Origin of the sequence: Bradyrhizobium sp. 87, assembly GCF_023073015.1 — a bacterium.
GTDB lineage: Bacteria > Pseudomonadota > Alphaproteobacteria > Rhizobiales > Xanthobacteraceae > Bradyrhizobium > Bradyrhizobium canariense_D.
In genome coordinates, this window is record NZ_JADPIQ010000062.1 from 1 (window position 1) to 57,671 (window position 57,671).

Annotated in this window: 46 protein-coding genes and 1 pseudogene (1 of these 47 running past the window's edge); 32 read left to right on the forward strand and 15 right to left on the reverse strand. The window is 61.7% G+C overall.

Annotated elements, in window-relative coordinates; all coding sequences use genetic code 11:
• Positions 1-1,632: 1,632 nt before the first annotated feature.
• Positions 1,633-1,953 carry a hypothetical protein gene (locus tag IVB50_RS15485; protein WP_247296281.1) on the reverse strand — a complete coding sequence of 107 codons (321 nt, stop codon included), beginning with the start codon at positions 1,951-1,953 and terminating at the stop codon, positions 1,633-1,635.
• Positions 1,954-2,044: 91 nt separating this feature from the next.
• On the opposite strand from IVB50_RS15485, the gene IVB50_RS15490 reads away from it, so the two are divergent.
• From IVB50_RS15490 to IVB50_RS15575, 18 genes are all read left to right on the forward strand, one after another.
• Positions 2,045-7,855, forward strand: coding sequence for a VCBS domain-containing protein (locus IVB50_RS15490; protein WP_247296283.1), 5,811 nt, complete (start codon positions 2,045-2,047; stop codon positions 7,853-7,855).
• A gap of 94 nt (positions 7,856-7,949) precedes the next feature.
• Positions 7,950-9,662: a type I secretion system permease/ATPase gene (locus IVB50_RS15495; RefSeq protein WP_026233537.1), complete on the forward strand. Its 1,713-nt coding sequence runs from the start codon at positions 7,950-7,952 to the stop codon at positions 9,660-9,662.
• 9 nt (positions 9,663-9,671) lie between these two features.
• Positions 9,672-11,042 (forward strand): HlyD family type I secretion periplasmic adaptor subunit, encoded by a 1,371-nt coding sequence (locus IVB50_RS15500; protein ID WP_204513902.1) that lies wholly within the window; start codon positions 9,672-9,674, stop codon positions 11,040-11,042.
• Between the two features lie 408 nt (positions 11,043-11,450).
• A complete protein-coding gene (locus IVB50_RS15505; RefSeq protein ID WP_247296287.1) occupies positions 11,451-11,690 on the forward strand; it encodes a hypothetical protein in 240 nt (79 codons plus the stop codon).
• Between the two features lie 17 nt (positions 11,691-11,707).
• Positions 11,708-11,923, forward strand: a complete 216-nt coding sequence (locus tag IVB50_RS15510) for a hypothetical protein (protein ID WP_085352040.1) — start codon at positions 11,708-11,710, stop codon at positions 11,921-11,923.
• Positions 11,924-12,066: 143 nt separating this feature from the next.
• Complete coding sequence (locus IVB50_RS15515; protein ID WP_247296289.1) at positions 12,067-12,531, forward strand: A24 family peptidase; 465 nt, start codon at positions 12,067-12,069, stop codon at positions 12,529-12,531.
• A gap of 1 nt (position 12,532) precedes the next feature.
• Complete coding sequence (gene cpaB, locus IVB50_RS15520) at positions 12,533-13,498, forward strand: Flp pilus assembly protein CpaB (protein ID WP_247296291.1); 966 nt, start codon at positions 12,533-12,535, stop codon at positions 13,496-13,498.
• The gene (locus tag IVB50_RS15525; protein WP_018458243.1) at positions 13,498-14,703 is read left to right on the forward strand and encodes a Flp pilus assembly protein, ATPase CpaE; all 1,206 of its coding nucleotides are present in this window, start codon (positions 13,498-13,500) and stop codon (positions 14,701-14,703) included. The genes cpaB and IVB50_RS15525 overlap by 1 nt, the downstream gene beginning before the upstream one ends.
• Positions 14,700-16,124, forward strand: coding sequence for a CpaF family protein (locus IVB50_RS15530; RefSeq protein WP_247296293.1), 1,425 nt, complete (start codon positions 14,700-14,702; stop codon positions 16,122-16,124). The genes IVB50_RS15525 and IVB50_RS15530 overlap by 4 nt, the downstream gene beginning before the upstream one ends.
• Complete coding sequence (locus tag IVB50_RS15535; RefSeq protein WP_166517753.1) at positions 16,121-17,053, forward strand: type II secretion system F family protein; 933 nt, start codon at positions 16,121-16,123, stop codon at positions 17,051-17,053. Before IVB50_RS15530 ends, IVB50_RS15535 begins: the two co-directional genes overlap by 4 nt.
• Positions 17,050-17,958, forward strand: a complete 909-nt coding sequence (locus IVB50_RS15540) for a type II secretion system F family protein (RefSeq protein ID WP_018458247.1) — start codon at positions 17,050-17,052, stop codon at positions 17,956-17,958. The genes IVB50_RS15535 and IVB50_RS15540 overlap by 4 nt, the downstream gene beginning before the upstream one ends.
• A 2-nt stretch (positions 17,959-17,960) precedes the next feature.
• A complete protein-coding gene (locus tag IVB50_RS15545) occupies positions 17,961-18,608 on the forward strand; it encodes a methyltransferase (RefSeq protein ID WP_247296295.1) in 648 nt (215 codons plus the stop codon).
• A gap of 51 nt (positions 18,609-18,659) precedes the next feature.
• The gene (locus IVB50_RS15550) at positions 18,660-19,106 is read left to right on the forward strand and encodes a hypothetical protein (protein WP_247296297.1); all 447 of its coding nucleotides are present in this window, start codon (positions 18,660-18,662) and stop codon (positions 19,104-19,106) included.
• A 9-nt stretch (positions 19,107-19,115) separates the two neighbouring features.
• A complete protein-coding gene (locus tag IVB50_RS15555) occupies positions 19,116-20,423 on the forward strand; it encodes a TadG family pilus assembly protein (protein WP_085352044.1) in 1,308 nt (435 codons plus the stop codon).
• The gene (locus tag IVB50_RS15560) at positions 20,420-20,839 is read left to right on the forward strand and encodes a TadE family protein (RefSeq protein ID WP_345946552.1); all 420 of its coding nucleotides are present in this window, start codon (positions 20,420-20,422) and stop codon (positions 20,837-20,839) included. Before IVB50_RS15555 ends, IVB50_RS15560 begins: the two co-directional genes overlap by 4 nt.
• A gap of 494 nt (positions 20,840-21,333) precedes the next feature.
• Positions 21,334-23,037 carry a type II and III secretion system protein family protein gene (locus IVB50_RS15565; RefSeq protein WP_247296301.1) on the forward strand — a complete coding sequence of 568 codons (1,704 nt, stop codon included), beginning with the start codon at positions 21,334-21,336 and terminating at the stop codon, positions 23,035-23,037.
• A 12-nt stretch (positions 23,038-23,049) separates the two neighbouring features.
• Positions 23,050-23,448, forward strand: coding sequence for a hypothetical protein (locus tag IVB50_RS15570; protein WP_018458253.1), 399 nt, complete (start codon positions 23,050-23,052; stop codon positions 23,446-23,448).
• Positions 23,449-23,617: 169 nt separating this feature from the next.
• A complete protein-coding gene (locus tag IVB50_RS15575) occupies positions 23,618-24,067 on the forward strand; it encodes a tetratricopeptide repeat protein (protein ID WP_247296302.1) in 450 nt (149 codons plus the stop codon).
• Between the two features lie 37 nt (positions 24,068-24,104).
• Here the strand turns inward: IVB50_RS15575 and IVB50_RS15580 are convergent, their stop codons facing one another.
• Entirely contained in the window at positions 24,105-24,875 is a 771-nt protein-coding gene (locus IVB50_RS15580; protein ID WP_247296304.1) for a hypothetical protein, read from the reverse strand.
• Positions 24,876-25,473: 598 nt separating this feature from the next.
• On the reverse strand, positions 25,474-26,736 hold the full coding sequence (locus tag IVB50_RS15585) for an ROK family protein (protein WP_204510522.1): 1,263 nt from the start codon (positions 26,734-26,736) through the stop codon (positions 25,474-25,476).
• Positions 26,737-26,992: 256 nt separating this feature from the next.
• Between IVB50_RS15585 and IVB50_RS15590 the strand changes: the two genes are divergently transcribed.
• The 4 genes from IVB50_RS15590 to IVB50_RS15605 all read left to right on the forward strand — a co-directional run bounded on the left by IVB50_RS15590 (position 26,993) and on the right by IVB50_RS15605 (position 32,092).
• Complete coding sequence (locus IVB50_RS15590; protein ID WP_247296306.1) at positions 26,993-27,958, forward strand: sugar-binding protein; 966 nt, start codon at positions 26,993-26,995, stop codon at positions 27,956-27,958.
• Between the two features lie 65 nt (positions 27,959-28,023).
• Positions 28,024-29,550: a sugar ABC transporter ATP-binding protein gene (locus tag IVB50_RS15595; protein WP_247296308.1), complete on the forward strand. Its 1,527-nt coding sequence runs from the start codon at positions 28,024-28,026 to the stop codon at positions 29,548-29,550.
• The gene (locus tag IVB50_RS15600; protein ID WP_204510524.1) at positions 29,547-30,608 is read left to right on the forward strand and encodes an ABC transporter permease; all 1,062 of its coding nucleotides are present in this window, start codon (positions 29,547-29,549) and stop codon (positions 30,606-30,608) included. Before IVB50_RS15595 ends, IVB50_RS15600 begins: the two co-directional genes overlap by 4 nt.
• 137 nt (positions 30,609-30,745) lie before the next feature.
• Positions 30,746-32,092 (forward strand): carbohydrate porin, encoded by a 1,347-nt coding sequence (locus IVB50_RS15605; RefSeq protein WP_204510525.1) that lies wholly within the window; start codon positions 30,746-30,748, stop codon positions 32,090-32,092.
• 109 nt (positions 32,093-32,201) lie between these two features.
• Here the strand turns inward: IVB50_RS15605 and IVB50_RS15610 are convergent, their stop codons facing one another.
• Positions 32,202-33,089, reverse strand: a complete 888-nt coding sequence (locus IVB50_RS15610; protein WP_018458262.1) for a hypothetical protein — start codon at positions 33,087-33,089, stop codon at positions 32,202-32,204.
• Positions 33,090-33,255: 166 nt separating this feature from the next.
• On the opposite strand from IVB50_RS15610, the gene IVB50_RS15615 reads away from it, so the two are divergent.
• A complete protein-coding gene (locus IVB50_RS15615) occupies positions 33,256-34,443 on the forward strand; it encodes a CoA transferase (RefSeq protein ID WP_204510526.1) in 1,188 nt (395 codons plus the stop codon).
• Here IVB50_RS15615 and IVB50_RS15620 read toward each other — a convergent pair.
• The gene (locus IVB50_RS15620; protein ID WP_018458264.1) at positions 34,440-35,225 is read right to left on the reverse strand and encodes a DUF72 domain-containing protein; all 786 of its coding nucleotides are present in this window, start codon (positions 35,223-35,225) and stop codon (positions 34,440-34,442) included. The two genes, IVB50_RS15615 and IVB50_RS15620, sit on opposite strands and share 4 nt — an antisense overlap.
• On the opposite strand from IVB50_RS15620, the gene IVB50_RS15625 reads away from it, so the two are divergent.
• On the forward strand, positions 35,224-35,535 hold the full coding sequence (locus IVB50_RS15625) for a hypothetical protein (RefSeq protein ID WP_247296310.1): 312 nt from the start codon (positions 35,224-35,226) through the stop codon (positions 35,533-35,535). The genes IVB50_RS15620 and IVB50_RS15625 overlap by 2 nt on opposite strands.
• A gap of 6 nt (positions 35,536-35,541) precedes the next feature.
• On the opposite strand, the gene IVB50_RS15630 is transcribed toward IVB50_RS15625, so the two are convergent.
• The 4 genes from IVB50_RS15630 to IVB50_RS15645 all read right to left on the reverse strand — a co-directional run bounded on the left by IVB50_RS15630 (position 35,542) and on the right by IVB50_RS15645 (position 40,430).
• A complete protein-coding gene (locus tag IVB50_RS15630) occupies positions 35,542-36,690 on the reverse strand; it encodes an amidohydrolase (RefSeq protein ID WP_204510527.1) in 1,149 nt (382 codons plus the stop codon).
• A 105-nt stretch (positions 36,691-36,795) separates the two neighbouring features.
• Positions 36,796-37,884 (reverse strand): mandelate racemase/muconate lactonizing enzyme family protein, encoded by a 1,089-nt coding sequence (locus IVB50_RS15635; protein ID WP_018458267.1) that lies wholly within the window; start codon positions 37,882-37,884, stop codon positions 36,796-36,798.
• Between the two features lie 74 nt (positions 37,885-37,958).
• Entirely contained in the window at positions 37,959-39,152 is a 1,194-nt protein-coding gene (locus IVB50_RS15640) for a M20/M25/M40 family metallo-hydrolase (RefSeq protein ID WP_204510528.1), read from the reverse strand.
• 24 nt (positions 39,153-39,176) lie between these two features.
• Positions 39,177-40,430: an MFS transporter gene (locus tag IVB50_RS15645; protein WP_231188752.1), complete on the reverse strand. Its 1,254-nt coding sequence runs from the start codon at positions 40,428-40,430 to the stop codon at positions 39,177-39,179.
• Positions 40,431-40,573: 143 nt separating this feature from the next.
• Here IVB50_RS15645 and xylB point away from each other — a divergent pair, with 143 nt between their 5' ends.
• The 6 genes from xylB to IVB50_RS15675 all read left to right on the forward strand — a co-directional run bounded on the left by xylB (position 40,574) and on the right by IVB50_RS15675 (position 49,280).
• A complete protein-coding gene (gene xylB / locus IVB50_RS15650; protein WP_247296313.1) occupies positions 40,574-42,019 on the forward strand; it encodes a xylulokinase in 1,446 nt (481 codons plus the stop codon).
• Between the two features lie 210 nt (positions 42,020-42,229).
• Positions 42,230-43,765 carry a sugar ABC transporter ATP-binding protein gene (locus tag IVB50_RS15655; protein ID WP_247296316.1) on the forward strand — a complete coding sequence of 512 codons (1,536 nt, stop codon included), beginning with the start codon at positions 42,230-42,232 and terminating at the stop codon, positions 43,763-43,765.
• A complete protein-coding gene (locus IVB50_RS15660; RefSeq protein ID WP_018458272.1) occupies positions 43,758-44,813 on the forward strand; it encodes a ribose ABC transporter permease in 1,056 nt (351 codons plus the stop codon). Before IVB50_RS15655 ends, IVB50_RS15660 begins: the two co-directional genes overlap by 8 nt.
• A 153-nt stretch (positions 44,814-44,966) precedes the next feature.
• A complete protein-coding gene (locus IVB50_RS15665; RefSeq protein WP_247296318.1) occupies positions 44,967-45,914 on the forward strand; it encodes an ABC transporter substrate-binding protein in 948 nt (315 codons plus the stop codon).
• A 984-nt stretch (positions 45,915-46,898) separates the two neighbouring features.
• The gene (locus IVB50_RS15670; protein WP_204510532.1) at positions 46,899-47,846 is read left to right on the forward strand and encodes a phosphatase PAP2 family protein; all 948 of its coding nucleotides are present in this window, start codon (positions 46,899-46,901) and stop codon (positions 47,844-47,846) included.
• Positions 47,847-48,188: 342 nt separating this feature from the next.
• Positions 48,189-49,280 carry a PAS domain-containing sensor histidine kinase gene (locus IVB50_RS15675; RefSeq protein ID WP_204510533.1) on the forward strand — a complete coding sequence of 364 codons (1,092 nt, stop codon included), beginning with the start codon at positions 48,189-48,191 and terminating at the stop codon, positions 49,278-49,280.
• Between the two features lie 160 nt (positions 49,281-49,440).
• Here IVB50_RS15675 and IVB50_RS15680 read toward each other — a convergent pair whose 3' ends face one another.
• The 5 genes and pseudogenes from IVB50_RS15680 to IVB50_RS15705 form a co-directional block, all read right to left on the reverse strand.
• Positions 49,441-51,171: an adenylate/guanylate cyclase domain-containing protein gene (locus IVB50_RS15680; protein ID WP_247296320.1), complete on the reverse strand. Its 1,731-nt coding sequence runs from the start codon at positions 51,169-51,171 to the stop codon at positions 49,441-49,443.
• A gap of 130 nt (positions 51,172-51,301) precedes the next feature.
• Positions 51,302-52,708 (reverse strand): invasion associated locus B family protein, encoded by a 1,407-nt coding sequence (locus IVB50_RS42700; protein ID WP_204510535.1) that lies wholly within the window; start codon positions 52,706-52,708, stop codon positions 51,302-51,304.
• Positions 52,709-53,066: 358 nt separating this feature from the next.
• A pseudogene (locus IVB50_RS15695) lies at positions 53,067-53,416 on the reverse strand (hypothetical protein).
• A 407-nt stretch (positions 53,417-53,823) separates the two neighbouring features.
• On the reverse strand, positions 53,824-54,105 hold the full coding sequence (locus tag IVB50_RS15700; RefSeq protein ID WP_204510536.1) for an HGGxSTG domain-containing protein: 282 nt from the start codon (positions 54,103-54,105) through the stop codon (positions 53,824-53,826).
• Positions 54,102-54,758, reverse strand: a complete 657-nt coding sequence (locus IVB50_RS15705; protein WP_204510537.1) for a hypothetical protein — start codon at positions 54,756-54,758, stop codon at positions 54,102-54,104. The genes IVB50_RS15700 and IVB50_RS15705 overlap by 4 nt, the downstream gene beginning before the upstream one ends.
• 442 nt (positions 54,759-55,200) lie before the next feature.
• Here IVB50_RS15705 and IVB50_RS15710 point away from each other — a divergent pair, with 442 nt between their 5' ends.
• A complete protein-coding gene (locus IVB50_RS15710; RefSeq protein WP_204510538.1) occupies positions 55,201-56,175 on the forward strand; it encodes a tripartite tricarboxylate transporter substrate binding protein in 975 nt (324 codons plus the stop codon).
• On the opposite strand, the gene IVB50_RS15715 is transcribed toward IVB50_RS15710, so the two are convergent.
• Positions 56,162-56,644, reverse strand: a complete 483-nt coding sequence (locus tag IVB50_RS15715) for an NUDIX domain-containing protein (protein ID WP_085352065.1) — start codon at positions 56,642-56,644, stop codon at positions 56,162-56,164. The two genes, IVB50_RS15710 and IVB50_RS15715, sit on opposite strands and share 14 nt — an antisense overlap.
• Before the next feature lie 102 nt (positions 56,645-56,746).
• On the opposite strand from IVB50_RS15715, the gene IVB50_RS15720 reads away from it, so the two are divergent.
• Positions 56,747-57,671: the 5' portion of a DUF1236 domain-containing protein gene (locus tag IVB50_RS15720; RefSeq protein WP_204510539.1), read on the forward strand. Its footprint extends 200 nt past the window's final position; the window shows 925 of its 1,125 coding nt (coding positions 1-925); the start codon lies at positions 56,747-56,749; the stop codon falls past the right edge of the window.

The window sequence follows — 57,671 nt, forward strand, 5'->3', positions numbered from 1 at the left end:
GACGAGCACGACGTTGAGCTTTGGCAAGGCGATCGACTCGTTGCTGTGTTCCGAAGTGCAACGTCGAATGAAGGTCGGAGCTAACGCGCGATCCTGAATAGACGGCCGGTCTCGCCGCCGAGTTAGTTCGAGCATTGTGAGGCACCGCGGCCTGGCTGGTTGCCGACATGTCGCAGCGACGTCGTCACCGGGGCTCGCTACTGCGGTCCCGGCCGTCTCTAAACGGCTCTTGCTCTGCCGCTCGCTTTGGTACGCTTTCTTCTTGTTCTTGCTTCTACATGTCGGAGCTTACTTCGAAGCTTTTCCACCTCTCTAAGCTCCTCCAGAAGCGCCTGGTGCCGTTCATTCAGAACAGCACTAGAAAAAATCTGACGCGTACTCGACATCACATGCCTCAGAAATGATTTGAAGTAAGAAGTCGACGAAAAGCGAAAGCTAAAGAATACTCCACCGAAGCTCAATGAGCTGAAGCCGCAGCCGCCAGATGCTCCCAGTACTCTGCCTCTGCAAGCAGTTTCCAGCTTCTCTCAGGTTGGAGTGCGGCAGTCTGTCGGCACAGCAGCGCCATTGCACGCAGGCGGCGGGCAGCTTCCATTTCAACCTCCCATGTTTTCCCCCAACATATTTTTTGTTTTTGCGATGGAGTCATCGTGATTATATGACATAATCAAATTTCTCATTTAATGGCGGTCAATTTGGTTCCATTTGTAAGCCGACCGGGAACTGCTTTCGGTTTAAGCTTCACATGGATTTCGAATGCTTGCTCGCCGACCCCCGCTGCGCGGTAAAGCCAACGAGACTGCAACGGGACGGCAGCACGAGATGCGAAGCTTCATGCGCGAGCATCGCAATGTCAGAAATCCCAGCCGAGGACTCCTCGCCGCCCTCCAGGGCACGTGCGTCGGCTACCGAGCGATAACCCAGCAGTTGGGTTGCGTCAGCGGTCTGGCTACGCGCCTCGCTCTAGGAGCGCGCCACCCTTGAGTCCCGCCGATGGTCTCACACTCTGGAACGTGGGCCCCCGGCGACAATGACGGCTGCCGCCCTCCATGAGGATGACCAGCATCACATTGAAAGCCAAATTCGCCGAAAGCCAAATTCGCCGCGTCACGGCGGGCGGACCTGGAGCGCGTCGGGTGCGTAAGTTAATAATCACGCGCGACGCATTGCGAGGCTGTTGCTTTCATGCCTCGTCTTCGCAGATAGGGCTGAGTTTGGCTCCAGTTGGCTCCCTGCGACTGTCGATCTACGCGAAGCAATGACCATCTCGCGGACGGAGTGCATCAGGGTAAAAGCCGTAAAATTCCGGGGTCGCCTCGCAAGGAGTGGCGCAAGAGCCTCCTTCTTCTTGATTTTCATGCATTAATCATTAAATGCGGCGTATAAATAAATAAATAGACTGGCGCTTTAATTTAAAATAGGCTCGATTTAATCGGGGAGTGGATGATCGTGACGCTTCTTGGCCACGGTGGTCGCTTCTGAAGTGGCGAATATTGCAAAATCAATAATTGCCAAACGTGGCGGCCAAGCACTGGCCACGATGGGCAAGGGGGATACCGCTAGATCTTTCGCGTAACTTGGCAGCAGTTGATGGAGCTGCGGTCGGCGGACCTATCGCCGTTCGAGCGAGCGCTACCAATTTGCGTGAATTGATTTTGCGGCGACGCTCTCTGCTCTGCATTGGCAGGCGAGGTTGCGAATGACGTGCACGCATTTTGTAGCAATGTTCACTCGGGCGCGGGAAATTTCGAATTCTTCTCCGTCAATTTTCGATTTTTCGATCCAGCCAAGTTTGCGGTTTGCAAACATGGCAGCTGTCGGGCGCTCGACCGTGCACACGACATTCGCTCGCAAGCTCGGAGCGGCTCTAGCCCTAAACAGGCTTGAGCGGCACGAAGCGCTGAGCAGGACGATAGGGATGCTGAGTAGCTCGGCATCTTTCTTCAGCAGCATAGGCAAGGCAACGGCCGATCATCCCCGCGCCATTGTGCAATTTGTGCCGGTCCGCGAATGCGGACGGCGCATCATCCAGAGGATTTAAGCTATGGCGACGCAGGCAACGGGCGGCGGCAGCACAGTTTCGTTCGGCAATACTCCGCAAGCCAACACGGACATTTTCTCGTTTGCGGAAGACGCCAGCAACATTCTCATCTTGAACGTGCTGGCAAATGATCTTGGGGGCGCGGCCAAGACGCTGTTCTCCCTGGACGATGGAATGAGCTCCTCCGCGTCCACCAAAAACTACGCACCAGCGGACTTACTGGTCAAAGATGTAGCGTACAGCAGCGATGCCGCCGGAATGGCCGCAACCGGTGACCGCAGCGCCCTCGGTGCACGCATCTGGATCGAAGCGGACGGCACCGTTCATTATGACAAGGGCGACATCAACGTTCAGCTTCAGGCGCTGGCGACCGGGCAAACGCTGACTGACACGTTCACCTACGCGATCCAGCTGGGCAATGGCACGCTCAGTTGGGCGACCGTGACACTCCAGTTCAATGGGGCAAACGACTCGGTCTTCATCACATCGAGTCCGCAGAGCGGCTCGGTGGTCGAAGACGCGAATGCCACACCCGATGTCTCGGATTCGCAGAGCGCGGCCGGCACTATCAGTTTCAACGACGCCGATCTCAACGACACGCATTCGGCCTCGTTCGCAGCAGCTTCTTCTAACACCACTTCACTCGGCACTTTCTCGCTCGACCCTGTCAACGAGGCGCCCAATGCCGCCAACGGCTCGGTGCAGTGGCACTATGCGCTTAACAATTCGGCCGCCCAGTATCTAGCCGCAGGTCAGAGCTTCACCGAGAGCTTCGTGGTGACCGTCAACGACGGCCACGGCTCGACGGCTACCCAGACGGTGACGGTGACCATCACCGGCACCAACGACAATGCGGTGATCACGGTTGGCGCCGGCAATAGCGCCAGCGGCGCGGTGACTGAGGACGCCCATCCGACCAGCGAGACGGCGAGCGGCACGCTGTCGTTCAGCGACGTCGACCTTTCCGACACCCACAGCGTCACCAGTGTGACTCCGTCGGCCGGGGCGCTCGGGATGCTGACGGCGTCGGTCACCACCGACGACTCGCACACCACCGGCACCGGCGGGGTGATCACCTGGAACTACTCGGTTGCCGACAGCGCGATCCAATATCTGGCGCAGGGCCAGACCAAGACCGAGACCTTCACGGTCCATCTGTTTGACGGCACCTCGACGGTCGACAAGATCGTCACCGTCACGATCACGGGCACCAACGACGCGCCGGTGATCACGAGCTCGGCGCAGGCCGGCTCGGTTCAGGAAGACACGACGCTGACGGCGACGGGTCAGGTGACGTCGAGCGACGTCGACCATGGCGCGACGGCGGCCTACAGCGGCGGCGCGACGGGGACGTATGGCAGCTTTGCGGTCAACGCCGCGACGGGTGTCTGGACCTACACGCTGGACAACGCCACCCACCAGGATCTGGCGGCGGGCGAGAGCCACACTGAAACCTTCACGGTTACCGTGACGGACGACAAGGGCGCGACCGCGACCCAGGACGTTGTGATCACGATCACGGGCACCAACGACGCGCCGGTGATCACGAGCTCGGCGCAGGCCGGCTCGGTTCAGGAAGACACGACGCTGACGGCGACGGGTCAGGTGACGTCGAGCGACGTCGACCATGGCGCGACGGCGGCCTACAGCGGCGGCGCGACGGGGACGTATGGCAGCTTTGCGGTCAACGCCGCGACGGGTGTCTGGACCTACACGCTGGACAACGCCACCCACCAGGATCTGGCGGCGGGCGAGAGCCACACTGAAACCTTCACGGTTACCGTGACGGACGACAAGGGCGCGACCGCGACCCAGGACGTTGTGATCACGATCACGGGCACCAACGACGCGCCGACGGTTACGGCGGGCGCGCAAAGCGTTCAGCTGGTCGAAAGTGGGGTTGGCACGGCGGGAACGGCGTCGGCCAGCATCACGCAGACCAAGGCCGATCCGGACACCGGCGACAGCGCGGTTTACGACAACACGGCGATGACCACCACGGGTGGCTGGGCGACCGGCGACGGCGGGGTGACCTACAGCAAGACCGGCATCTACGGCACGGCGACGCTGACCAGCGCGACCGGGCTGGTGAGCTACGCGCTCAACAACGCCGACCCCGACACCAATGCGTTGGCGGGCGGCGCCAGCGTCAGTGACAACTTCACGGTCTACGTCAAGGACGGCAGCACTGGCACCGCCAGCACGGCGGTGAATTTCGCCATCACCGGCACCAACGACGCGCCGGTGGGCGTCGCTGGTCACACGCTGAACTACACGGAAAACCACGCCGCCACCGCGATCGACCCGGCGCTGACGGTGTCCGACGTCGACAACGCCAATCTCGTCTCGGCGACGGTGCAGATCACCGGCAATTACGTCAATGGCCAGGATGTGCTGGGCTTTACCAACCAGAACGGCATCACCGGATCGTTCAACGCGGCGACCGGGATGCTCACTTTGACCGGGTCATCCAGCGTCGCGAACTACCAGACCGCGCTGGACTCGGTGACCTACTTCAACACCAGCGACAACCCGTCGGGCCTGGCGCGCACTGTCACCATCATCACCAATGACGGGGCCGCCAACAGCGTGGCCGTGACCGACACCATCAATGTGACGCCGGTCAACGACGCGCCGGTGGGCGTCAACGACACCGGCTCGGCCACTGAGGCGGGCGGCACCAACAATGGCACCGCGGGCTCTAACGCTGCCGGCAATGTGCTGGCCAACGATACCGACGTCGACAACACCAACGCATCACTGGTGGTATCGGCGGTCCGCACCGGGGCGGTCGAAGGCTCCGGCTCGGTCGGCACGCTGGGCTCCGGCCTGGTGGGCGCACACGGCACGCTGACGCTCAACGCCAACGGCTCCTACACCTATCTTGTGAATGACAGCGACTCGGCAGTACAGGCGCTCAACAGCGGCCAGACCATTACCGACAGCTTCAATTATACTGTCAAGGACCCGGGCAATCTTACCGACACTGCGGTGCTCACGGTCACCATCAACGGCGCCAACGATGCGCCGGTGAATACGGTGCCCGGTACGCAGGAGGTGGTGCAAAATACCAACGTGACATTCAATGGCGCCAAACTGATCTCAATTTCCGACGTTGACGTAGGCGCTGGAACCGAGACGGTGACGCTGTCGGTCGCGCACGGCACGCTGACGCTGTCGGGTACCACCGGCCTCTCGTTCACCACCGGTGACGGTACGACCGACACCACCATGACCTTCTCCGGGACGGTGACGAACATCAACAACGCCTTGAATGGTCTTCTCTACAACCCTACTGACACGTTCGTCGGCGCCGATACTTTGACGATCACTACGACGGATCAGGGGGGATTGAGCGATAGCGACATCGTTACCATCAACGAGGAGAGCCCCAACCCGGGTACGCTGACGACGAGTTCGACCGACGTCATCTTCTACGCCAGCGGCACGAACACGCTAAATGGAACAAATTCGACCTTGAACGGTACAGATAACATCACAGGCGGAACCGGCACGGACACGCTTATCGTCACGGGTGGCGCCCCTGGACCATTCACATTTGGTAACGGCGTGGGAAACCTCTTTCTCACAAACTTTGAAGTTTTCAAATTAGTCGACACTAACAGCGGAAATCATACCGACAACGTAACATTCCTTTCGACTTTCCAAAATAATGGGACACTGACCGTCGATGCGACTGGTATCAGTGGCAATGGAAAGCTTAACTTGGATGCAAGCGCAGTCACGTCGGGAGGTTTTATCGTTATCGGCGGAGACAGTGATGACATTCTCAAGGCTGGCTCGGGCGACGACACTCTTACCGGCGGTTTGGGCAACGACACCCTTACCGGAGGTGCCGGCGCTGATATGATGACCGGTGGAGGCGGTATCGACACGTTCATCGTCAACAGCACACAATCTCTCGGCACCGTTGGGGGCTCGGGAGATGTCAGTACAATTTCTGGCTATGACATAATCACCGATTTCGTTACGACCGGCGCCAATGACATCCTCAATCTGCCGGTCACCAACGTAACGGCCAATACCGCCGGCACTGACGGCGCTGACTCCACGTTGACCATTTCCGGTCAAACGGTGAAATCGCATGCCATCACGAGCGGCATCATCACATTCGATGACGCTAATGCCTTTGGGTCAGCACTGACCCTGACGTCTACCGCTAACGTCGCAGCGGTTGTGCAGTATCTCCACAACAACGACATAGCGACTGGCACTGGCGCAGCGGTTGCGTTCGTAGCGAATATCGGAGGAACCGCTCATAGCTACGTTTTTGAGCAGGTCGGAACAGGTCAGAACGCCGCTAACGACATCTTGGTCGACCTTGTAGGGGTCACCTTGACTAACATCACTCAGGCCCATCTCGCTCCCGCTGGCATAGCCGGCGAAGCCATCAACCTTGGCCTGACAAATCCGGCGGATCACGTCGGCGCAGTGAGCGTGAGTATTACTGGTGTTCCTTCGGGGTGGACTCTGAGCGAAGGCACGGACAACGGGGATGGCACCTGGACCGTCCAGACCAATGACGTCTCGACACTCTCGATCACTGCCTCCGTCGGTTATGCAGGTGCGGTTTCGTTACATATGTCTCAGACCTGGAGCGACGGTAGCGGCGGTACCGGGCTCGCCATGGTTACCAACAACGTCGAAGCCTATGCGCCGGGATCGCCGATCTTCGCGCTCTCAGGCGACGACAACCTGACCGGCTCGAGCGGCCACGACATGTTCGTGTTCTCGCAGCCGATCGGTCATGACGTGATCTATAGCTTCGACGCCGCCTCGGATCAGATCGATCTGATCGGTTATGCCAACTTCACCGGCTTTGGCGACATCCAGGCGCACATGGCCAACGATGCTGCCGGCAATGCGGTGATCACGCTCGCCGATGGCCAGTCGATCACGCTAAATGGGGTCGACGCCTCATCGCTCACCGCGAGCGACTTCGTCTTCGATCAAACGCCGGTCACTGAAAACGCCGGCCACATGGTGATCAGCGACGGCGCGATCCTACCGCTCTCCGGTGTCATCGACAACACCGGCACGATGGAGTTGAACTCGACAGGCGACGAGACAGACCTTCAGCTGATCGAGCATGGCATCACACTGCAGGGCGGCGGCCATGTCGACCTTTCGGACAGCAGCGAGAACGTGATCACCGGAACGGTCTCCGACGTCACGCTGACGAACGTGGACAACACGATCTCCGGTGCCGGCCACCTCGGCGATGGGGTGATGGGGCTGGTCAATGAAGGCACGATCATCGCCACCGGCACCAATGCACTCGACATCGATACCGGAGCTAACGCCGTCACCAACCCCGGCACGCTCGAGGCAACCGGAACCGGTGGACTGGAGGTCCACAGCGACCTCATCAACACCGGCGTGTTGTGGGCCAATGGCGGCAACGTCACAATCGATGGCAATGTCAGCGGTAACGGAACGGCTCAGATTAGCGGTTCGGCCACACTCGAATTCGGAGCGGCCTCATCTGCGAATGTAGCGCTTGATGCCCAAGCGACCGGGACAATCGTGCTCCATGACTCCTTCGACTTTAGCGGGGTCGTGTCCGGATTTAACGGGGATGACCACCTGGATCTCCTCGATGTGGCATTCGGGGCCGGCACGACCGCGAGCTATGTCGCAAATCAGGCTGGTGCTGGAGGAACCCTGTCGGTGACCGACGGAGTCCATACCGCCAATATTACCCTGTTGGGCCAGTACGACCCCGCGGGCTTCCAAACCGAGGCAGACAAGAACACGGGAACGCTCATCAGCTACCACGACCATCTGGCCTGATGCGCTGCGAGGAAATGGGTCGGGGCGAATGTTGCGGCCCTGACTTTGGATTACGGCGTGATTTTGAAGAGGGGCGGATTTTCCGCTGATCTGTGTGAGTACTCCGTTCAAAAGACCCGACGAACTCCGGCGTTTGCTGCAAAGCTGCCGGGGCTATTTCGTCACTGCCGCGATCTTCAGCTTGGCGATCAATCTGCTTTACCTGGCCGGGCCGCTCTACATGCTGCAGGTCTATGACCGGGTGATCTCAAGCGCCAGCGAGATCACGCTGCTGATGCTCACGATCGCGCTGTTGATGGCGTTTCTGGCGCTGGCAGGGCTGGATGCCGTACGCGCCCGCGTGCTGACCCGCGCCAGCATTCGCCTCGACCAGACGATCGCGGCGCGCGTGATGACGGCGATCATTCATCGCTCCGCTGGCGCCGGCGGCGCGCGCAGCCAGCTGCTGCGCGATTTCGACACCTTCCGCCAGTTCGTCACCGGCATGGGGATCCATGCGATCTTCGATCTGCCCTGGGCGCCGATCTACATTGCCGTGATTTTTGTGCTGCACCCGTTCCTGGGGGCGTTCGCATTGGGCTGCTCCATCTTGCTGATTCTTATGGCCCTGTTTAACGAGTGGCGGGTCAAGCTGCCGTTGACGGAGGCCGGCGAGGCGGCTTCCCGGAGCTATAGCTTTACCGAGATGAGCCTGCGCAATACCGAAGTGGTGCGGGCGATGGGCATGACCGAAGGGCTGCTGAGGCGTTGGGCCCGTGATCGCACCCGCATGCTTGAACGGCAGGTCTCTGCGAGCGATCGCGCCGCCACCATGCAGAGCATCATCCGTTTTCTGCGGCTTGCCATGCAGTCGATGATACTTGGCCTCGGCGCTTATCTCGTGATCGAGCGACTTGCAACCGTCGGCGCCATGTTCGCCGCGAGCATTCTGCTCGGAAGAGCCCTGCAGCCGGTAGAGCAGATCGTTGGATCTTGGCGCAATCTTGTATCTGCTCGTGGAGCATTCCTGCGCATCCGCGAGCTCTTGAAAGCCGATCCCCAACGGGAGGTCGGTTTGACGCTGCCGCGCCCGCAGGGCCGACTCTCGGTCGAGGGGCTCTCCTATGTGCCGCCGTTTGGTTCGAAGCCCATCCTGCGCGGGGTATCGTTCGCAATCGAGCCGGGCGAAGTACTGGGCATCATTGGTCCTTCGGGCGCCGGGAAATCCACGCTTTCGCGTCATCTGGTCGGTGTGCTTGCGCCATCTGCTGGCGCGGTGCGACTGGACGGGGCGGACGTCTCGAGCTGGATCAAGACGTCACTCGGCCAGCATATCGGTTATCTCCCCCAGGATATTGAGCTGTTTGCTGACACTGTTGCCGTCAACATCAGCCGATTCCAGGAGGGCGAAGACAGGGAGGTGATTCTGGCGGCGCGGATGGCGGACGTGCACGAGATGATCCTGCGCCTGCCGGATGGCTACGATACGCAGGTGGGAGAAGGCGGCGCCATACTCTCGGGCGGTTATCGTCAGCGTATTGGTCTTGCCCGCGCCATCTTCGCCAATCCGAGCCTTCTCGTGCTCGACGAGCCGAGCTCCAATCTCGACGCCGAAGGAGACGCCGCGCTCGCCGATTGCATTCTTCAACTCAAGAAGCGCGGCACGACGGTGGTGATTATCTCCCATCGGCCGGCCACCATCGGCGTGGCTGACAAGATCCTGGTGCTGCGTGAAGGCGTCGTCGAGATGTTCGGACCGCGCGCCGAGATCCTGGCCCGTCTGACGAGGCCCGTACCGATCCACACGGTCCGCGAGACGACGGGTTAGGACATGGTCATGGCGCTGATGGAGTTTACAAGCTGGTCGAAACCACGCGCATTAGCGCCGAGCTCGACGACTGATCAACTCAGGAGCGGTGCACCGAGCGACTCGATTCGTCGCGTAGCACTCGCGGGATGGCTGATCATCGCCATCTTTTTCGGCGGATTCGGCACCTGGGCGCTGACGGCACCACTCAACGGCGCCGTGGTTGCAAATGCTATCGTAAAGGTCGACGGCAACCGCAAGAGCGTTCAGCACCTCGATGGCGGCATTGTCAGGGAACTGCATGTCCGAGAAGGGGAGCGGGTGCTGGCAGGCGACCTCCTGATCGTTTTGGACGATACGCAGGTCCGTGCCGAGTATGAGGTGCTCACACAACAATATGCCGTGCTTCGTGCAACGGAAGTACGGCTCCTGACGGAGCTCGATCATGGATCCGAGCTGGCCATGCCGGCCGATTTGAGGGCGCGCTCTGATGACCGCTACTTTAAGAGCGTATGGACCGGTCAGCTCAATCAGTTCGACAGTCGGCGAGCATCGCTTGACGGGCAACGAAGCGTCATTCGCGAGAAGATCAACCAGCTTGGGTCACAGATTGTGGGCGCCGAGGCACAGGTCAAGGCCTTCACCGATCAGATCAACTCGGTCCGCAACGAGGCAAAGGATCTTGCGCCGTTGGTCGAACGGGGCCTGATTGCGCGTCCGCGAATTCTCCAGCTGGAGCGGACGGCGTACGGTTTGGAAGGCCAGATTGCCGATACAAAAGCCGGTATCGCGAAGGCCCGACAGGCCATCGCCGAGCAAGAGCAGCAGATCGCCCAACTCGACAATGATCGGATGACAGATGTCACCAAGGACTTGCGTGACACGCAGGCCAGATTGCTCGAGGTCATTCCGAAGGCGTTGAGTGCAAAGTCGGTCCTGGGTCGCATGGAAATTCGGGCGCCCTATACCGGCCGGGTCGTGGGATTGACCGTGTTCGCCGTCGGCAGCGTCATCCAGCGCGGCGACAAGATCCTCGACATCGTACCGGCCGAGGACGCACTCACCATCGAAGCCCAGGTTGCGGTGGAGGACATCAGCGACGTACATCCCAATATGCGCGCCGAAGTCCATCTCACTGCCTACAAGCAGCGCATCGTCCCGATCATTCACGGCGACGTCATTCAGGTTTCGGCTGACCGCCTCACTGATCCCAAGACAAATGCGCCGTACTACACGGCCTTTGTCCGGATTGATCAGAGTGAGTTGGCGGACATGCCGAACATTCGCCTGTACCCTGGCATGCCGGCGACCGTTATGATCCCGACCGTCCAGCGAACCGCGTTTGATTACATCGTCGGGCCGCTCGCGATGTCATTCAATCAGTCGTTCCGGCAGAAGTAACCGGTCAAGCAACCGATGGACGAGGCAATCCAGTAGCGACGCCGAGCCGGACGACGAAGGATCAAATGGCCTCGTCCCGGAGGCCAACTTCGCTTGACGACGCAAATCGCTGCAAAGCCAGAGGCCGAGGAGGTGCGGTGTGAGAGGCACGAGGCCATCAAGGCATTCATAGCGCTTACCGCACGGGCGATATCAACGGCTTGCAGACGGCGCGCTAGGTCATCCGGCCGACCTCGCGAAATTTGATCCATGCACGCTGGTGTCGTCGCTGCATCCGCCGGTCATATGCGAGTGGATTGAAAGGGTTGGATGCACTCCGACAGCTCATCGGCTTTGCATAAATATCGAATTTCCGAATAATCAAATTATAATATCGCCGTCCACCCGTAATAATCCGGTGATTCTTTAATGGCTCTCAGCCAGCGCTCTGCCCAGGATTCCGATTGTTGGCCGGCTATCGTCTTTGTATTACGACGTTTTATCGATTTTTGGGTTGTCACGACGGCGCGTTTTGCGGCGGTTAATTCAGGATGGCATTATATATTAAATATTGACGCTAATAAACATTTAATGGATAGTTTATCGCTGGCGGCCGGATATAATCCGCAGCCGCTGGAAGTTGCCGAGGTGTCTGCAAATTCATCTTGAAAGAAGGGATTCTTCCAATGTTGCAATATTACATCGAGACCAAGGAAGCGTTGAAGCGTCTGCGGACGGACCAGGATGGCGTGGTGTCATTCGAGTACATCATCGTCGCGGTTTGCATCGTTGGCGCAGTGGGTGCTGTGTTCGGTGGCGGAGCCGGTGGACAGATCGGGGCGGCGTTAACGACCGGGATCACCGCAATCACCACCGCTTTCGCCACCGCGATCGCTGGTTGATACGGCCATCTTGGCGCCAGAGGGGGGCAATCCAAGCTGCCCCCCTCCCGCAGGAGTGCTCCCGCTAGTTTGCCTTCCACCTTTTTTGAACCGTGCATTTCATGAGTTGGATTGCTCCCACAGCCTCGATCCTGGAAATCCTGTTGTTGCTCTATGTCGCAACGATGGACGTTGCGACGCGCCTGATCCGAAACGAAATTTGTCTCGCGCTGGCGCTCCTCGGGATCGCCGGTCAATTGCCTAGCCCGATTCAAGTCGCTGTGTCGCTGATCGCAGCCGCGATCCTCTTTCTGCTGCTTTTTGTCCTATACGCGCGCGGAGGAATTGGTGGCGGCGATGTCAAGCTGCTGGTTGCCCTGGCGGTTGGTCTCCCGCCGAGCGGCGTGATGCAGTTGCTAACGGTCACCGTGCTGGCCGGCGGCGTTCTTGCCTTGGGGCATCTGATGATGCGCCACCTGCCATATCCCAGGTTGGCACCCGCCGGATCGTCGCTCGTACGGCGGATCTACGCGATCGAGCGTTGGCGCCATTTGCGACACGCCCCGCTGCCTTACGGAGTTGCTATCGCATGTGGCGGTATCTGGACCATACTGAGCAAAGGATCGTGAAATGTCATCCGCGCTGCGTCTGTCGATCATCGTGGTGCTTTTGCTTGCAACCACAGCGTTCGGACTGATTGCCTATAGCATGAACCTGCCGAAGGCCACGCCTCCGGTCCCGGTACAGGTGACAGCGACGACCCTCGCGCCGGCGGCGCCGGCGACGGCCGGATACTTTATCGCGGTACGGCCGTTGCCGAGGGGGACGTTGGCCCGCGAAGAGGATTTCGCCGTGCGCGCGGTGCCGCCGGAGCGCGTTCCCCAGGGAGCTATCCTTGAAACCCCCGAGTCCAAGTCCGGACTTCCGGGTTCACTCATCCGCAACTTCGTCGAAGCGGGCAGTTTCATTACATTGCAGGATATCCTGCGTCCGCGAGACCGCGGTTTCCTCGCCAGTATCCTGGCGCCAGACAGCCGTGCCATCAGCATCAAGGTTGACGAGGAGGCCGGTGTCTCGGGCCTCATCAGGCCGGGCGATCACGTGGACGTCGTGTTGACCCAGGTTTTCGAGAAAGTCGATACCGCGCGTCGCGCCCTGAGCGAAACCGTTCTGCGCAATGTTCGAGTCATCGCGATTGATCAGGAGATCGTGCAGGGCGCGCGACCCATTAGCGGGATGGCAGGTAAGCAAACGCAGACTGTTTCACTGGAGCTTACGCAAGTCCAGGTCAAGAAAGTCACCGTCGCAAAGCAGCTCGGGACGCTCTCCTTGGCCGTACGCGCAGCAGTCGATCAGTGGGACAAGGCAGACACCGGCGCGATGTCGAGCTGTGATGTGTCGCCTGAACTTGCCCGCCAGTATGCAATTTCTGCACAGAGAACGGCAGTAGTCGTTCATTCAGGCGGTGAGGTCAAGCAATACACGGTCAGAAAGCAAGTGGAAGACGCTCTCGTCAGCTGCGACGGTGCATCGGATGCCGTAGGCCCGACTGCAACGGCGGTGGGTTACGATAACAGGTTGTCGGAGAAACGCTGATGAACATTGCCATAGCCACTCCGCCTGAAGAATCGACCTCAATCGTCACGCGTAACCGCATCGTCGGTTTCGTAAATGATGAGCTCAGCGCTGCGGCGTTGCGCAAGGGGCTCGAAGGCGCCAACCTCTCGATCAGGCGCGGCACGATCCGCAATGCCATACGGATGCTTGAAACCGACACCGACCTGTTTGCGCTGGTGGCAGACATCAGTGGCATCGATGATCCTTTTACTGAACTGGAAAGGCTGTCCGGCGTCTGTCCACCCGATGTCCGAGTAGCCGTGATCGGCGATAACAGGGAGATTACCTTCTACCGCGAGCTCCTGGAGCTCGGCTTGACGGAGTATCTGCCGCGGCCGCTCACGCGCGATATGGTGCTGGACAAGCTGCGCCCCAAGCTGCTCGGCGACGTGGCAGCCAACCACATCGATCGTGGCGGGCACGTGGTCTCGATCTGCGGGGCGCAGGGCGGCGCCGGCGCCACGAGCATCGCGATCAATCTGGCGCTGCAACTCGCCGAGACAACCAAGGCCAAAGTGGCGCTGCTTGATCTTCATTTGCAGGGCGGCGAGGCCGCCGTGATGCTGGGTGTTCGTCCCGGGCCGGGGCTGCGCATCGCTCTGGAAAATCCGATGCGGGCGGACACACTCTTCCTCGAGCGCGCGGCAATCGAAGTCAACGAAAGGGTTTGCTTGGTCTCGGCCGACGAGGACCTCGATGCGCAGCTCGAAATTACGGAAGCTGGCATACGACACGTGCTGGGTCTGCTGCGTCAACGGTTCAACTACATCGTCGTGGATGTACCCGTCCCGTTTCCGCCGTCGATCTATCCCGTGATTAAACTTTCCCGTCATGTGATGGTGCTGCTCGAATCCGAGGTGACCGGACTTCGCAATGCCCATGCGCTACGCGCCGCCGTGATCAACATCGCGGGCAAGGACCGGGTCTTTACCTTGCTCAACCGGGCCGGTCGTCCCGGGGGCCTGCCGAGGGCGGCGGTCGTCAAGGCGTTGGGTGCAGAGCCCGACATCGTCATTCCCGATCTCGGCAAGGGCATGACCGAGGCGCTCAATCTGGGCATTCCAGCTCTGAAGCACGTCAGAAAATTGCGGCGCCACCTGGCACCGATCGTACGGGAGATCAGCGGTGTCGCTGCTGAGCGGAGTGGCTGGTGGAGGAGGGTGCTCACAGCACATCTGCGATGAAAAAGTTTGGTAGGCGTGAAGACGACGCACCAGTTCACATATCTTCATTGGCGACAAGCCTCCCTGCATCTGCGATGGGCTTGCCTTTGCCGCCGCTCAGCACGGCTGCATCCGCACCGAGCGTGCCGTCGCCCGCGCCAAGGCGCGACGAACCGCCGATCGACCAACCCATAATCCCGCCTTCGCTGCGCGAACGGGTAATTGAGCAGATCGAGCCATCGGTGGCCGCAACCGTCTCGCGGGAAGTTCTCCGGCGGCAGATTGAGGAGATCATCCATCAAATTGCCAATCAGGAACGGCTCGAGCTGTCGGGCCGTGAGCAGCTGCAGCTCGCAGACGAAATTGCCGACGACATGACGGGCTACGGGCCGCTCCGTCCGCTACTACTGGACCAATCGATCAACGATATCATGGTGAACGGTCCGAGTAATGTCTACGTGGAGCGAAACGGCAAGCTGGAACGAGTTGCGGTGCGATTCCGGGACAATGGTCACATTGCTTCCGTCGCTCAGAAGATTGCCGCGCAGGTTGGTCGGCGCGTCGACGAGTCCAGTCCGATGGTCGATTGTCGCCTGCTGGATGGCAGCCGGGTCAACATCATCCTCCCGCCGCTGGCGGTCCATAGTCCGTGCATTTCCATCCGAAAATTTCCAAGCCGCCGTTTGGACATAACCGGATTGATTGAAAACGGCTCAATGACCGCGGCCATCGGACGTTTGCTGGAGATCGCCGCCCGCTCGCGGCTCAATGTTCTGGTCTCCGGCGGTACCGGATCCGGCAAGACGACGCTCCTGAACGCTATGAGCCAGTTCATCGATCACACCGAACGCATTGTCACGATCGAGGACGCGGCGGAGTTGCAGCTTCAGCAGCCGCACGTGATCAGCCTGGAGACCCGGCCTCCCAGCCTCGAGGGCACAGGGCAGGTGACACAGCGCGATCTGCTGGTGAATGCCCTGCGCATGCGTCCCGACCGGATCGTCGTTGGTGAGGTGCGCAGTGCCGAAGCATTCGACATGCTGCAGGCGATGAACACCGGCCATGATGGTTCGATCTCCACGGTACACGCGAATAGTACCCGGGATGCCCTGACCCGCATCGAAAACATGGTGCAGATGGGACAGGTCAATCTACCGTCGCGCGCCATTCGAAGTCAGATCGTCGCTGCGCTGGATCTCATTGTGCAGGTCGAACGCATGCGGGACGGGCAGCGCCGCATCATTCAGATCAGCGAGGTGATCGGCCTTGAAGGGGAGGTGATCACCACCAATGACATCGCAGCCTTCGAGTATCAAGAGGAGGATGTGAACGGGCGGATATCAGGCAGCTATAAGTCCAACCTTGCAACTCCGAAGTTCAAGAGCCGTCTTGTCTATTTCGGGCTAGATGGTGCTTGGGCCGAAGCCATGAGGCAAGTATGATGCTGGAGTCCGTGATCGTCACTGTTCTGGCCCTCGCGATGTGTGCAGGAGCCATCTCGTTGTGGCTCGACGCTCGGGAAAGACGCATCAATCGCCAGTTGGCGATTGCTCTGCCAACGTCGCATCCGGCTAACTTACCATCCATTCGCCGCTTGGAGACCGGGTCCCAGGCTCAGTTTCTCAATCGGCTGTCCAATTTCAATCCCGATATACCTTACGTGTTGCATCCGGCCTATGTGCTGCTCGCCGGTGCATTCGGAGCAGCAGCGATCCTTTATGCGAACAGCCAGCTGGGATATTCCCTGGTCTACGTGTCCATTGTCGCCGCAATCACGGCCATTATTGTGATACGAGGCCTGTTCGGATGGCAGAAACGTCGGTTCGCTCTTCAGCTTTTTCGACAGCTGCCTGACGCGATCCAGCTGGTGACAAGTACCGTGCGATCAGGCCTGCCTGTGCACGAGGCATTTCGTGCCCTCGCGCGCGATATGCCGCAGCCAACGGCTGGGCAGTTTGCCATCGTATGCAGCGAAGTGAATCTGGGTAGACCTCCAGAGGAAGCTGTCCAGGCTGTCTATCGGCGAACTCAGGTGGCGGAGTATGCGATCTTTGCGGTGACACTTGCCGTTCAGATGAAGTCCGGTGGCAGCCTGGCCGAGACCTTGCAGAACCTGGGAGACACTGTCAGGCAACGTGTTGCGCTGGCTGCTCGCGCCAAGGCACTGGCGGGAGAGGTGATCTTTTCCTCACGAGCGCTGACGGTCTCGCCATTGATTGCAGGTGGGGTCCTATACGCAGCCAATCCGCAAACCGTCGATCTGTTGTTCACCGATCCGGTCGGAAACAAGCTGCTGGTCTACGCAGTCGTTTCGGTGCTTGTTGGAGCCCTGGTGATAAGTTGGATGGTCAGAAGGGAAACAGCACTATGACCTCTGGTCTCAGTCTGGTGGCCCTCGCAGTCGTGGCTGGGACTGCGTCCTGCATGTTGATTATCCGCGAAATACACGTTCGTACATTGGACGCCCGGGTGTCGAACGCTGTGATGGGCGTTGCTGGCCAGTCTGCCCCCTTCCAGGATGTGACCGGTTGGTTTTCGTCACTCGGCATGCGGTATCGTCGCTTCTATGCTGAGGAAAATCTGGATCAGCTACGAACCATCCTTCAATCATCAGGTTTCAATCATCATCGAGCCTTGCCGACCTGGATCGGTGTCAAAGCCGTCAGCATGGCCCTCTGCCCGATCATCGCCGGGTGTGTCGCTCAGCTTTTCGGGAAGGCACTGCTGGATGTGCTGGTCTTCACACTTATTGGCGTGGCGATCGGCATTTTAGCGCCGCGATTGATACTGGCGGTGCTGAAGCGGCGGTTTGATGCCGCCATTCGACTGGGCACGCCGGATATGATCGATTTGCTGGTTGTGTGCAGCGAATCGGGAATGGGCCTGGAAAGCGGGCTGGCACGCGTAGCGCAAGAAATGCATGAAACCAATCCTGCTATAGCCCGGGTCATGAGCGGCCTTCTTGATGATCTCCGAATCCTGCCAAGGCGCAGCGACGCATTCGATAAACTGGGATCTACGTCGGATGGGCTCCGCCGGTTCGGACTCATGGTCGCCCAAAGCCTGCAATACGGAACGCCGGTGGGCCAGGCTCTGCGGAGTGTCGCTGTCGACCTCCGGCGCGAACGTATTACCAAGCTTGAAGAAAGAGCACACAAGTTGGGCGCCAAGCTGACTATTCCGATGGTGTTGTTCCTGCTTCCAGCCATGTTCGTCATTTTGGGAGGAAGTCCCATTCTGCACCTCGTGCGTTCGTTCGCCAGCTTCGGTAAGTAGCCATGAGCACGATTGCCCTGTCGAAAACCTCCTCTTACGATCGGACGATGCAACTGTTCGGCGGCATGTGGTTCATGTTGCTGGCGCTTGGCGTCGCCATCAAGATCGGATCGTCGGCTCATGATCCCTGGCCGTCGCTCCTGTCGAGTGTTTGCCTCGCTGTCTTCTACGTGCTCCTGGCGCTGTTGATCATCACGCGGCCTCCGGCGAAGGCGCAAGCGAACGGCCGTCTGCCAAGGATAGCGGCGTTCGTCGGTACCTACATGCCGTGGACGATCGCCTTCTTCGGCGAAACCGACAAGGCGTTACCAAACCTGGCGTCCACCGCGTGCGTGTTGATCGGCATGATCATGATGCTGGTCACCATCCGACATCTTGGCAGGTCGTTCAGTCTGGTGCCACAGGCGCGCAACGTGGTGCAAACGGGCCCGTATCGGTGGATCAAGCACCCGCTCTACCTTGCGGAGGAAATCGCCGTGTTGGGCGTGGTGCTGAGAAGCCCGACGCCGCTGACAGCGGCCTTGCTCGTCTTGCATATCGGCGTTCAGGTTTGCCGCATTTATTACGAAGAGGACCTGCTTCGTCGCAACTGCCCGGAATATTCCGGTTACGAAGTATCGCGCTGGAGAGTGGTCCCTTACGTTTGGTGAGTGCTGTTCCGGTCGATGACCGGATGGGTGACTATCGGTGGAGGTCAACTCATGAGCCGCAAGAAGTCTTTGGTCGTGGATCAACGCGGCGCCGTCGCACTTGAGACCATGATCGTCTACATTTTCTTGGTGTCGTTCCTGCTTGTGCCGCTCGCCGACTTAGCCGCCGCGGGCTTCCAGTTTATCTCCGCATGGAGCGCATTGCGCTCCTTCGGGCAGTATGTGCAGTACGCTAATCCGCTCGCCCCTGACGGCACGGTGAGCTGGAGGACAGGGCTACAGACCACAGTCGCAGGTCATGCGATCAGCAACCTTCAGGTTTTGTGCGGCGACGCAGGGGCCACCTGTTCGCCGAGCAATCTTGCTTCTCCGAAGTACATTACATTTTCGACAACCATCACTTTGGCTCCGCTTGGGGCACGCCCGCCTTTTGTGGGTTCGCTGCTGTGTCCCACCACCTGCACGTACACGCTGCGTCACTCAGAACGCTTCCAGTAGGGTGTTTCCATGCGTGATCTACTCCATTCCCAACGAGGCTCCGTCGCATTCGCAACAGTCATCGCTCTCGTGCCACTGATCGGAGTGGTCGCGCTCGGGGCCGAGGCTGGATCGTGGTACGTCACCCGCCAGCACGCGCAGAACGCCGCCGACTCAGCGGCCTATTCCGGCGCATTGCGGCTTTCATGTACAATGGCGGGTGCGGCCTGCGAGACGCAGTCAGTGGATTATCGGGGCAAGGAATTCGCGGCCCAGAATGGGTTTTGCAACTACAGTCCCAATGACGCTACCGCCTATCCGGGCAGGAATTGTCCGACGAGCCTTCCGACGAGAACCTCGCGGGTCGTGCAGATCGATATCGGCAACTACAATGCGGGCACGTTTACAACGCCCGTTGCGGGCACGGGCAACGCTGTGCGCGCCAGAGTCAGCCAGCAACAACCGGCGTACCTGGCGGCAGTGCTGGGCTTGACCACCGTCAACATCCCCGCCCAAGCCATTGCAATGGTCCAGCAGCCGACCAAGGCCTGCGTGCTGGCGCTTGGACCTGACTCAGACGCGCTTAAGCTTGCTGGCAACCTCAGCAACAACGGAACTGGCTGCGCGCTGATGTCGGATACCAATGTTAAACTCGCCAGCACTCCCACGTTCACCGGCTCGGGATGGGCGGTTTATGGTGTAAGGGGCTGCACCCCCTCAGGCAGCTGCAGCAATGTTAGCGTGCCGCACAACTATTTTATGACATACGCCAGTAACCCACTAGCGAAGCTAGACACGCAGGCATTCAACTCCTGGTCTGGCAAGACAACGAAACAAACGTGCAGCGGCACGTTGGTGCCGAATAACAGCACCAACCTGTACGGTGATCTGACATGCACAAACGGGAATGCAGTAAATTTTTCGCAAGGAACTTACTTCTTCTACAACGCGACGATCAAAATTACTGGCGGAACTGTCACTGGCACGAACGTTAACATCGTGCTGCTCGGAAATTCCAGTCTCTCAATCAATGGTGGTACCGTCAACCTGTCCGCGAACTTAAGCAACGCGACCTATCCCGATCTGAATGGCGTTTTGATTGACGATCAAAGTAGCAGTGCCGTCAAGATTAACGGTGGTGGCACTGTTGCATTAGGTGGCGCGATCTACTTCCCCAAGGCCGATGTTACGTGGAACGGTACGACTGCCAGCGCAAATACGACCTGTTCGCAAGTGATTGCGAAAACGATCGACATGAGCGGTGGCGGCTACCTCAGCACGCAAGGCTGTGCTCCGGCCACCATCATTTACACCCAAGTTGTCGCTTTGGTGCAATGATGAGAAAGCTCGACAATCGCGGTGTCGCGCCGTTTGAATTTATCATGGTGGCCGTGGCGCTTTTCACATTGATGTTCGTCATATTCGATCTTGGGCGCTATGCTATCACGATGCAATCCTTGCGGACGCTCGCGAGTGCTGGCGCCCGTGCGGTCATGATCAGCTGCTATACGCCTGCCTTGCTTCAAACCCCGCCGCAGTCGCCGGCCGGCTGCACCGGGGATCCCCTGTCAGCCGCGGCCAAGCAGAACGCGGCACCGTTCCTGTTTTTTGGAGGTCTCACGCCAACGCTGACCGTGGGGGCCAACAGCAACAGCTTGAGTGTTACAGCTTCCCAGGCAAGCTTTACGATGCTGATGCCCATATGGGGCACAGCGCTCAATGCGCCGAGCGCCTCCAACCAGATTCCCTTCTAGCGGCGAATATGGCAGCACGCCTGACATGTTTCGCTCGGCAGCGCCTCGTGGCCGCGCCGTTCGGGCATCCGCTTTTCGATCGGGGATCAAGAAGTTGGTCGAGTTTGGCCAAACGCGCGGGTGCGGAATTTCACCTGAGTGATTTGCACTCGGCCAAGCGAATCTCCGAGCGTGCGACCGAATGTCCTTCGATAGCAAAGCCGCGACGCAAGCGCGCGCCAATTGCACTCGTGCTGCGGGATAGTTCCCCACAGCCAGTGGGAATGATGCGCGCTGGCAACATTGAAGCGTTTTCTTTCTCCTTGCGGCGGTGCGGTAAGTATCTCGTCTTGCAAGCTGCCTGCATCAGGGAGGATGATCTTGGAGACACGACGTAACGAATTGTAATGGGACAGATTGTAAGCTCTGCGACGTGGTGCGCAGAGGGGAAATGTTGAGGACGTCGAGCACGTAGATTTGCGGGGATCTCCGTGGATCGCAGTGGGGGGACTCGGATGAGTGGCGATGGCGTTTCGGGTAACAAGGTCGGGAGGCTTCTCGCCTTCGGCGTGATGGGTCTGGGCGCGGCGCTCGCCTCGTCTGGGCTCACTGACCGCGCGGCGGCTGCAGACCGGCGGGGCTCCTCCGGCGGCGTCATAGTCAGCGAGATGAACGACGTCCAGCGGGTCAAGCTCGTCCTCAACAAGTCACGTACCTTCAAGGTCGACACGGCCTTTGCGACGATCGTGGCGGGCTCGTCTGACATCGTCGACGTGAAGTCGCTGAGCGATCACCTCATCTACGTGCAGGGCAAGCAGACCGGCACTACCAACGTCATCCTGTTCGACAGCTCGATGAAGCAGATCGGGATTCTCGACGTCGAGGTCGTGATCGATACCGGCAATCTGCAGCAGAACATCCGGACCAGCACCGGCGGGCAAGGTATCCGCGTGTCGGCTTCCGAGGGCCAGGTGGTGCTCAGCGGGGTCGCGGCCGACGCAGTTACGGCCGAGCGGGCCATGGCGATCGCCACCAGCACGGTCGCGAAAGGGGGCGTCGTCGTCAATGCCATGAGCGTCGCGGCTCCGCAACAGGTGATGCTTGAGGTGCGCTTTCTCGAGGTCACCCGGGATGCCGGGCGGGACATCGGCGTAAACCTGTACGCGGCGAACGCAAATGGGACCAACGTCGGGAACACGGGACGTGGCGGGGTGGTGCCTGGGGGCACACGGCGAGTGGCCATCGGTGGTAACAGCATAAACAGCACTCAACGTGTCACTGTCACCGGGACAGATCCATCGGACAGAACGACAACCACGGTGAGTAGTAATAACGTGGGTGCTAGTCCAACTGGCAGCCTTCCGCTACTCGGAACGGTAGGAACGCTCTTGGGGACCGCGGGCGGCATAGCTCCGGCGCCGTTCGGAAGCTTGTTGACCAGCATCATCCGAACGAGCAATGGGGGCTCGGTAGACTTATTGATCTCGGCGCTGGAAACCAAAGGATTGGCACGCCGGTTGGCGGAACCAAATCTGACCACGCTGTCCGGCGATGCCGCCCGCTTCCTGGCCGGCGGTGAGTTTCCAGTGCCAATACCGACCCAAACGTCGAACGGCTTTCCTACAGTTACTATCGATTACAAGAAGTTCGGCGTCGAGCTGGCCTTCGTCCCCACCGTGCTCTCGCGCGGCGTGATCAACCTTCGGGTCGAGCCGTCGGTCAGTGAACTTGACTTCGCTAATGCGGTGACGATTCAGGGCACGACCGTTCCAGCATTGACCCGTCGCGATGCGCGCACGACGGTTGAGCTGCGCGATGGTCAGAGTTTTGCGATCGCCGGCCTGCTGCAGACCCGCAACCGTCAGGACGTTTCGCAATTGCCCTGGATCGGCTCGGTGCCCGTGCTGGGAGCCTTGTTCAGCAGCAAATCGTACCAGCAGGAAGAAACCGATCTGGTGATCATCGTGACGCCGCGCCTGGTGGCGCCGGCGGCGCCCGGTCAGCAATTGGCCTCGCCGCTCGACTCCCGCCTGCCGGCCAACGACGTCGATTTCTTCCTCAATGGTCAGATGGAAGTCCGCAAGCGTTACAATGACTACGTCAATTCCGGAGGCGAAGTGAAGGGACCGTATGGCCACATCATCGCGCCTGAAGTCCGGGCCCCCATCGTCGTCCCGGCCGCTAGTGCCGATCAGACGGTCGTCAAAACTCTAAACTAAAGGACGCGCGAGATGACGATCAGGCATCTGGTTCTGTTTGCGCCCATCCTGCTCGGGGGATGTTACGGCGTCGCCGGTCATGACGAGGTGGACCGCTACTTTCAGCGTTCCAACAGCATCACGATGACCGCCGGCGATGCCAAACAGGTCAACGCCGTGACCCATACCATCCACCCATGGCCGCGATACGTGGGCGATCGCCGGATCGCATATGACGCGCGACGTGTGGGCTCGGCCGTGACGCGCTACGGCAACCAGCAACAGCCGGTGGATCAGCTTCCCGATAACGGTGATCCGACGAAACTAATGGGCCAGCGCCCGCCCGTCACGCAGAATGTCAACGTAACTGGATTGGGAGCGGGAGCATCGTCGGGCATATCGGTGCCAGTCGGCGGGGCAGGGGGCAGGTAGCGGCTTTTGGTAGTTGAGTTCAGCGACGGGACATTGAGTGCGGTGCAGTGAGTCCGCTGGGCCGGGCGGGGGATAAAAAATTATGCGACGTGCCATTCTACTGCTGACCTGTTGCTGGCTGGCGCCAGGCCTTGCGGCATGTGACCAGACCACGAGGGTGGCTGCCGTCGTGGCTCCCGTCGACCCACCGGGTGGGGACCCGGTGCAGGAGCCGACCGACGTCAAGTACTACCCGTCGGACGAGCCTGTGCGGCTGGGGCTGGAGCATTACAATCGCGGCAGTTACGGGCTCTCACAGCGCTATTTCAAGGACGCCGTCGAGAAATCACCCAAGGACGTCACCGGCTGGATTGGTCTCGCAGCGAGCTACGACAAGCTGCGTCGTTTCGACCTGGCCGATCAGGCCTATTCGCAAGCGATCCGGCTGGGAGGCGAAACCGTTCAGATTCTGAATGACCAGGGATATTCGTACATGCTGCGCGGCAATCTGAATGCAGCGCGACGGAAATTCGAGAAGGCCTATTCGCTCGACCCAGGTAATCCGGTCATCGCCAATAACCTCGAGCTTCTCAATGGCAGCCGGCGGTTCATTGAAAGACCACCAAACAACCAGCCATAAGCAATCGACCGGATACTGCGATCACGGCCAGTTCTCGTCAATTTGGCCCAATCACAGCATCAGCGTGACGGCTGCCGCTGCGGACGATGACAACAACGCCATTGCGAACGGTAAATCGTGCGCCGAGCAGTTTCCGCACCTTCTCCGTGATCGGAGAGGGAAACGGAACGGTGTCTCCCACGACGGGTTCGCCGACCTTGATCGTCTCAGTCGCGGAGCCTGCAACTGGTGCAGGCTTGATATAGTCTCGGACAAGCTGAATCTCTTCACGTGATAGGATGAGCGGAGCCTGGTCAGGACGGGTCTCCGACGGCGGCTTGGATGTTTCACTGCTTGCTTTTTCACGTATCTCATTGGTGCTTGCGATCTGATCGAACCTGGCTACGCGTAGCTTGAGCGCGATGATGTCACGTTGCAGTGCTGCGATCTCCAATTTGCGCGCGTTGGCCTGCATGAAGACAATGATCGCGCAAACGCAGCCCACGACAAAGCCGACGCTCAGCAATGCGATCAACCACCGCTCAAAGTTTCCCATCGACCGTCCGGCCGTCCGGGGGAGTTGTTCGCGCTGGAGATGGCTCCGCCAGATGCGGCGTGCTCGGTGCATCCAGTCGGTAGAGCCCGTTACGCTTGCCGCCGGCCGGCCTGACCCAAAATGCGCGGGCGACGAGGCGGCTTCCTCTCGGGCCGGATCAACTAACGACGCCGTGTCGACTTGCTCAAGCTCTAGATCCTCGGGGACGCGATCCTCGGTAGTCAGATGAGCGGCAGGGTGGAAGGGATCCATCTGCTTATCGAGCCGGCCCATCTCCATTCTCCGTGGAGCCATCTATCAACTTCAGCAGTTCCGCCGACGCGGATAGAATAGGGTACCTGAAGATTGGATCAATCGGAACGAAAAAGGCGCCAGGCCGCGCCGTGAACCGTTCTGAGGATAGCTTCAGGAGATAGGGCACCAACAGATGCCAAGTTTCGCCCCGCGAATGCACGTTCCGACCACGCGGACCATAGACAGTGCAATGAGGCACCATGTCGTGCGACGAATGCCCAATTTCAGCTGGTTAAGCCCAGGGTGCGACCGGTACGTTATTGGTTGTTCTACCGCTGTGGCTGTCTCTTAATGAGCCGCTTTATCGGGTTCTTCAGACGCTTACGCCAAGGCGCTTGCATGCGTGATAGCGCGCGCCATGACTAAGCGAATCTGAAGGGCAGCTGCGTTGCTCGATCGATCGCTAGCTGCCCCCTTTTCATTTGGAAACACTAGCCAACCTACTGAAATTACTGGAGCGTGTTTCGACCATTTTTTCCAAATGCGCCTTGAAATCACTATATAATCGAGCAGGTTTTGATTCCGCCATTCGGAGGTTCGATCCCTCCGGCCCCAGCCAGCGCTTAGCTCTCGGCGCTTACTCGGTCGCTTCCATATGGTTTTGGTCCACGACCCGCAGCGTCCGTCGCACCATGCCCTCGACAATGACCGCCGATTCGCTTGGACGCAGATGGATCGCCGTGGACCTGAGCAGCCATGGCAACACCGCCTGCTCAAGCCGCTCCTCATAGGCGTGGCGCATCATGTCGAATGCCATCAGGCCCGGACCCGCCAGGATGACATGGTGCGGCCGCAGCACGGATATCGTTGCTGCGACCGCCTCGGCGAGCGCGCGACCCGCCTGCAGGAATAGGTGCTCGAGACGCGGATCGCCGCCCAGCGCGCGCTCGCGCAACAGGGCCATCTGTCCCTCCGATGGCTGCTGCGAGTCTGCCGGCGGCAGATCGAGAAAGGTGCGGGCGTCGCGGTAGAGCGCGTAATCGGCAAGATAAGCCTCGATGCAGCCGCGCTGGCCGCAGCGGCATTGCGGCCCGTCCGGCGCCAGCTTGACATGGCCGATCTCGCTGCCGGCGCCCCAGCGTGCTTCACCATCGGCAACGACGCCCATCCCGATGCCGTGACCGACCATGATCGTGGCCGAGAGGCCTTGCGCCAATGCCGGTTCGGCGGCCGTGAGGGCGAGCGCGACCGCGACAGCGTCGTTCGCCATGACGACATCGACGCCGAACGCCTGACGTATCGGCGTCGCCAGATCGACTTCGGTGATCGACAGCGCGGGACTCCACAGTGTCGTGCCGGTGTCGACGTTCACGATGCCTTGCAGCGCAATCCCGATTCCCAACAGCCGATGGCGCGGCGTCGCCGTCGCATCGAGCAGCGCATTGATCTGCGCAATCACGAGATCGCGCAGCGCGCCTGCATCGAGCGCGCGCGTCGACAGTGCAAGTCGCGACTGCGCGACGCCGGAGCCCCGGAAATCCGCGATCAGCGTCTCGATCAGGTTCATGCGCACGGAGACCGCGGCGATGCGCCCGAACTCCGGATTCAGGGTCAGCAGCACGGCCGGCCGGCCGCGGCGGCGGCCATTCAGCCCGTCCGCATCTTCTTCCTCGCCGTCCTCGGACCACGGCGTTGCCGCCGTCTCGGTCTCACAGAGCAGCTCTTCTGCGATCAGCCGCGACGTCAGGCCGGAAACGGCCGGGAAGCTCAGCCCTGTACTCCGGGCGAGCGCCACGCGCGGCAGCGGCCCTTGGCGTCGCAAGACATCGACGAGACGGCCGCGGTTGGATTCACGGGCGGTGTTTGACACGCGTCTGGACGGCTCAATTTGGTCAACCATGCTGCCTCTTTAATTCATCAGATAAATTTAATGGAGGGGATGGGGTGCGTGTGTGACCGGAAAAGCACAATCGGATTCGGTTTTCAGCAGCCATATTTACTATTATCGTACCATCTGTACTATTTAGACTTGAAGAAGGGGCAAGTACATCCTGATCCGGCTGGTTTGCCCTGCGGCATTTGTTCGCGACGTAAATAAAAGATAGCGCATAAGCGCTGTGAAACCCCTGAACGGGGGTGACCCAAGGGAGGTGTACATGAACGAATCGCTGAAGAAACTAATGGTGTCGCTGTTTGCGACCGCAGCTGCGCTGGCCGTCGCCACGGGGGCGGCGCAGGCCCAGCAGAAAAAGACCATCGCGCTGGTCACCAATGCCGCGGCCGATTTCTGGACGATCGCCGGCCGCGGGCTCGAAAAGGCTCAGAAGGAGCACCCGGAATACGACATCCAGTTGATCGTCACCAACGAAGCGACGGCGGCGGGCCAGCGGCGCGAGCTGGACGACCTGCTGGTGCGCGGCGTCGCCGGCATCTCCATCTCGGTCGACGATGCGCCGCACGCAACCGAAGAGCTCAACAAGGTTGCGGCCAAGACCGTGTTGATCACGACGGATAGCGACGCGCCGCAGAGCAAGCGTCTCGCCTATATCGGCACCGACAACGTCGCGGCCGGGCGCCAGGCAGGCGAGGAGATCAAGAAGGCGTTGCCGAACGGTGGCAAGATCGCGCTGTTCGTCGGCACGATGGACGCGGACAACGCCCGCGAGCGGGTGCAGGGTATCAAGGACGCGATCGCCGGCACCAAGGTCGAGCTGGTCGACGTGTTCACCGACCAGGTGGACTTCGCCAAGGCCAAGGCGAACATGGAGAACGTGCTGGTCAAATATCCCGACATCGCGCTTTTGTCCGGCCTCTGGAGCTACGAGACTCCGCTGATCTATGACGCAGTCAAGGCGGCTGGCAAGGCCGGCAAGGTGAAGATCGTCGGCTTCGACGAGGATCAGCGCACGCTGCGGGGAATATCCGACGGGACGATCGAGTCCACTGTCGTGCAGCAGCCGTACGAGTTCGGGTATCTCTCCGCCATCAACATCATCAAGACGCTGAACGGCGACAAGTCCTGGATTCCGGCTGATAGCAAGCTGATCGTGCCGACCCAGGTGGTCAGCAAGTCCAACGTTGCGGAGTTTACCGCTCATCTGAAGGAGCTGCTGAAGAAGTGACTTCAGCGTGCTTCACGGCCCGGCCGCCGCGGTGGCCGGGCTTTGGGCGGGAGGGAAGCGGAGAGATGGCAGAGACACTGCTGGAGCTCAGCGGGATCAGCAAGACCTATCCCGGGGTCAGGGCGCTCGACGACGTCAATCTGCGCGTCTATCGCGGCGAAGTGTTGGGTTTGATCGGCGAGAACGGCGCCGGCAAATCGACGCTGATGCGCGTGCTGGGTGGCGTGATCGCGCCGAGCGAAGGCGTGATCCGCATCGGCACCAGCGAGTATGCCCGAACCACGGTGACCGAGGCGACGCGGGCCGGCATCGCCTTCGTGCACCAGGAGCTGAACTTGTTCGAGAATCTCGACGTCGCAGCCAACGTGTTCATCGGGCGCGAGAAGCTGATGGGCGGGCCGCTGAAGCTGGTGGACAATGCCGAGATGCGTGCTCGGGTGACCCCGCTGCTGGAGCGGCTGGGTGCCGATTTCGCGCCGGATACGCTGGTCGAAGACCTCTCCATCGCCGAGCGGCAAATGGTGGAGATCGCCAAGGCGCTCTCGATCGACGCCCGCGTGATCATCATGGACGAGCCGACCTCCAGCCTGACGATCTCGGAGACCGAACGGCTGCTGGAGGTGATTGCCGATCTGAAGGCGCACGGCATTTCGGTGATCTATATCTCTCACCGGCTCGGAGAGATCATGACCTGCGCCGACCGCGTCGTGGTGCTGCGTGACGGTCGCACCGTGGGAGAACTGGCGCTGAACGAGCTAAGCCATGCCGCGATGATCCGGTTGATGATCGGTCGCGACCTCAAAGCGCTGCATACCCCGCCGAAACAGGCGCCGCAGCCGGGCGGCTGCGATATCGTCGGCGTCGTGACGTCGGCCTTTCCCGACCGGCAGGTTGATCTTTCCGTGCGGCATGGCGAGATCCTGGGACTGGCGGGGCTCGTGGGCGCTGGCCGCACTTCTCTTGCCCGCGCCGCCTTCGGCATTGACCCGCTGCTGGGCGGCGAGATCAGGATCGACAACGCACCGGTCGCTGTCGCATCGCCGCGCGACGCGATCAGCCAAGGCATCTATCTGGTGCCGGAGGACCGCAAGAAATCCGGGCTCGTGCTGGAGCTGCCGATCCGCGAGAACATGACGCTGGCGAGCCTATTGGATCACGCGCGGATGTGGCTGGTCAGCGGCGCGGCCGAGCGCAAGGCCGCGAAGCAGCAGGTGAGGCGCCTCTCCATCAAGGCGCCAAGCATCGATATGGAGGCCGTGACGCTCTCCGGCGGCAACCAGCAGAAGGTCGTGCTCGGCAAATGGCTGTCCATGCAGCCGCGCGTGATGTTCTTCGACGAGCCGACCCGCGGCATCGACGTCGGCGCCAAGGGCGAGATCTACGCGTTGATGCGCGAGCTTGCCGACCAGGGCGTCGCGATCGTGATGATCTCCTCGGACATGGAGGAGGTCATCGGCGTCTCCGACCGCGTGGCGGTCATGCATGAAGGCGGCGTCAGCGGCGTGCTCGAGCGGGAGCAGTTCAGCGAATACAACGTGTTGCGACTGGCCATGGGCCAGGCGCGGGAAACCGCGGAAGCGGCCGCGCCATGATCAGGAAGGAGCTCGGTCTGGCATTGCTGCTGGTGGTGATCGCCGCCATCACGGGCGCGATCAATCCCGCCTTCCTGTCGCTGGTGAACCTCTTGAACATGGCCAATCTGATCGGCCTCTTCGGTGTGTTCGCGCTCGGCGAAGGGCTCGTGATCATCACCGGCGGCATCGACCTGTCGCTCGGCTCGATGTTTGCGCTGCTCGGCGTCGTGTTCGTCGATCTTCTGACGACCTACCAGGTGCCGTGGCCCCTGGCGCTGCTGGCAGTGCTGCTGGGCGGGCTGGTGCTCGGCGGCATCCAGGGGTTCCTGATCACCCGCCTGAAGATGCAGCCCTTCATCGTGACGCTGTGTGGGTTGCTGATCTATCGCGGCGCCGCGCGCTATTACACGAGCGATTCGACCCGTGGCTTCGGTTACGGCGACGAGGCGGCGACACTGAGCAACATCGCCTCGGGCAATTTGGCGGGAATCCCGAACACCTTCATCCTCCTGATCATCCTTGCGCTGATCCTTGGCGTGCTGCTGCACCGCTCGGTCTACGGGCGCTGGCTTTATGCCGTCGGCAAGAACGAGGAGGCGGCACGCTTCTCGGGCATCAACACCAATATCGTGATCGCAACCGCCTATATCATCAGCGGCGGACTCGCCGGAGTTTCGACGGTCTTGTTCGTGTTCTACACGAACTCGGTGTCGCCGAGCTCCTTCGGAAATTTCTACGAGCTCTACGCGATTGCGGCCGCCGTGCTGGGCGGGTGCAGCCTGCGCGGCGGCGAGGGGTCCATTCTCGGTATCGTGCTGGGCACGGCGCTGCTGCAGGTGCTGCAGAACCTGGTGAATATCCTGGGCATCCCGAATTCGCTGAACTTCGCGGTGATGGGGACGGTCATTCTGATCGGCGTGTTGGCGGATCAGCAATTGCAGGCGCGACGGCGGCGCAAGCTGGCACTGGCCGGCGTCGCCCGCACTGCGCCGAAATCGACATTGGCGGAGCAAGTCCAGGGCACGTCACCGCGCGCCGCGGATGCATTGCCGGCGAGAACGGTTGATCGGGCATGACAGATCCACGCTCCAGTTGACACAAGGCTGCCTGGTCGGCGGCCGCTGGGGGAGGGAGCGCGTTCCAGGCTCGAGGGTTTTGGGCAGGGGCGTGAGGCGAAACAAGCAAAGCCTGAGACGGCGGGAGGACGAGTAAAATGTTGCGCAGGTTTATGAACACCGCAGGGGTGTGCGGTGTGGGGATTGCTTTCTCATCGCTGTTTTGCGGTGGAGTGTATGCGGCCGACTTTTCGACGAAAGCTGCGCCTGTTCCTTATGCGGCTGACGATTTCTGGACGAGACCGTATCTGTTCGGCGATCTCGGCAGGACCAGGCTGAAGGAGCAGGGCATCGATATCGGCCTGACGCTCGGTAACGAATCGGTCGGCAATGTCTCCGGCGGAAGCAGGAATACCGCGGCCAACGCCGGCCAGTTGTGGTTCGGCGCGAAGCTGGACATGGGAAAACTCGCCGGCATCCCCGGCGGCACCGTCGGTCTCACGCTGGTCGACCGCTTCGGCAAAAATCTGAATACCGAAGCGGACATTCCCGCCCTGCAGCTGACCAACGAAGTGTTCGGCCGCGGCAATATTCTGCGCCTGACGCAGCTCTATTACTCGCAGAAGCTTTTCGATGACCGCCTTGAACTCAAGGGCGGCCGTCTTCCGGTCGGCTCCGACTTCTTCTTCGGCCTGTGCGAGTTCATCAACCTGACCTTCTGCGGCGGTCAGCCCGGCAACATCCAGGGCGGCTACATCTACAATTGGCCGGTGAGCCAGTGGGCCGGTGTCGTCCACTATAAGATCGCGCCGGAATTCACGGTGTCGGTCGGTGTCTACGATGCCAATCCGGGTTACCTGACGACGTCAGACCCGGGCGTCTACTTCTTGCCCGGCATTCCCGCCTCGAACCCCGCCAGTGGCGTGATGGTGCCGGTGGAGTTGGTCTGGACGCCGAAGGGGCCCTTGACCGGGACCTGGAGACTTGGCGGCTGGTACGACAGCGCCTCGTCCATTGATGGCGGTCTTCCGGGTGTTATCGGCACCATCCCGGGCGTCGGTGGTGTGCCCGATCAAAATATCAGCGATCAACGCGGCCGCTTCGGCGTCTACGAGTCGATCCTGCAGCGGTTGACTGTTGACGGCCCGGGTGCGGTAGGCTGGTACACCTTCCTCAATACCACCGTCGCCGATCACCGGACCTCGTACCAGGATTACCAGATCGCCCTCGGCTTCAGGCATACCGGAACGTTCTCCTGGCGTCCCCAGGACGAAGTCGGCTTCGCGGTCGGCACGACGCACGTGAACACGGCTGCCCTCAGTCCGAACGCCGGCGGCAACGAAGTGCCGCTTGAAGTCTGGTACGGATGGCAGGCGACCGGCTGGCTGAACCTCAAGTTCGACGCTCAGTATGTCATCAATCCCGGTGGGCGCGGCTATAACGCGGCGGGCGTGAAGACCGACAACGCCGTGGTTCTTGGCATGCGCACCGAGGTCCACTTCTGACGGGACGCTCACCCGTCTGATGCGAAAGGTGGGGCATGCCCGTCCCACCGGAGCGCACGCAACGTGTGGCGGCTCCACTCAGCGGAGCCGCCCGGGACTTGGTTATCACCTATCCCTCGTATTGATCCGGTCCCATCGCCCAAGACGCCTGATCGTGACCGAACGCGTAATTGCGGTTGTTGATCGCCGGATTGCGATTGACCATCGGCCGCATGAACATCGGGTGGGTGGCGCTGCGCACCTCGTGCTCGACCGTGAACAGCGGCTTGCCGCTGTCGAGATCGACGATGTCGCAGAAGCGGTACTGGTACTGATTGTCCTCGCGCGAGATCAAATCGCGCGCCAGCAGCTTGCGGTAAGGGCCGGAAAAATCGGTGATGTACATCTGCACATGGTGGCCGTCATAGTCGCCTTGCGGCCGATCGGTCTCGCGAAACAACAGATGCTGGTCGCGGCCGGTCTTCACGGCGGCAACCGTACCGTCGCCGTTCCGTAACTCGGATGGCATGCCCATGATCTCGGGGTAGAAGGCGCAGATGCGAGCGGCCGATCCCACCGGCACGTCGAACTCGACATAGGGAACGCCGAGCGCGACACGGCCGAAGCGCGCGGCGTCGGGCTCGTAGCAGCGCAGGCGGTTGCCCCACGGACAAATCGCCTCGACATGGTCGTTATGCTCGGCGAAGGCGAACGCGGTGCCCTCGAGCTTTTTGGCGACCGACGCCAATCGCGCCAGCAGCGCCTCGCGGCCCGCGATGACGAGTCCGACATGACCGCGCAGCACCTGCGGCCGGCCGCTCGGCAAATGAAACTGGCTCCGTCCGGCGTTGATCCACATGTTGGTGTCGGACACCATCAGATACGGATCGCGGGTGAGCCCGAGACCTGCGACATAGAACAGCGTGGCGAGGCGCTGGTCCGGGACCTGGATGTTGACGTGCTCGAAATGGATCGCGTTGCCGAGATCTTCTTTGGATCGATCGAATTGTTGCGGCATGGACGGGGCTCTGATGGGGGAGGGACAGGTCCATACTAGAGCACAATTTCCGCCAGTCGAAATGATTCGCCGATCACATCTCGAGGGTGGGGCATGGCGTCCATTGCCACCTTGCCGCAAATGCCAATCCCTGTAAGCTGACAAAAAGCACAAAGGAAAGAGATCGATGGGAGGGGTTCTGGCGGGCGTCCGCGTTCTTGATTTCGGACGCTATATCGCGGGGCCCTATTGCGCGACCTTGCTGGCCGAATTCGGCGCCGAGGTCATTCGCGTGGAGAAGCGCGACGGCAGCGAGGATCGTTTCGTGGCGCCGGTCGGCGAAACTGGCGAAGGCGCGCTGTTTCTTCAAGTCAACCGCAACAAGAAGTGCCTCACGCTCGATCCGATGAAGCCGGAAGGACAGGAGGTGATGCGCCGCCTGATTGCGACCGCGGACGTGGTCGTCGCCAATTTGCCGCCGCAGACCTTGCGCGCGATGAAGCTCGACTACGATTCGCTCAAGGCGATCAAGCCGGACATCATCCTGACGACGGCCACCGCGTTTGGCGGGCCGGGGCCATGGTCCGACCGTGTCGGCTTCGATGGTGTCGGCCAGGTCATGTCGGGCTCGGTGTACATGACGGGCGCCGGCGATCCACCCTACCGGGCCGCGGTCAACTGGGTCGATTTCGGGACCGCGCTACATTGCGCGTTCGGCACGCTCGCCGCACTGATCGAGCGCGGCAAATCCGGGCGCGGGCAGATCGTCGAGGGCGCGTTGCTCGCAACCGCCTTGTCCTTCACCAACGCGACGCTGATCGAGCAGGCCGTCATCAACGTCAATCGCGTGCCGACAGGCAATCTCGGCCAGACCGCGGCGCCTGCCGACATCTACCGCACCAGGGACGGCTGGGTGCTGTGCCAGGTCACGGGGCATCCGCTGTTCAAGCGCTGGGCGAAACTGATGGGCGAGGAGGAGGTCTGGCTGAACGATCCGCGCTTTGCCGACGACATCAGCCGCGGCAACAATGGCCCTGTCATCAGCGAGCGCATGGCGCGCTGGTGCGCCGAGCGCACCACGCAGGAAGCCGTCGACACCCTGGGCAAGGCCATGATTCCGACCGGCCCCGTGCTGAGCCCGCAGCAGGCGCTGGATCATCCGCACGTCCGCGCCGCCGGATTCATGCAGGACGTCGACTATCCAGGTCTGCCGAAGCCCGCACCGGTGGCACGCGCCGCCGTCCGCCTGTCGGAAACGCCCGGCGAAATCGCGATGCGCCCGCCCACGCTCGGCGAGCATACCGATCTTATCCTGACCGAGCTCGGCTACGACAAGGCCGCGATCGCGGCGCTCCGGCAAGGCGGCATCGTCTAGCGGTGAACAACGGCACCTGCACGGCGGCTTGCCGTCGTGATCGCCGCGCTTTGCCGCACGTTGAGCAATTGCTTCAACGCCTGTGCATCGGCCGGCGCCGCGCTCTTCTGGTCGTTGTCGAAATAGACGTAGACGTCGCAGCCCTGCCGCTTCCAGGATTTGATGCGCCGCGCCCATTGCGCCAGCGTGGGTTTCGTATAGTGCCCGTGATAGCGCCCGCTGGGCCCGTGCCCGCGCACATAGACGAAATCCGCCGTGCGCTTCCATGGCGCGGGCGCGTCGTGATGATCGGACAGGCACAGCGAGATGTTCTCGTCGGCCAGCATCCGCAAGATGCGCGGCTGATACCAGCTCGGATGACGGAATTCGAAACTGTAACGCCGCTTCCGCGACAACAGCTTGAAGAAGCCGGCGAGGCGGTCCGCGTCGGCCTCGAATTGCGGCGGGAGCTGGAACAGGATCGGGCCGGCCTTGCCGCCGAGCCGTGAGATGCGATCCTCCAGCAGTTCGAGGCTGTTCACCGAGCGATCCGACAGGCGCTTCCAGTGCGTGATGAATTTCGAGGCCTTCCAGGCAAAGACGAAATCGCGGCCGGTCTGCTCCCGCCAACCCTCGACGGCCTCCGGCGTCGGGGTGCGGTAGAACACCCCGTTCAGCTCGGTGGTGTCGAACTGTCCGGCGTAGTAGCTCAGCTGCTGCTTCAGCGTCACGCCCTTGGGAAAGAACGGGCCTCGCCAGGAGGCGTAATGCCAGCCGGAAGTTCCGATCAGAACGCGCGCCATGTTCGACGTGTCCATCCATTGCGATTTGCCGGATGGGAACGTCCGTGCGGCCGATACGTTGCTCGTGAGCTTGATCAACGCAGGACCGGAACCGATGTACGCGCTGTTCGAACGCAACAAGCAGATCGGCGATCCCTTTCCGACGGAGAAGGAGGTGTGGGAAGCCGCCTTGATCGAGGGGCTGGTAACCGACGTACCGGTCGCGGACGAGGAGGGCGGCCGCCTTCTGCCCGCCGGCTATCACGTCGCGCAGGTCGAGGAGACGTTCGAGCCGAAGCCCGGCTGGGAGTTGCCGCGCGAGATCTCGTGAGCGGGCCTAGTTCGAGGCCAGCGCCGCCTTGGCGAGTTCCGCCATCCAGCTCGATGCCACCGGTAGGATCGCGTCGTTGAAATCATAGCGCGGGCCGTGCAGCTCGGCGCCATCCCGCAATTCGCCATTGCCGATCCAGACGAAGGCGCCCGGACGCCGCGAGAGATAGTGGGCAAAATCCTCGCCGGCCATGCTGGGCGCGAGGTCGCGCCGCAACTCGGCCCGTACCGTGTCCGCCGCGAGGCGCGCGAGATCCGCTTCTGCCGGCGTGTTGATGACCACGCCGACGCCAATGACGATCTCGGGCGTGACCTTGACGCCGAAGCTCGTGGCAATCCCGGCGCAGATCTGTTCGATCCGCGCCAAAACGGTGTCCTTCACCGCATCGCGATGGTAGCGCAGCGTGCCGCCGATCGAGACGCGTCCGGCGATTTGGTTGCGTGCCGTGCCGCCTTCGAGCGTGCAGAGCGAGAGCACGGCGGTGTCGAGCGGATCGACGCTGCGCGAGACGATCGATTGCAGCGCCACGATCAAATGGCCGGCCGCCATCACCGGATCGCGCGTCAGATGCGGCATGCCGGCGTGACCGGCATGGCCATCGATGGTGATGGTGATGCGCCCGCCGGAGGCCATGACGACGCCGTCATGGACCGCGATGGTGCCGGCGGCGAGCCCCGGCCAGTTGTGAAAGCCGAACACCCGTTGCATCGGAAAGCGGTCGAACAGCCCGGCCGCGACCATCGCGCGCGAGCCGCCATAACCTTCCTCGGCCGGCTGGAAGATGAAATCGACCGTCCCGCTCCAGCTGGTGTCGGCGGCGAGCAGCGCGGCCGCGCCGAGCAGCGAAGCGGTATGCCCGTCATGGCCGCAGGCATGCATCACACCGGGGTTTTGCGAAGCGTAAGCTAGCCCCGTATCTTCGGTGATCGGCAGCGCATCCATGTCGGCCCGCAGGCCGACGCGGCCCTGGGCGTGGCCGCGCGTCAGGGTCGCGACGATGCCGTGACCGCCGATGTTGGCCTCGAAGGAAATGCCGAGCTCGGTGAGCTTGTCCTGCACGAAGGCCGCGGTGGCTTTCTCCTGGAGGGACAGTTCGGGATGCGCATGCAAATGCCGGCGCCACGCGGTCAGTTTCTGGTGCAGCTCGGGGGTCAAGGCGGGAATCTCTCGGCTTGTGTGTCGGCGTCGACACCATAGCCGAATAACCGCAGCTTGCATCAAGCCTCAGCGAATGCCTCGCGTGCAGCAACGCGCTCCCGTCTACGCCGACAGCTTCGCCAGCCCGTCCCAATCGAAGCTGATGCCGTGGCCGATACGGTCCGGCGCGAGCGCAAGCCCGTCCTGCAGCACCAGTGGATGCTCGATAAATTTGTCGAGCCCAAAACCGTGCGCCTCCAGATACGACCGGTTCGGGCAGGCCGCGAGCAGGTGCACGGTGACGTCATGCGCGCCATGGCTGGTGACGGGCAGGTTGAACGCCTCCGACAGCCGCGCGATCTTCATGAAGGCGGAGACGCCGCCGCAATTGGTGACGTCAGGCTCGGGATAGGACACCGCGCCCGCGACGATGTAGTTCTTGAACTCCCAAAGCGAACGCAAATTCTCGCCCGCCGCGATCGGCACGCCGCCGGCCTGCATGATGCGAGTGTGGCCCGCGACGTCGTCGGGAATGATCGGCTCCTCGAGCCAGGTGAGGTCATACGGTTGGAACGCGCGGGCGGCGCGGATCGCTTCCTCGACCGTCCATTTCATGTTGGCATCCACCATCAACGGAAAGCCGTCACCGAGATGCTGTCGCATCGCCGCGACCCGCGCCACATCCGATTTGAGATCGGGGCGGCCGGCCTTCATCTTGATGGCGCGAAAGCCCTTGCTGAGATTGCCGTCAGTCTGCGCGAGCAGTGCCTCGACGGAGAGATCGAGATCGATGCCGCCCGCATAACACGGCACGCGCGCGTCGAACCCGCCGAGCAATCGATACAGCGGCAATTGCGCGCGCCGCGCCTTCAAATCCCACAGCGCGATGTCGAGTGCCGAGAGCGCCAGCACCGCCGGCCCGCCGCGCCCGCCATAATGCAGTGCCCACCAGACCTGGTGCCAGATCGCCTCGGTATCATCGGCCTCGCGGCCTTCGACGAGCGGCGGGATCTCGCGCTTGAGGATGTCGGCGACGGCGCCGCCATTGCGTCCGACCGTGTAAGTGTAGCCGACGCCCTCGGCGCCATCGGCATCCCGGATGCGGCAGGTGATCAGCTCGAACGCCGCCATGTCGCCATGCATCGAGTCCGACAGCGTGACGGGAAGGGGGATCCGGTAGAATCCGGTCTCGATGGTCGAAATGCGCGGCATGCGGCCTCCCTGCGTTTTCTTTGCAGGCTAGGCCGACGCGCACCGCCCGGCAAGCGCGCGCCATGCAAGGCAGCTCACCGCATCGTCGCGAGCTGCACGGCCAGCGCGCAGGCGCGGTCGTATTCGTCGAGATTGATCCACTCGTCGATCGTGTGCACCTCGTTCTGGCCGGCGCCGAAGGTCACGGTCGGAACGCCGTGGCGGACCATCCAGTTGGCATCGAGGCCGCCATTGGCGGTGCGCACGTTCGGGGTGCCGCCGACGGCGGACACGGCCTCCACCGCGCGTCTGACGACGGGAAGGTTGTCCTTCATGCGGAACGGGAAATAGTCGGTCTCGGCCTTGAACTTGACCTTGCCGGACTTGCCTTGCGCGTTGGTGACTTTCTTGGCCGCCTTCTCGAACGCGGCCTTGTAGGCTTTCGTGATCTCCTTGAAGAACTTTCCGTCGTGGCTGCGGCTTTCGCCGCGCACATGCACGTAGTCGGTGACGACGTTGGTGGCGTCGCCCGCGGGCCTTCCCTCGCCGCCGGTGACGGGGCCGACATTGCTGGTGCCTTGCTGCTTGCGCTTGACCACCTTGCCGAACCAGCCGCCGGCCTTCACGTCGGCGAGCGCAAGCGCGAGGATCATGGTCGAGGAGATGCCGCGCTCCGGCGCGACGCCGGCATGCGAGGCGCGGCCGAAGATTTCCACGGTCCAGCGGTCGGCACCCACGGCGCCGATGACGACGTTGGAGGCCGAGCCGCCGTCATAGTTGAAGGCCATCACCGGCGAGCCGAGCTCGTCCAGCTTGACGTGGCGCGCGCCATAGAGCCCGCTCTCCTCGCGCACGCAGAACAGCAGCGTGATCGGCGGATGATCGAGTTGCTGCTTTTCGAGCTCGGCCGCCAGCGTCACCAGCACGCCGCAGCCGCAGCGATTGTCGCCGCCGAGCGCGGTCTTCGCATCATTGACGATCTTGCGACCCGACTTTTTCGGCTTGGCGCCGGCGCATAGCGGCACGGTATCCATGTGGGTCATGAACATGATGCGCGGCTGGTTGTGCAGCGCGCCGCGGCCGGGCAGGTCGACGATGAGGTTGCCGGTCTCGGTCGGCACCGGAATGCGGGTATTGGCGTCGTCGAGCCGGATCGCTTTCGCCGGCACGCCGCTCTCCTTCAGCGCAGCCGTGAGCTCACGCCCGATTGCGGCCTCCTGTCCGGTGACGCCCTCGACGGCGAGAAAGCGCAAGAGGCGGTCGGTGGCGGCTTTGGTGTCGACAGGCATGAGATGTCCCCTTGATGCAGGGCTCTACTCTATCGTCGGTCTTGGCGAGGTATAGACCAAAAAGATCAGCGCGCCGATGCCAAGCATGGCTGCCATGAAAAGCAGCACCGCCGGCAACCCTGCAAAGGCCGCCACCGCACCGGTGATCGATTGCATCAGCGCCGCGCCGAGGAAGAAGGCGAGGTTGATCGCCGCGAGCGCCTTGCCCGCAACTTGGGCGTCGACCAGCTGCCGCGACATGCCGAACAGCAGCGGCTGTGCGGAAGTGGCAAGCCCGATGAGCACGATCAGCACGAGGTCGTATTGCGGCGGCATCACCGCAACACCACACAACACGGAAATGGCATAGCGCGGGGCCCCTAACGCCATCAGCGCCAGCAGCAACGCGCCGACGAGGTGCGTTCCCGCCACCAGCGCGCGGCGGCGTCCCAGCCTGCGGTCGATCATGCCGATGACAAGCGGACCTGCGATCATGGCCAGCGTGAACGCGCCGAGCTGGTTGCCGGCCTCGACCCGCGACAATCCCTTGACCTGCATCAGCCACGGTCCGCCCCACAGGCCGCGCAGCACCAGCGAGGTCGCAAGCGACACCAGCGCCAGCGCGATCAGGCCGCGCAAGGGCCGCGACAGTCCGAGCCTGAGCACCTCGATCATCTGCGACAGCGGCGAGGACTCGTCCTTGTGCTCGGCCGGCTGGCTCGGCACCAGCAGGAACACCGCGAGCGCCACGGCGACGCCGCCGAGCGCCGAGATCCAGAACCCGGCGCGCCAGCCGCAAGTGTCGACCACGAAGGCGAGCGGACTCGACGACAACAGCATGCCGATATTGCCGATCGAGAGGATCGCGCCCGACCACAGCCCAAAGCGCGCGGCCGACAATTGCTTGGCCGCCAACGTCATCGGGCACATCAGCATGCCGGAGGTGGCAATGCCCAGCAGCACCTGCCCGATGGCGAAGCTTTCGGGTCCCGTTGCGAACCCCGACGCGATGGCGCCGACCACGGTTCCCGCGAGCAGGCTCAGCGACACCGGCCGCACGCCAAAGCGGTCCATCGCCGCACCGACCGGGATCTGCGCGGCCGCAAACGCGAACGGGTAGACCGAGGTGAGGCTCGCCAGCGCCTGCGGTTCGATGCCGAAATCCGCCGCCATCAGGTCGAGGCTGACCGCCGGAATGGTGCGCAGCAAGGTCGAGAGCATGTGCCCGCAGGCCAGCGCAAGCAGCGCAAAGATCAGCGCGCGGGTGGCTCCCGCGTCGTGGGTGGCGGCGGTGGTCATGGGCGTTGCGTCCCGGCAAGGTTTCGGGTGGGGTTACATGATTGACGGGTGCATGCCAACATCGGGACCGCCATGGCCGCAATGTCGTGGATGCACAAGGCAACGGACGCGCAAGATCCTAAACGTGCAAGGCTAGTGACATCATGTATCTCGGCATCGACCTCGGCACCTCCGCCGTCAAAATCGTTCTGGTCGACGACGCGCAGCGCGTGGTGGCGAGCCGCAGCCGGTCACTGACGGTCTCCTCGCCGCGTCCCGGCCATTGCGAGCAGGACCCGGCACAGTGGATCGAGGCGACGTTCGCGACGCTGGACGCGCTGAAGGCGGATCACGCGCGCGAGCTGGCCGAGGTCGAGGGCATCGGCCTGTCCGGCCAGATGCACGGCGCGACGCTGCTCGACGCCAGCCACAGGCCGTTGCGGCCCTGCATTCTCTGGAATGACGGACGGTCCTTTGCGGAATGCGCCGAGCTGGAGCGGCGCTGGCCCGCCTTGCGGACCACGACAGGCAACAAGGCGATGCCGGGATTCACCGCGCCAAAATTGCTGTGGGTCGCCAGGCACGAACCGGAGATCTTCGCGGCGACAAAACTCGTGCTGCAACCAAAGGCCTATCTGCGCCTGGTGCTGACCGGCGAGGCGATCGAGGATGTCTCGGACGCCTCGGGTTCGCTGTGGCTCGATGTTAGCAGCCGCGATTGGTCGGATGAAGGACTCGCCGCGACCGCGCTATCGCGCCGGCAGATGCCCCGTCTGGTCGAGGGCTGCGCGCCGGCTGCACGGCTGCGGAGCGAGTTGGCGCAGCGCTGGGGCATGACCGGGCGGCCGATGATCGCGGGCGGGGCCGGCGACAATCCGGCGGGAGCCATCGGCATCGGCGCCATCAATCCCGGGGCAGCCTTCATTTCGCTCGGAACCTCCGGCGCATTGCTGGTGCCGACCGAGACGATCGCGGCCAATCCGGAGCGGGTCGTGCACACGTTCTGTCACGCCGTCCCCGACAGGTGGATTCAAGCCGGCGCGATCCTCTCGGCGGCATCGTGCCTGGCCTGGATCGCGCGGCTGTTGGGGATCCCTGAGACTGAGCTGCTGGCGCCGCTCGGGTTGCGCCCGCGGGCGCCGTCGCCGGTCAGCTTCCTGCCGTACCTCTCCGGCGAACGCACCCCGCACGATGACCCCGACGTGCGCGGCATGCTCGATGGGATCAGTCACGCCACCGATCGTGACGCGATCGTGCAAGCCGTGCTCGAAGGCGTCGCCTTCGCGCTTGCGGATTGCCGGGACGTGCTGGCCGAGACCGGATTGGTGATCGCGGAGGCGGATGTCATCGGCGGCGGCTCACGGTCGCGGTTCTGGCTTTCGGTGCTGGCCAATGTCCTGAACGTGCCGGTGCATTGCTTTGCCGACGGCGAGACGGGCGCGGCGTTCGGTGCGGCGCGGCTTGGCCGCCTCGCCGTCACCGGTGAGGCGATCGACGCCGTCTGCACCGCGCCACAGCGCGTCGAGACCTTCGAGCCCGACGGCGCGCTTGCGCAGGCCTATGCCGAGCGGCTGCCGCAATGGCGCCGCCTGTACCGGCCGCGGCGCTGATCGCGATACGCGATGATGTGGCGAAGAAAAGGCATCACGCGCGGGATCGGTTCCGTCTGCAAAAGATAAAAGCAGCGCCGGACCGTTGGTCGGTATGCCGGAGGTATTGCCCTGCGCCACAACCTTTTGTTTAATGCTTGCGCGCGCGCCAGGGACCAACGAGACGCGGGTGAGAGTGCGATGCCGCCGTCGGCGCATCGGGGAGGTGTGATGAGCGAGCCCATCCTCGAGATGCGCCGGGTCTCTAAATCGTTCTTCAGCATCAAGGCGCTGCGCGACGTCGACCTCACCGTCTACGCGGGCGAAATCCACGCTTTGATGGGCGAGAACGGCGCCGGCAAATCCACCCTGATGAAGATCCTGTCGGGCGCCTACCGGCCGGACCCGGGCAGCGAAATCCGCATCGACGGCCAGCCCGTGCAGATCAGCGGTCCGCTCGGCGGCCGCGCAGCCGGCATCGCGATCATCTATCAGGAACTCTCGCTCGCCCCCAACCTGAGCGTTGCGGAGAATATCTATCTCGGTCGCGAGGTCTCCCGCGGCGGCTTGCTGGCGCGCGAGGCGATGCAGGCCGGCGTCGGTCCGATCCTGGCGCGGCTCGGCGCGGATTTCACGCCGCAGACGCAGGTCGCCAATCTCTCGATGGGCCAGCGCCAACTGGTCGAGATCGCGCGCTCGCTGCACGCCCGCTCCAGGATCCTGATCATGGACGAGCCGACCACCGCGTTGTCGGCCGGTGAGAGCGAAAGGCTGTTCGCGCTGATCCGCCAGCTGCGCGCCGAAGGTCTCGCCATCATCTACATCTCGCATCGCATGGACGAGGTCTATGCGCTCGGCGACCGCGTCACGGTGCTGCGTGACGGCACGCTGGTCGGCTCGCTCGACAAGGCAGACATCCGTGCCGACACCATCGTCCGGATGATGGTGGGACGCGACGTCTCGTCCTTCTACAAGAAGGAGCATGATCCCAGGAACGATCCCAACGCGCGCTCGGGAGCTCCCGTGCTTGCGGCCGTCGACATCGCCGACGGCAGGCGCGTCAAGGGATGTTCGCTGACGGTGCATGCGGGCGAGGTGGTAGGGCTTGCCGGCCTGGTCGGCGCCGGCCGCACCGAGCTTGCGCACCTCATCATCGGCGCCGCGCCCATGATCTCCGGCCATGTCGAGATCGAGGAGCGCGCGGCCTCCATCCGCACGCCCGGTGAGGCGCTGGACGCCGGCATTGCCTACCTCACCGAGGACAGGAAGGCGCTCGGCCTGTTCCTCGACATGTCCTGCCTCGACAACATCAATCTCGCGGTGCTCGGCCGCGATGCGAAATTCGGCGGCATTCTCGACCGCGACAAGGCCCGTGACCGCGCCAAGCGCGCGTTCGCGGGGCTCGGCATCCGCGCTGCGAATGTCGGTGTTCCCGCCGGCGGGCTCTCCGGCGGCAACCAGCAGAAAGTGCTGCTGTCGCGGCTGCTCGCGATCGGCCCGAAGATCCTGATCCTCGACGAGCCGACGCGCGGTGTCGACGTCGGCGCCAAGTCCGAGATCTATTCGATCATCGACAATCTCGCGAAGTCGGGCACCGCGGTTCTCGTCATCTCGTCCGACCTGCCCGAGATCATCGGCATCTGCGACCGTGTCATCGTGATGCGCGCGGGACATATCGCCGGGCAGATCCGGCGCGACGCGACATCGCCGCTCAATCAGGAGGAGATCATGGCCCTCGCCACCGGAACGGAGCAGCTCGATGCCTGAGAACGGCGCTTCCGCCAACACCGCCCCCGCCAAAGCCGTCCCCGTCGCGCCCGGTCTTGCCGCCGCGCAGGAGACGAAGCGGCAGCGGACGCGGATGATCATTCGCGCGGTCGGCATGCTGCCGGTGCTGCTGCTCTTGTGCATCGGCTTTCACGTGCTGTCGGACGGCCGCTTCTTCACCGGCCAGAACATCGGCATCGTGGTGCAGCAGTCCGCGGTCAATACCGTGCTGGCCGCAGGCATGACCTTCGTCATCCTCACCGGCGGCATCGACCTGTCGGTCGGCTCCATCTTGGCGGCGGCGGCGATGGCCGGGCTGATCATCTCCAAATTTCCCGATCTCGGGGCACTGTGGTTGCCGGCCGCGGTGCTCACCGGCACCGTCTTCGGCATTCTCAACGGCGGCTTGATCGCGCTGTTGCGCCTGCCGCCCTTCATCGTCACTCTGGGATCGTTGACCGCCGTGCGCGGCGCGGCGCGCCTGCTCGGCGCCGACACCACGGTGTTCAATCCGTCGATCCCCTATGCCTTCATCGGCAACGGTGCTCTGACCCTCATTCCCGGCGTATTGTCGATTCCCTGGCTCTGGGTGATCGCGTTGCTGGTCATCCTGGTGTCGTGGCTGGTGCTCAAGCGTACCGTGCTCGGGGTGCATATCTACGCGGTCGGCGGCAATGAGAGCGCGGCGCGGCTCGCCGGCATCAAGGTCTGGGCCGTGTTGATTTTCGTCTACGGCGTGTCCGGCCTGCTCGCGGGCCTCGGCGGCGCGATGCAGGCAGCGCGCCTCTACGCCGCCAATGGCCTGCAGCTCGGCCAGTCCTACGAACTCGACGCCATCACCGCCGTGATCCTGGGCGGCACCTCCTTTGTCGGCGGCATCGGCTCGATCTGGGGAACGCTGGTCGGCGCGCTGATCATTGCCGTGTTGTCGAACGGCCTGATCCTGATCGGCGTGTCCGACGTCTGGCAATATGTGATCAAGGGTCTGGTCATCATCGGCGCGGTGGCGCTGGACCGCTATCGGCTGCAGGGCTCGGCTCGGACTTGAGAGCATGATCCGAAAAAGTGCGAAGCGGTTTTTCGAAAGGATCATGCTCAAACAAGGAGCATGAAAATGCAGCCGGCACCGCGCCGTCATGTTCATTCCGTCACGGCAACTGGTCGCCGCGCCGGAGCTTCAAACAGACCAGGGAGGAAGCCAATGTTGAAGTCGATCTCGCTTGCCGGCGCCGCGATGGCGCTCGTCCTGAGCTCCGCGCCGTCCTACGCCAAGGAGCTTAAGTCGATCGGCATTTCGCTGGGCTCGCTCGGCAATCCATTCTTCGTCGCGTTGTCGAAGGGCGCCGAGTTCGAGGCCAAGAAGACCAACCCCAACGTGAAGATCACGACGGTGGGCTTCGAATATGATCTCGGCAAGCAGGTCACCCAGATCGACAATTTCATCGCCGCCGGCGTCGACCTGATCCTGCTCAACCCTGGCGATCCCAAGGCGATCGGACCAGCGATCAAGAAGACGCAGGCCGCCGGCATCGTCGTCGTTGCCGTCGACACCGCGGCCGAAGGCGCCGACGCCACGGTGACCACCAACAACGTCCAGGCCGGCGAGATCTCCTGCCAGTACATCGTCGACAAGCTGGGAGGCAAGGGCGACGTGATCATCGAGAACGGCCCGCAGGTCTCCGCGGTGATCGATCGCGTCGTCGGCTGCAAGAACGTGCTCGGCAAGAATCCCGGCATCAAGGTCCTGTCCAGCGACCAGGACGGCAAGGGCTCGCGCGAAGGCGGCCTCACGGTGGCGCAGGGCTATCTGACCCGCTTCGCCAAGATCGACGCCATCTTCGCCATCAACGACCCGCAGGCGATCGGCACCGACCTCGCCGCGCGCCAGCAGCAGCGCACCGGCATCGTCATCACCGCGGTCGACGGCGCCCCCGACATCGAAGCGGCCCTCAAGGACCCGCAGGCGACGCAGATCCAGGCCTCCGCCTCGCAGGACCCGTTCTTCATGGCCCGCCGCGCCGTGCAGGTCGGCGTCAGCATTCTCAACGGCCAGAAGCCGGCGTCCACCGTCGAGCTGCTGCCGTCGAAACTCGTGACGCGCGACAATGTCGGCGAGTACAAGGGCTGGACCTCGGATCGGTCGCAGTAGCGGGCGAGAGGCGGCCGGCGCCGGATGCGGCGCTGGTCGGCTCGCGTGGCGCGGTATTGGCTAGGCGTGCAGCGGTATCTGCCGCTTGCGATAGCCAAGGTTTCCGAGTTCCTCGGCGAATGTGGTCTTGTTGGCCGTGGCTGCCTCCCTGCTTCGACTCACTGATGCCCGATGGCGGGGCCTGACGCACCAGCGGAAGATGTGGCAGCGATACCTGCAGGATGGCCCCGTTCGCATATCACCCAAAGCGGCCTGCGGAACCCGCAGGAGGTCCGGGTCTCCTTGGCGGCGCCGCGCATGCGGAAGGCTGTTTGCCAGCATTTTCGCGCGTAACTTAACGTATACTTTATAGTTCACTGCCTATTGGAGGTTGCAGAGGATTCCCGATGACCTTGAGCCTTTCTTCCGCCGCCACCACGTTGGGTCGCCTAGCCCGGGACGAGCGCGGCAATATCGCCGTCATCTTCGCCATCGCCTTGTTGCCGGTCTTGTCATTCGTCGGCGCTGCAGCGAAATCGACGCCGCCTTCACCCAGATCGGCACATCCATTTCCAAGCTGCGCGTTTCGAAGTAGCCCCACATATCCATTTTGCTTGATATTGGCCCGGGGAAGCAAAGGCTGAAACAGCAGGCAGAGCCCGCCAAGGGCGAAATCGCATCCTCACGTGAGCGCCAACGCGGGTCACATGTTGGCTCGGCGGCTGACCTTCGCGCGAGCGATCGTGACGTCCGTTCGCGAGCTAGACCGGACCGTCGCTCATGCAAAGCGGAGTCGCAGTTTTGACCCGAAGCGGACGTGAGCTCCCTCGGAGCCTACGGTCAGCCGATGATTCAATGCGAACACGCGTAGTCAGATTTGATGAGCAGCGCGGAACCCATCGAGTTCAACACGCGGAAATTGTGTGAGCCAAATTAAACAATCATTAGATGAGCACCAGATATTGATGCTCCAGAAGGGGTCAGGGATCCCGAACGATGCGATAGATGGACAGAGTGATGCGAAATGAAGGCTTTGTCTTTGCCGTCCTCAATGCTTATCGGTTCAGCGAAATTCTGCGCTTGTGGATCGCAATTGCGATTGTTGCAGCCGTTGACCTCGTATGGCTTCGCGCCGCTGGGATGACGATGGCTATCGATCCGACGCAAGCGATTGCGTTCTGTGCTGCTGCTCTTCTCTCCTTTGTTTACACGAGGTTGAGGCCGGATCGGCGTATCGCTGAGCTTGCCACGGCTTTGGCTCAGATCATTGCCTTTACGGTCGTGGGCGCGATCCTGAGTTATCTAACCATCACGGCAAAGTTTCCGTTGGTCGATTCCCAGCTGGCCGGTGTCGACACCCTGCTGAGACTGAATTGGCTGGCTTTCTTTGAGTGGGTTGAGGTCAGACCAATTATCAAAGCGGTCCTCGCAGTCGCGTATCACAGCTGTATGCTGCAGGTCGCCATCTTGTTGGTGTGGCTGAGTGCGTGCGGGCGATTTGAAAGGATGCGAGAGTTTGTTTGGCTGTTCGTAACATCGCTCCTCGTGATTCTTCCGATCTCATGGAGACTGCCGGCAGCGAGCGCATGGGTCTACTTTGGCGTCGTCGAACGCGTCGACGCGTATCATTTGATCGATTTCAACGCACTCCGAAGCGGCGAGATGACACGCATTTCGTTGACGCACGTGAATGGTCTGATCACATTTCCTTCGTTCCACGCTGCGCTGGCCACAATACTTATATACGCCAGCCGAGGCATGAAGATGCTTTTCCCACTATACCTTGTCTTGAACTTGCTGATGCTTGCTGCAACACCTACTGTAGGCGGCCACTATTTCATCGATATCATCGCCGGTGCGGGCATCGTTCTCTGCCTCGCTTGCCTTCGACAGCTTCGCTGGGGCGTTTTGTTTGCGCGATGGAACACCTCGCCATCGCACGCGGCCGGATAGTCATCCACGCTCTGCAAGCGACAGAGCGATTTGTCTTGGCAGAGGTCATCAAACGACAAACAGATTGAAGTTCGCTTGTGGCCTGAAGGCGAAGGTCGCCATCGCCTGCGGTACACCGGAGCGGGGGCCAGCCGACATCGAGAACACGCGGGCAAACTGACCCGGAACGGACATCGCCAGGGTCTGGTCGATGTCGCCGGCGCGCCCGGTGTAGTGGCACCCCCATCTGGCCCGAAACTGATCTATCGCAGCGCCCGGCGTGGACCGCTTTGACCAACCATCGACATTGCATTGCCGAGAATTTTGGCTTTACGCTTGGGCAACGTGTCAGGAGTTGCGCGCATGGGCGGGGACACAGGTAGCCTTTTCTTGTCGGGGGGCGGCGAGATGGGCGCTCTCACAAGAGCGTTTGACTGGTCAAAAACATCGCTCGGCTCGCCGGAAGCGTGGCCGCAAAGTCTTCGGGTCACGGTGCGGCTCGTTCTTACCTCACGCCACCCGATGTTCATTTGGTGGGGACCAGACCTCATCCAGTTCTATAACGATGCGTATCGCGAAACGATGGGTCCCGAGCGGCATCCGAGCGCCTTGGGCGCGGGCGGCCGTGAATGCTGGGATGAAATATGGGACATCATTGGTCCCCAGATTGAATACGTCATGGCAGGTAAGGGGGCGACGTGGCATGAGGATCAATTGGTGCCTGTAACCCGCCACGGTCGGCGCGAGGATGTCTGGTGGACGTACAGCTTCGGTCCAATTGACCTTGAAGATAAAGTCGGCGGCGTACTCGTTGTCTGTAAAGACGTCACCTCCGAGCACATGGCAAGGGAAGCCCTGAAGCTTATCAACGAAGAGCTAAAGCACCGGTTCAAGAACACCTTTGCTGTGCTTGGTGCTGTTGCCAGCCAAACATTTCGTGACGTATCGAGCCGCGCCGATCTTGAAAAGTATAAGGCACGACTTGCCGCGTTCGGACGAGCACACGCCTTGCTGACTGCGGCGAATTGGGCTGCCGCCCCACTTCGAGATGTCGTCAACACCGCCCTGAGCCCTTACAGAACAGGCGAAGGCCGGATCACGACGTCCGGTCCTCCGCTTGTTCTCGGATCGCGGCAGGCTCTCGCCCTTTCCTTAGCGGTTCACGAGCTCGCCACCAATGCAGTGAAGTATGGCGCTCTGAGCGTGACAAGCGGCCGGGTGTCCATCGTGTGGGCAACCGAAGGTCAGGCGGGTGATCAAAAATTTGTCTTCGTCTGGCAGGAATCCGGCGGTCCATCTGTGTCGGAGCCCGCCGATAAAGGCTTCGGCTCGCAACTCATTTCGGGGGCGCTGGCATACGACTTCAGAGGGTCGGTTGCGGTGTCCTATGAATCGACCGGACTCACTTGCCGCCTCACGGCTCCGCTCGAAAATCTGGAAATGTCACCACAATAGCGGGAGCTTTTACCCGACCCATGTTGACTGCCGCGAGGACGAGGAGCCCCTCACGGGCCCGCCGTCATGTCGGGTCCTGTCCCGTAGCTGACCTGCCGCGCGCAGCCGGTGGAGGACCGCTTGTGACCCATTGGAGACGTCCGCCGTATCAGCCCGGCGCTCATTTTTCGATGTGCCACGACCCGTCCCAGTCGTTCGGAGGCGGTTCTGCTTTGAAGCTTCCGATGCGCTCGATTAGGGCCCTTGCAGGCCCGTCGTCGGGCATCGCTTCAAGCGACGCATTGAACGCAGCAAGCGCATCATCCCATCGCCGGTTGCGATAGTTCGAGAGCCCTTCCAGATACTTGTCCCGCAAGACCAGTTGTTGTGGCGTGACATCAGCTCGGCTTCCGAGGATTTCAAAAACGGCCTCGAAACGAGTTTGACCCGCCACCACAATGCGATCGATCTCCCGCGCCTCAAGTGAAGTGCCCACGGCAGCAATAGTTCTTTCGGAAACGAGATTGCGGATGCCGTACACCTTGTTCGCGCCTTCCAGCCGCGAGGCGAGGTTCACCACATCGCCCATGACGGTGTAGCTCATCATCACGTCGGAGCCGATGCTGCCGACCAGCGCCTCGCCGGTCGCGATCCCGATCCTTAGATCGCATTGCTTCATTGGAGTTGCGCGAACGCCAAGTAGCTCAGGAATCTCCTCGCGTAATTTTCCGATACGTTCGATCATTTCCAGGGAGGCGGGGCATGCAAGGCGGGCATGATCGGCCTCGTCGACGAAAGGTGGGCCCCAATAAGCCATGATGCCGTCGCCGATATACTTGTCGATGATCCCTCGGTTGTTCCGGATTGGTTCGGACATGACCGAAAGGTAGTGGTTCATGACCTTGACGAGACCTTGCGGGGTCATGCCTTCGCTAAGGCTGGTGAAGCCCTTCAAGTCGCAGAACAACACAGTCATCACCCGGCGCTGGCCTTCGGCGGCCGTCAAATTTGGGTGATCGATCAGCCCTTCAACGACGCGCGGATCGATGTATTTTCCGAATGTTTCCTTGATGCGTTGGTTGTTGCGCAATTGCACAACCATTCGATTGAAGGCGGCAGCCAGTTGTCCGATTTCGTCAGTCGCCCTTACATCGATTGATTGATCGAGCTGACCCGCTTCCACCGCGCGGGCACCTTCAAGCAATAGTCGGACAGAGCGAATGATGCCGCCGCTGACCAGATTGGCGAAGATCAATCCGACGATTGAGGCAAGCAGCGTCACGATGGCCGAGGTCAGGGCTACCCGGGTTTGTTCCGACCTTATTTTTGCGATGGCCCCATCGCTGACGGTCAACATACTCAACCGAATAGCGTTGATTTTCTCATCCAGCTCGTCGCGAACAGCGTCTGCTCGCGCAAGGCTGCGTCTGACCGCTGCAAAGTCTCTGGCCTCAAGGTGTGAAAGTAACTCTCCGGTTTCTTGCTTCAGTTGGCGGCGAGTATCGCTCAGATTTTCAATCCGGTTTTCGATGCGCGCCAGGGCTGCATTGTCCGAGGGTGTACTTGCGTCCTCAATGATCGAATTGATCAGTGTCCGCGCGGCTTGCGCTTTGCTTTCGACCTCGGCTCCCTTCTCGTTGTAGAGCTCCAAGCGGGCTCTATATCCGAGCACATCGGGCGGCTCCTGCATCTTCGCGATCACCATGCGGCGGACTGCGAGACCTCGTTCCAGAGACAGAGTATTGATCCGCGTTAGATGCCCGTTGATCGGCGCGTACCGTGCAGAGAGTTCATCAAGCAGATGGCCGACCCGCCTGACCATCACTATCGATAGGACCGACGTCGCCAGCATGAGGATGATCAATCCGACGGAGATCGCAACAATCCGCCGCCGTATCGACTGCTTGATCATCGATCCGGAGAATTTCTTCAATCCTTTAAGAGCAGGAATCTTTGAATGTCTCGTGCTCCGTAGAGAAACGTCCGATGTACTCACAGTCGAGCTTCCTTTCGGTCAGCCCCGTCAGGCGGTCCAACTTCATTCATTCTTCAGTCAGGCTGAAATCGAAAGTTTCGGCAGGCGGGTCTTGGTGAACAGCCCCGAACTGGCTCAGCGGCAACTTTATCGTCACCGAAGAGGAGTAAAGGTCTGTGAGTTCGAGTTTGAGCTGTTGGCCGGCTTCCATTTGAGCCGCCACCGTTGGTTCAATTCCACGTGCTGCGATGCAGATGTTGGTGAGACACCAGGTGAAAGGAACCTGGACAGGACTGCCTTGATCTACCGTCACCTTGACTCCCTGCTGCAGATTTGCCCCTTGCGGAACGAACAGCTGCAGGCGAGCGGGACCGTCAGCTCGTTCGATCAGATCGACACGGGCCACGATCTGATCGAGATCGTCCGTGGCGGTTGACGTCGATCGGCATATGTTGGTTCGATCGGATGAGGCGAAACAAAGCTTTTTCCAGGTTGAGAAATGGATGTTCTCAGGCAGCCGCAATCGTGGCGGCTTCGACGGAGGCTCCCGCTGGGCAGAAGGGCCGTTGACTGGCTGCCCAAGCGGCGGAGCGGTCGCTGAATGCTTCTCCAGAAATTGCGATACCAAGGGCGACCAGATCGGCACCGCGTCGGCGAAATCGATCATGAAGTGCCCGTCGGTCCCAAAGGACGGGAGCATACGATAATCGGCATTTCCGCCCGCTTCGACAAAGGCCTGATGCATCCTCATCGTCAATTCCGGACCGAAGTAGCTGTCGTTTTCCGCGTAGATCCAAAGCATCGGTACGCGTGCGGTGCGGCCGAATTCGCTGGTGGCGGCAACGAGCTTGTCGGGAGCACAATTGTTGTTGGGTTTGCCGTCAACTCGGCCTCCGCGTCCCGCTGCAAAGGTAATGATGGCCTGAACTGATGACGGGTTTAGGCTCCCAAGAGCAATCGAGCCCCATCCGCCGCCCGACTGGCCAACGACGATGACCTTACCCGGCTGGATCATCTTCTTCTTGCTCATGTAGTCGATGACCCACTCGTTCAGAGTGGCGATGGCGAGCCCGGGACCACGGAAGTTTGGGTTGTCGCAGCTACCGACGTGGGCAAAGACGGCTCCGTAGAGACCCTGATCTTTATCATCGAGACTGCTGGCCCCGTACCTGACGGGCGAGATGACCACATAACCGCGACGTGCAAACCAACGTGCCGCGTCCCGATACTCGATCGCCGGAAACATCGTCCGCTGGTTGGCTTCCAGCGAAATTCCATGGTTCATAACCACTAGCGGAAACGGACCATCTCCGACCGGCCGTACCAGGAAGGCAAGCACCGGCAGTGGAAACGGCAGCGCCCAAATTTCCTCTTGGATTACTTGTCCCGCAGTTCGGTCATCTGCCGCGGCTGGGGAATGGACTGCCGAGGGGAAAGCCAGCAAAAGAAGAATGGCCAGCAAGTGCTTCAGCATCTTCTTTCTCCGACGATCTGGTCTGGGTCTGACGCTAGGTCTCGGAGGCAGGAATCCGTTGATTTGGATCAAAGCGACCAACCGCAAGTTCCCGACGTCGTGCGGCTTAGTGGCCTAGCAAAAAAAGCGTCGTCGGAAACTCGGATGAGCGTGCACGGCCTTTCATGCGGCTCCTGGCTTTTTGACGGCCTTAGGGCCTGTTTCGAGCTTTAACCCCGCCGCCGCTATCGTCGTTGGTCTGCTTGTGGGCCTGAAGGCGAAGTATCCGGCACGCCGGCAGCTAGGGCCATAGCGGACATCGAGAATACGCGGGCAAATCGGTGCGAATGACCCGAAGCGGAGCACCTTGAAAGTGAGGTCAAGTCATGAATCCGGGCATGAAGCATCGGACGCGCGGATGGCCGTCTATGTAATGCCTCCAGACCATTGTACGGCCGAAGCGGTTTGGTTCTGTGACAACCGCACCGTCAGGTACGAGCACCCATTCGCCGTCGATGAGGACGCGGTAACGGCCCCGACTGGACTCCCAATCGGCATCGGACACTATGTATCCGTCGGCATCAGTACAGCACTTTCCAAATTCGCTCTGCAAGCTTTCAAACCAAGACTTCAGCGCAGAGTGGTCGTATCGGCCATCGTCGCTGCAAGGACCGGCGTCAGTAGCAACGCTGAACCCAGCAACGATGCCGCAAGTTTCGCTGGAAACATCTGTTTGCCTCCGCGATATTCGCCGGCCGATCCGCTGGCTTGGTTCGGCTTAGGCTGGCAACCCGGAAACTAAATCCGTTGCAACTGCCGCTGACGATCGCTCGATGCTGTGATGGGACAGTTCATTCCCATCCCCACTGAGGTGAGTCCGGAAATTCGAGCGAAGGTTCAAATACGACAACGCTTCAACTAAAGGTCAGTGCAGCTGCTTCTTTGGCCTAGCCTGCCCTTAGCCGACCTCTGGGCTGGCGCCGAGCTTGTCCGCTCATGACGGCGTAGCCGACCAAAGCCCTCACAGACTTAAGGAAATGACCCACGGTGCATGAGTCTGCACGGCATCTGTTGCGGATCTCCACAACCGCGTTCGTCAACGACGATTGCGATCTACGGTGCGTCGCCTTTATGGCCTATTCGGCAACTCGCGACAGCTCCGCAAGGAGCTTCAACGCATCATTCAGCACGGCCCGATCCTGCGCTCGTTCAGCGGCCGCATCACCCGTGAATTCGCCATGCGTCCGCGCATTCTGATTTCCCTTCGGCGCGCCTGATCTCCGTGCGCCGCCGTGCATGCGGCAGCGAGACTTGCCGTGCACTGCAGGCGCGCGGCAGGCGAGGCCGCTGCGCGTCCCGGCGCCGCAGCGCGGGCTCGTCCACATCGCGCCGGTGTTGCGGATGTGATCGCCGCTCATGCATTGCTGCCCTGTCTGGATTCGGCCCGTTCGTATTCGCCGGCCTCACGCGGCGGGACCAGTCCTGCGGCTGCCGCAGCGTGCGGCTCCGCGACGATCATGCTGGCGTGCTGGGTCACGTTGCCCACGATCGCCCTGCCGCCGTCCTGCACCGACAAGTTCCGGACCGTGATCGCGCGCTCGCCGTTGTTGCGGTGGCGGCTGAGTGCCTCGATCTGGCTTGCGAAGGTGCGGGCCAGCCGGGTCAGCGCGCGTGTGAGGCTCTCCTGCTGCGGAATGTCGTCGGTGAGGGCGAGGCGGCAGGCAGAACGCATCGTTGCGGCGTGAACGGACACCATCTGCACTGCGAGCATGGCCTCGATCGAGTCCTTCGGCGCGATGCTCTTCACCAGCGAGATCATGAAGGCGAGATTGGCTTCATCGGGCTTCCGTCCGGTCACGCTGGCCTTCACCAATTGCTTGAGGAGACCATGCAGCGCGTCGCGATCGGCGGCGCCGAGCGCCTCCGCCAGCAGCCGTTCGCCGGCTTGGGGGTCGGCATGGCGGATCGCAATCCCCCGCTTGTAGAGCTTGATCCGCGGGCTCACGTCGGGGCCGCTGCGATCGTTTGCCGCAACCGGCAGCGTGCTGTGGCGTTTGGCAGATGTCGTCATGTGCTGTGTCCTTTGCCCGCGCGGGCTCACTGCGCGCGACATCGATCGCTCGGCTTGCGCGCCTGTGGGATTTTCGGGATGTTGATGAAGGGCTTACGCGCAATCGCCGCGCGACGCCCCATGGTCGGGCGGCGTGGACGCTGACGATTGTTGCGATGATGCCATTCTGCCGGTGTTTTGCCCGACGTGTCAAACGAAGATTGCGAAGCGCGCAATCCTCGTTCGTGCAAATCCTCGTTCGTCCAAGTTCTTGATCTCGCAAGCGTCGGCTACTGTGCATGGGGTTGTTTTTGCGTTTTTTGTTTCGAACCGGCTCCGACCTGCCGCGCGACGGAATGCCGGCCCGCAAACGCGATTGCGAAATCCGCCGCGGCCGCTCATCATGATCCGCGAAAGCGCCGCGGCCCGCAGGAGTGGCGCGATTCGTCTGGGGAGAGAACGAATGCAACGAACGCTTCGCCTGCTGGCGATCGTCGCCGGATTGTGCGTGACGACGGAGGCCTTCGCGCAAAAATATCCGGTGCGGCCGGTCAAGATCATGGTCGGCTTCAGCGCGGGCGGCCCGGTCGACGTCGTCGCGCGCATCGTCGCCGATCGGCTGAGCAACAAGCTCGGACAAGCTTTCGTGGTCGAGAACCGCGCCGGCGCCAACGGCATGATCGCGGCCGAAGGGGTCGCGCGTGCGGAAGGCGACGGCTACACGATGCTGGCCTGCAACTCCTCCACCATCACGCTCAACAAGACGCTGTTCAAGGATATCCGCTACGACCCGGAAAAGGACTTCGCGCCGCTCACCACCGTCGTGTCGGCGCCGCTCGTGCTGGTGGTCAATCCGGAGAATCCCAGGACGGCCAACATCAACACCGTCGCCGATCTCGTCGCCGCGGCAAAGGCTGCGCCCGGCGCGCTTGCCTACGGCTCGGGCGGCAACGGCAACCTTGCCCATCTCGCCATGGAGCTGCTCAGCGAGAGGGCCGGCGTCAAGATGATCCACGTGCCCTATCGCGGTGGTGCTGCGTCCGAGGTCGGTATCCTCGCGCAGGAGGTCCTGGCAGTGTTCGATCCCTTATCCGCCGTGCCGCTGGTGAAGGCCGGCAAGCTGCGCGCGCTCGCGGTGTCCTCCGCCGAGCGGCTGCCGGCGTTGCCTGATGTGCCGACCGTCGCGGAAGCCGGCTATCCCGGCTTCGACATCTCGTTCTGGGTCGGCTTCTTCATGCCGAAGGCAACCCCCGCGCCGACGCTCGAGATGCTGCACCGGGAGATCGTCGCCGCAGCCAACGATCCGCTGTTACGGGAGCGGCTGGAGACGCAGGGCGTCGTCAGCGTGCTGAGTTCGGCCGACTACGCCGCCAAGATCGCGAAGGAGATCAAGGAACTCGCCGAAGTGGTGGCGGCGGCGAACATCAAGGCGGAGTAGGGCGTCTGCTTGGCGTGCTGCCGGCCACCTGAGCCAGCCGCTCGAGCAGCGGGCGCTGTCCTGCGTTGATCTTCTCGTGCGCTGCTGCGAGCGTGAACCATTCGGCACGATCGACCTCCGGGAAGGTCTGACGTTTGCCGCTGCGTGGCGGCCATTCCATCTCGAATGTGTTGCTGCGAATGCTGCGCAAATCGACGTCGAACTCGGCCGCGAACGCGGTGACGATCTTGCCGCCGCGCTGCCTGACCTGGCCAAGCGAAGTCAGCGGCGTGGACAGCTCAAGCCCAAGCTCCTCGGCAAACTCCCGTCGCGCGGCGGTTTCTGCGTCTTCGTCTGCGTACTCGCCCTTCGGAATCGACCATGCCCCGAGGTCCTTGTTGCGCCAGAACGGTCCTCCGGGATGAACGAGCAGAACCTCGAGCTCCCCACGTTTGCGATAGGCAATGATCCCGGCGCTTTTCGATGGCATCGCAGGTTCCGTTCAGGCGGCGCATTCGGCCGGGAAAAAGTGGAACAGACGCTTTTAGCGCAGGTTAATAGCTAACGCTTTGACCGAACAAGGGAGTGAACCATGATCCGCCTGTTGGCAACGACCGCCTTAGGGCTGGTGCTGGCGAACGCCGCCTTTGCGCAATCGCCAAGCAGCAACACCAAGTCTGAGCAAACGCCGCAACCCCAGTCCAATTCCGCAGCTCCGTCCAACACGTCGCCGTCTGGCGCGGCACAAACACAGCAGTCGCGATCGCAGCCGCAGCAATCATCAACGCCCGGAGCGTCGACACAGAATACCCAGGCGACCACTCCGTCTTCCGGATCGGCCAATTCCGGCTCCGGGACCAACGCCACCAACAGCGCGGACACGTCCTCGCGGCCGCCCAGTGGTACGGCAAACTCCAACGCGGCCGGTAACCAGCCCGCCTCGCAGCAGAGCGCCAATCCGCCGGCGGCGAACTCGAACCAGACGCAGGATCGCTCCAACCCTCCGTCGAACAATACCAATCAGGCGCAGCAGGCGCCTGGTTCATCTGGTACCAACCAGGCCCAGCAATCGCCAAACACGCCGAGCAGCAATCAGGCGCAAGACCAGCGGACCGGTGCCAATTCACAGGCCGCCGCCCGCACTGACGTCAACCTCAACAAGCAGCAGGAGACCAAGATCAGCGCGTCCATCTCGCATCTCAACGTGCGGCCGCTGACCAGCGTCAATTTCTCGCTCAACGTCGGCACGGTGGTGCCGCGCGATGTCCAGCTATCGACGCTGCCACCCGATGTGGTCGAGATCGTGCCGCAATATCGCGGCTACAGCTTTGCGCTGGTGAAGGATGAAATCGTCGTGGTCGATCCGGCGACATACAAGATCGTAACCGTGCTGCCGTACTCGGGACAATCCACCGCGACAACGACGACCACGCGTGAGCGCAGCGCCAGCAAGTTTTCGGATCGCGATCGCGAAGTGATCCGCAAGCATGCGAAGACCCGCACCGAGGGACGGAGCG

Coding starts and splice junctions, on each gene's coding strand:
- IVB50_RS15595 (WP_247296308.1), top strand. CDS start 28,024: ATGGCAGAGACACTGCTGGAGCTCAGCGGGATCAGCAAGACCTATCCC.
- IVB50_RS15580 (WP_247296304.1), bottom strand. CDS start 24,875: ATGGGCCGGCTCGATAAGCAGATGGATCCCTTCCACCCTGCCGCTCAT.
- xylB (WP_247296313.1), top strand. CDS start 40,574: ATGTATCTCGGCATCGACCTCGGCACCTCCGCCGTCAAAATCGTTCTG.
- IVB50_RS15555 (WP_085352044.1), top strand. CDS start 19,116: ATGCGTGATCTACTCCATTCCCAACGAGGCTCCGTCGCATTCGCAACA.
- cpaB (WP_247296291.1), top strand. CDS start 12,533: ATGTCATCCGCGCTGCGTCTGTCGATCATCGTGGTGCTTTTGCTTGCA.
- IVB50_RS15670 (WP_204510532.1), top strand. CDS start 46,899: ATGGACAGAGTGATGCGAAATGAAGGCTTTGTCTTTGCCGTCCTCAAT.
- IVB50_RS15530 (WP_247296293.1), top strand. CDS start 14,700: ATGAAAAAGTTTGGTAGGCGTGAAGACGACGCACCAGTTCACATATCT.
- IVB50_RS15680 (WP_247296320.1), bottom strand. CDS start 51,171: ATGATCAAGCAGTCGATACGGCGGCGGATTGTTGCGATCTCCGTCGGA.
- IVB50_RS15645 (WP_231188752.1), bottom strand. CDS start 40,430: ATGACCACCGCCGCCACCCACGACGCGGGAGCCACCCGCGCGCTGATC.
- IVB50_RS15710 (WP_204510538.1), top strand. CDS start 55,201: ATGCAACGAACGCTTCGCCTGCTGGCGATCGTCGCCGGATTGTGCGTG.
- IVB50_RS15500 (WP_204513902.1), top strand. CDS start 9,672: ATGGCGCTGATGGAGTTTACAAGCTGGTCGAAACCACGCGCATTAGCG.
- IVB50_RS15655 (WP_247296316.1), top strand. CDS start 42,230: ATGAGCGAGCCCATCCTCGAGATGCGCCGGGTCTCTAAATCGTTCTTC.
- IVB50_RS15640 (WP_204510528.1), bottom strand. CDS start 39,152: ATGCCTGTCGACACCAAAGCCGCCACCGACCGCCTCTTGCGCTTTCTC.
- IVB50_RS15535 (WP_166517753.1), top strand. CDS start 16,121: ATGATGCTGGAGTCCGTGATCGTCACTGTTCTGGCCCTCGCGATGTGT.
- IVB50_RS15625 (WP_247296310.1), top strand. CDS start 35,224: ATGTTCGACGTGTCCATCCATTGCGATTTGCCGGATGGGAACGTCCGT.
- IVB50_RS15675 (WP_204510533.1), top strand. CDS start 48,189: ATGGGCGGGGACACAGGTAGCCTTTTCTTGTCGGGGGGCGGCGAGATG.
- IVB50_RS15485 (WP_247296281.1), bottom strand. CDS start 1,953: ATGCTGCTGAAGAAAGATGCCGAGCTACTCAGCATCCCTATCGTCCTG.
- IVB50_RS15610 (WP_018458262.1), bottom strand. CDS start 33,089: ATGCCGCAACAATTCGATCGATCCAAAGAAGATCTCGGCAACGCGATC.
- IVB50_RS15605 (WP_204510525.1), top strand. CDS start 30,746: ATGTTGCGCAGGTTTATGAACACCGCAGGGGTGTGCGGTGTGGGGATT.
- IVB50_RS15565 (WP_247296301.1), top strand. CDS start 21,334: ATGAGTGGCGATGGCGTTTCGGGTAACAAGGTCGGGAGGCTTCTCGCC.
- IVB50_RS15545 (WP_247296295.1), top strand. CDS start 17,961: ATGAGCACGATTGCCCTGTCGAAAACCTCCTCTTACGATCGGACGATG.
- IVB50_RS15660 (WP_018458272.1), top strand. CDS start 43,758: ATGCCTGAGAACGGCGCTTCCGCCAACACCGCCCCCGCCAAAGCCGTC.
- IVB50_RS15615 (WP_204510526.1), top strand. CDS start 33,256: ATGGGAGGGGTTCTGGCGGGCGTCCGCGTTCTTGATTTCGGACGCTAT.
- IVB50_RS15600 (WP_204510524.1), top strand. CDS start 29,547: ATGATCAGGAAGGAGCTCGGTCTGGCATTGCTGCTGGTGGTGATCGCC.
- IVB50_RS15665 (WP_247296318.1), top strand. CDS start 44,967: ATGTTGAAGTCGATCTCGCTTGCCGGCGCCGCGATGGCGCTCGTCCTG.
- IVB50_RS15505 (WP_247296287.1), top strand. CDS start 11,451: ATGGCTCTCAGCCAGCGCTCTGCCCAGGATTCCGATTGTTGGCCGGCT.
- IVB50_RS15620 (WP_018458264.1), bottom strand. CDS start 35,225: ATGGCGCGCGTTCTGATCGGAACTTCCGGCTGGCATTACGCCTCCTGG.
- IVB50_RS15550 (WP_247296297.1), top strand. CDS start 18,660: ATGAGCCGCAAGAAGTCTTTGGTCGTGGATCAACGCGGCGCCGTCGCA.
- IVB50_RS15635 (WP_018458267.1), bottom strand. CDS start 37,884: ATGCCGCGCATTTCGACCATCGAGACCGGATTCTACCGGATCCCCCTT.
- IVB50_RS15715 (WP_085352065.1), bottom strand. CDS start 56,644: ATGCCATCGAAAAGCGCCGGGATCATTGCCTATCGCAAACGTGGGGAG.
- IVB50_RS15700 (WP_204510536.1), bottom strand. CDS start 54,105: ATGAGCGGCGATCACATCCGCAACACCGGCGCGATGTGGACGAGCCCG.
- IVB50_RS42700 (WP_204510535.1), bottom strand. CDS start 52,708: ATGCTGAAGCACTTGCTGGCCATTCTTCTTTTGCTGGCTTTCCCCTCG.
- IVB50_RS15570 (WP_018458253.1), top strand. CDS start 23,050: ATGACGATCAGGCATCTGGTTCTGTTTGCGCCCATCCTGCTCGGGGGA.
- IVB50_RS15525 (WP_018458243.1), top strand. CDS start 13,498: ATGAACATTGCCATAGCCACTCCGCCTGAAGAATCGACCTCAATCGTC.
- IVB50_RS15585 (WP_204510522.1), bottom strand. CDS start 26,736: ATGGTTGACCAAATTGAGCCGTCCAGACGCGTGTCAAACACCGCCCGT.
- IVB50_RS15590 (WP_247296306.1), top strand. CDS start 26,993: ATGAACGAATCGCTGAAGAAACTAATGGTGTCGCTGTTTGCGACCGCA.
- IVB50_RS15510 (WP_085352040.1), top strand. CDS start 11,708: ATGTTGCAATATTACATCGAGACCAAGGAAGCGTTGAAGCGTCTGCGG.
- IVB50_RS15705 (WP_204510537.1), bottom strand. CDS start 54,758: ATGACGACATCTGCCAAACGCCACAGCACGCTGCCGGTTGCGGCAAAC.
- IVB50_RS15560 (WP_345946552.1), top strand. CDS start 20,420: ATGATGAGAAAGCTCGACAATCGCGGTGTCGCGCCGTTTGAATTTATC.
- IVB50_RS15490 (WP_247296283.1), top strand. CDS start 2,045: ATGGCGACGCAGGCAACGGGCGGCGGCAGCACAGTTTCGTTCGGCAAT.
- IVB50_RS15540 (WP_018458247.1), top strand. CDS start 17,050: ATGACCTCTGGTCTCAGTCTGGTGGCCCTCGCAGTCGTGGCTGGGACT.